The following is a 56,202-nucleotide window of genomic DNA, read 5'->3' on the forward strand; positions in this document are numbered from 1 at the left end:
AGACGGGCCTTTCGGTCGCCTTCGACCTGCCGACCCAGACCGGCTACGACAGCGACCATCCCCTGGCGCGGGGCGAAGTGGGCAAGGTGGGCGTGCCCATCTCCCATCTCGGCGACATGCAGACCCTGTTCGACGGCATCCCGCTTGCCGACATGAACACGTCCATGACCATCAATGCCTGCGCCGCCTGGCTGCTGTCGCTCTATATCGCGACCGCCGACGCGCAGGGCGCCGATCGCACCAAGCTGAACGGCACCACGCAGAACGACATCATCAAGGAGTATCTCTCGCGCGGGACTTATGTGTTCCCGCCCGCGCCCTCCATGCGGCTGACCAAGGACGTGATCCTGTTCACCACCAGCCAGCTGCCGCGCTGGAACCCCATGAATGTGTGTTCCTACCACCTGCAGGAGGCCGGGGCGACGCCGGTGCAGGAGCTGGCCTTCGCCCTCGCCAACGCCATCGCCATTCTCGACACGGTGAAGCGCTCCGGCGAGGCGGAAGGGCCTGTGTTCGGCGAGGTGGTCGGCCGCATCTCCTTCTTCGTGAATGCGGGCATGAAGTTCATCACCGAGATGTGCAAGATGCGCGCCTTCGTGGATCTGTGGGACGAGATCTGCGTGGAGCGCTATGGCATCACGGACGCCAAGCAGAAGCTGTTCCGCTATGGCGTTCAGGTCAATTCGCTGGGGCTGACCGAGCAGCAGCCGGAAAACAACGTCTACCGCATCCTCATCGAGATGCTGGCGGTGACCCTGTCCAAGAAGGCCCGGGCCCGCGCCGTGCAGTTGCCCGCCTGGAACGAGGCGCTCGGCCTGCCGCGCTCCTTCGACCAGCAATGGTCGCTGCGCATGCAGCAGGTGGTGGCCTATGAGACCGACCTCCTGGAATATGGCGACATCTTCGACGGCTCGGTTGAGATCGCCCGCAAGGTGGAAGAGCTGAAGGAAGAGGCGCGCGCCGAGCTCGCCCGCATCGAGGCCATGGGCGGGGCCGTGGCGGCGGTCGAGAACTCCTACATGAAGCAGGCGCTGGTGGAATCCAACACCCGCCGCCTGGAAGCCATCGAGCGCGGCGACCAGGTGGTGGTGGGCGTCAACCGCTGGACCGAGACCGAGCCGTCACCGCTCACCACCGGTGAAGGCGCCATCCTGACCGTGCCCGAGCATGTGGAACCCGAGCAGATCGAGCGGCTGAAAGCCTGGCGCGCCGCGCGCGACGGCGCGGCAGTGGACAAGGCGCTGGCGGAGCTGAAGAGCGCGGCCCAGGAAGGCCGCAACATCATGGAGCCCTCCATCGCCTGCGCCAAGGCGGGGGTCACCACGGGCGAGTGGGGCACCTGCCTGCGCGAAGTCTTCGGCGAGTATCGCGCCCCCACCGGCGTTGGCCGCGCGGCACGGACGGAAACCCAGGGTCTCGACGACGTGCGCAAGGACGTGGAGGCGGTGTCGGCCAAGCTCGGCCGGCGCATCAAGTTCCTGGTGGGCAAGCCGGGCCTCGACGGCCATTCCAACGGCGCAGAGCAGATCGCCGTGCGCGCCCGCGATTGCGGCATGGAAGTGGTCTATGAGGGCATCCGCCTCACCCCGGCGGAGATCGTAAACGCCGCCCTGGAGGAAGGCGTCCATGTGATCGGCCTGTCCATCCTCTCCGGCTCCCATGTGCCGCTGGTGCGCGACGTGATGGAGCGCCTGCGCGCCGAGGGCCTCGACGACGTGCCGGTGGTGGTGGGCGGCATTATTCCGCCTGAGGACGAGATCCAGCTCAAGGGCTTCGGCGTCGCGGCCGTCTATACGCCGAAGAATTTCGAGCTGAACCGCATCATGGCGGACATCGTCTCCATCGTGGACCGGGAAGCCCAGAAGGCGGCCTGAGCCGCCGGTTGGGACTTCACGGCCCGTCTGATCAGCCAGGTCGGATCGGCCAATTCAAACAAAGCCCGGACGCCCCGGCGCCCGGGCCTTTGCTTTCACGCCCGAGGCCACGCGCCCGGCCAGCTATTTCCGCACGATGATGTAGCCGCGCGACTTATGCACGGACCCGTCTTCCGTGTTCATGGCCGCGAACAAGCGCTCGGCTGGGATCCAACTGGGCGGCAGCTTGTAGCGCGCCACATCCAGGAAGAGGAAAGCGTCGGCCTCCGCATTATAGGCGGCGATGGGCGAGAAATGCCCGCCGCCCTCCTGGCCGAGCGTCTGCCGGAAGACATTCACCAGCAGCACCGCATTCTCGTCCGCCAGCGCTTTGCGCGCGGCGGTGCGGAAGGCGGCAAGGTCGGTATCCTGCGCATGCACCGCCTCCGCCTTGGCCCCGGCGGCGTTGAGCAGGCGGGTCAGTTCCTCCAGCGTCAGGCCCTGCGACTGGACGGCGAGCACCGGCTTCACCTCCAGCACCGCGCGGCTGAAAATGTTCTGCTGGTCCCAATATTCGTAAGGGTACCACTGGGGGGACAAAGGCGGCGCCACGCGCAGCGCATTGAGCGCCATGACCGCCGATGCCACGCCGCAGAAGGCCTGATTCTGCTCGGACACGAAGGCGGACATCAAGGGCCAGAAGGCGGCCTTCTCGCTCGCCGTGTCGAACAGGCGGGCCGTCTGCGGGGACGGCACATAGACCAGCGCATCGCCTGCATGAGCCGGCCCTGCCAGCGCCAGCGCCAGGAGTGCGGCGCAAACACGAAGATGCAGTTTCATGGCCCCCTGAGCTCCCGCCTGCGGATGCCGGGGCAGCGCGCCACGCCGCGTGCCGTCCCGTCGGCGCCTTCAGTCAAGCTCGTGATAGGGACCGGCAGGAGCCAGGGCAACGGCACAAAAGCGCAGCATGCGAAAACGCTGCGGGAGGACGGCCCGGCCGGGCCCCAGGCGCGGCCGGGCGTTGCTTCAGAACTTCAGTTCGGGCGGAGGCAAGTCGCTGGTGGGCGGCGCCAGATTGTCGAACTGCTGTTGCACCGCGTTCTGGTCGAGCTGAATGCCGCCGCTCTTATAGTGCGTGACCATGCCCGGGAAGAGGATCACCAGCGAGACCATGATCAACTGAATGCACACGAAAGGCACCGCGCCCCAATAGATCTGGCCCGTGGTCACCGGCTCCATGCGCTTGCCGGTGATCTTGTCCAGATACGGCACCTTGGGGGCGACCGAGCGCAGGAAGAACAGGGCGAAGCCGAAGGGCGGGTGCATGAACGAGGTCTGCATGTTCACCGCCAGGATGACGCCGAACCAGATCAGGTCGATGCCCAGCTTGTCGGCCGCGGGGCCCAGCAGCGGGATGATGATGAAGGCCAGCTCGAAATAATCGAGGAAGAAGGCCAGGAAGAAGACCAGGATGTTGACCACGATCAGGAAGCCCGCCTGGCCGCCCGGCATGGAGACCAGCAGCTCTTCCACCCATTTGTGCCCGTCGACTCCATAGAAGGTCAGGGAGAAGACGCGCGCGCCGAGCAGGATGAAGAGCACAAAGGCCGAGAGCTTGGCGGTGGAGAAGGTGGCCTGCCGCATGAGGTCGAACTTCAGGCGGCCGCGCCCGGCCGCCAGGAGCAGCGCGCCCACCGAGCCCATGGCGCCGCCTTCCGTCGGCGTGGCGACGCCGATGAAGATGGTGCCCAGCACCAGGAAGATCAGCGCCAGTGGCGGCACCATCACGAAGATGACCTGCTCGGCGAGGCGCGAAAGCAGGTTGAGGCGGGCCACCTTGTTGATGACCGCCACCACGAAGGCAAGGCCCACCGTGATGGACATGGCCAGCACCACATAGTCGGCGCCGAACTTCACCGAGGTGCGGTTCATGAGCACGATGGCGGCGGCAATGGCGAGCGCCAGCGCGATGAACAGCGAAGCGGTCAGCAACCGCGCCGCACCCGCCAGGATGAAGAACAGCAGGACAAAGGAGACCACGGCCCAGACGGCGAGGTTCGCCACACCGGGAATGAGGTCCGCCGTCAGGCCCGGCAGGGAGCCGGTGACGATCAGGACGGTGAAGCCGGCCGCCGCGATGGCGCCCAGGATGCGGGTGGGCAGGTGCTTCTGCTCGGGATCGCGCAGGTTCTGCGCCTCAAGCGGCAGGCCCGGCGCGGCACTCGGAAAGAAGGTGGCGACGATGAAGATGTAGCCCGCATAGAGGCACGCCAGCAGCATTCCGGGAATGAAGGCGCCCGTATACATGTCGCCCACCGAGCGGTTCAGCTGGTCGGCCATGACGATAAGCACGAGCGAAGGCGGGATGATCTGGGCCAGCGTTCCTGAGGCCGCGATGACGCCCGAGGCGACCCGCCGATCATACCCATAGCGCAGCATGATGGGCAGCGAGATGAGGCCCATGGAAATGACCGAGGCCGCCACCACGCCGGTGGTCGCCGCCAGCAGGGCGCCCACGAAGATGACCGCATAGGCAAGGCCGCCGCGGATGGAGCCGAACACCTGGCCGATGGTGTCCAGGAGGTCCTCCGCCATGCCGGAGCGCTCCAGGATCAGGCCCATGAAGGTGAAGAAGGGCACCGCCAAGAGCACTTCGTTATTCATGGTGCCATAGACGCGCTCGGGCAGCGCCTGGAGGAAGTCGGGCCGGAACAGGCCGAGCTCAATGCCGATGAGGCCGAACAGCAGGCCGTTGGCGGCGAGCGCGAAGGCGACGGGATAGCCCAGCAGCAGGAACACCACCAGCATGGCGAACATGATGGGCGCCATGTTGTGGGTGAACCAGCCGCGGAAGCCGGGTTCGGCAGCCAGTGCCAGGTCACTGGACACGGCGAACAAGAGGACGGCGGCGGCGAGAATCGCGCCGATCTTGGCGATGCGCTTCATGGGGGCCTCCCGCTCAGGACTTGGGGTTCGCGGCGGGAACGCCGGTTCCATCAATGGTCGGCGCATCTGCCAGCAGGCGATCCACCTCGGCCGCCAGGACGCCATGGCTGCCCGCATTCTCGTGCGGGTCGTCCATTTTGCCGGTGATGATGGCGATGCGCTTGATGAGTTCCGAGATGGCTTGGATGAACAAGAGGGCGAAGCCGATGGGCACCAGCATCTTGGCGGGCCATTGGGGCAGGCCGCCGGCATTCAGGGACTGCTCGTTGATCCGGTAAGAATTCAGGAAGAAGGGCCAGGAGGTGTAGAGCATCACCAGCGTGAAGGGCAGAAGGAAGAAGACGTGACCGAAAATGTCGATCCCGTCGCGCACCTTCTTGGGCAGGCGGAAGCTGACGATATCGATGCGGATGTGCTCGTTTTCCATCAGCGTCCAGGGCGAGCACATCAGGAACACCGCCGCGAACAGAACCCATTGCAGCTCCAGCCAGGAATTGGAGCTGGCGTCGAAAACCTTGCGGATGATGGCATTGAGGGCGGAGACGAGCACCGCCACCACGATGAGCCAAGCCACCGACTTGCCGATGCGCGCATTCACGGCATCGATCGCTCTGCTGAGCGCGAGCAGAAAGTTCATGACGCAACCCCTCGGCGCGGTTTCCGTTCGGAACGGCGGTCTCATTGAATGGGCCGCCATTGGCCGGGCAACATACGGACCCGGCATGAGCATTCAAGTACGAAACCGCACGGAGACTGGATTTCCCGCCGTTTGGAGTCCCGTTCTACGCCTTTCGTCTAAGCTGATGGGGCGCAAGCAACTGAACAGAGCGACCTGGCCGTGTGAGTTGCCTGCGTTTAAGGCATCTCACCATCTTGCCCATCGTCGCATCAGCGCCTCAAGCGGGGCGGACCGGGGGCGAAACGATCAAGCTCTGCGGAATTTGCGTAACGAGACTGAGAATATTCCAGGCTAGACTTTCCTCGAATCGCCTCCCTCCGGCCTGTCCGGAGCGAGAAGGCGTGCAGGATCGAGGACCCCGCCCATGATGTCCCTGCCCTTCTTCGGCATGTGCCTCGCCTTCATCCTTGTGATGGCAGGCAGGCGCCTTGCCTCCATCACCGTCTTCACCTTTTCGTTCGCGGTGCTGCTTGTCCTGTTCCGGATGCATGCCACCGACGCGCTCAACCTCAACCTTTGAGCGCGCCATGACTTCAGACATCTCCCGCGCCCTCAACGCGCTCGGCCTGATCGCCATCTGCGCGGTGCTCGCCTTCGCCTTTGCCGACCAGTTCCTGAACAATGACCTGCCCTGCCCGCTCTGCCTGTTGCAGCGTGGCGGCTTCGTGCTGGCGGGCTTCGGACTCGCCCTCAACATCAAGTTCGGCCCGCGCCCGAGCCACTATGCGATGATGATCCTGGCCTCCTTCGGCGGCGGCGGGGTGGCAACGCGCCAGGTCTTGCTGCACATCCTGCCGGGCTCGGGCAGCTATGGCGACGCCTTTGCCGGACTGCACTTCTACACCTGGGCGGACATCGTCTTCATCCTGATCGGCATTGGCGGCGCCCTCATGCTGCTGTTCGATCGCCAATTCGAGGACAGCGATCGGCCGGCGGCGCGCACCACTGGCCTTGGGCTCGCGGCATTGGCCTTCGCGGTGCTGATCGCCTTCGCCAACGGGGTGTCGACGGTGGCCGAGTGCGGTGGGGGCCTGTGCCCGGACAACCCGACCTCCTATCAGCTGCTCACCCCGGCGCCCGCCCGCTGAGGCGCCACGCCGCTCCCGACGGCCATGGCGCGTCGCCGGGGTGCCCCCATGCCCGTGAGAAGAGGCGACCCCCACCGTCGCCGCGCCCGAAGCCGGGCGGACGGATCGCGGGAAGTCTGGATTTTCCCATGCCTGCCTCACCGCCTGCCTCACCGCCTGCCTCCCTGGCTGCCCGCATCTTCCAGCGCCTGTTCGACGCGCCCTATGTCCTGCTCTCGGCCACGGCCTTCCTGTGGGCGGCAAACATGGTGCTCGGGCGGTATGTGGCCGGCCATATCCCGCCGATCGCCCTGTCCACCCTGCGTTGGACCGGCGCGACGATGATCCTCCTGCCTTTCGCCTGGAAGCAATTGGTGGCCGACGCACCGGTCATCCGGCGCTCATTTCCGACCCTCATCCTCCTCTCGGCGGCGGGCATCGCGTCCTACAACGCGCTCTCCTATTACGGCCTGCAATATACGGAGGCGCTCCACGGCGTCCTGCTGCAATCCATCTCGCCGCTGCTGATCGCCATCTGGAGCCTGATGCTGTTCGGCGACCGCATCACGCGCGGCCAGGGTGTGGGCATCCTGGTCTCGTTCGTGGGCGTCATCATCATCATCAGCCGCGGCGACCTGGACGTGCTGTTGCACCTCCATCCCAATGTGGGGGACCTCTGGATCCTCTTCGCGCTGGTGATCTATGCCCTTTATGCCGCAATCCTGCGCCTGCGCCCGCCCATGCGCCAATTGTCCTTCCTGGCCACCATCATGGCGCTGGGCTCGCTCATGCTGGTCCCCTTCGCCTTGTGGGAGATGGCATCTGGATACCTCCTGACATTCGACGGCGTGACCATCTGGACCTTGCTGTTCGTGATGACCGGCCCTTCGCTCGTCGCCTACCTCTTCTTCAACCGGGGCGTTCAACTGGTGGGCGCCAACCGGGCCGCGCCCTTCTTCCATCTCATGCCCGTCTTCGGCTCGGCCTTGGCTGTTGTGTTCCTGGGGGAGGCGCTGGAATGGTATCATGGCGCCGGCTACGCCTTGGTCATTGCCGGCATCTTCACCGCCACGCGCTCGGCCAAGGGACCCAACACGTCAGCTGACGAACCGCCCGCGGGAAGATAGCCGCAGGATAGACGCCCGAGCCGAAGCCCGGGCGCCGACATCCACACGCAGCACGCGTTCCAGAGGATCCGCATAACCGAGGGGGCTTTCTGCCCCGCGACGACGCTGGCATGTCGTGGGTGGCGGACCATGCGATGGCGCCGGGGGGCTGCCCACAGGCTCACGCGGCATAGCGTGTGGTCCCGAACCTCCTTGAACGCGCCCATCTCCCCATCCAACAGCACCGCGCTGAGCGCCCTGCGATGGGCAACGTCGCTCCGCGTGAGGACCCTGACCCTCCAGATCCACCCGATCCGCCCGATCCGCCCGATCCGCCCGATCCGCCCGATCCGCCCGATCCGCCCGATCCGCCCGATCCGCCCGATCCGCCCCCGGCTGAAACTTGGCAACAGCGTCAGAGCGCAAGTGAAATCATTCAAAAAGGAAGCGAGCCCCCCTCTACCGCTCACTTGCGGTATTAAAATACACTTCTCGTCGCGAAGGAACCTCCAACGTTGCCGGGCGTTCTGAACGTCGAGTACGGGGGAATTGCAGGATGGAAATGGCAAACCGGGCGCCCGACCCGTCACCGACGCCGGTGACCATATTGATCGTCGAAGACGAAGCCCTGGTGCGTCTCGTGCTGTCCGAAGCCCTGCGTGACGCGGGAATGCGGGTGGTGGAGGCCGCCACCGCGGAAGAGGCGGAGGCAGCCCTCAGGGCAGGTCTCCAGGTGGACCTTGTCTTCACCGACGTGCGGATGCCGGGCTCCTATGATGGCCTGGAGTTGGCGCGTCGGATCAAGCGCGAGCGGGCGGACCTGCCGATCCTGGTGACATCGGGGCACCTGGATGCGGAAAGCGTGCGCCCCATCGCCGTCTTCGTGCCCAAGCCTTACGTCCTCAACGACGTGCTTTCCACCATCTCCTCGCTGCTGAAACGGAGCGCAAGCCTATGAGATCTGACGACCCGCAGAAGGACGACCGTCCGGGCATCCTGATCGTGGATGCCGACGTTGTGGTGCGGCACGTGCTTGCGGAATATCTGCGCGCCTGCGGCTATCTGGTCGCCGAGGCGGTGAGCGCGGATGAGGCCCTCGACATCCTGGAGCACCAGGGCGAACGCATGGAGACGGTGCTCATCGACATGGATGCGCCCGGCACGCTCCAAGGCTTCAGCTTCGTGCGCCACCTGCGCACCACCTATCCCGACCTCACGGTGGTGACCGCCGCCAGCACGGCCAAGGCCGCGGACCATGCCGCCGATTTATGCGACGAGGGGCCCATGCTGGCGCGCCCTTATCATCCCCAGCAGGTCATGGACGAGATCCGCCGCCTCGTGGCAAAGGGCGAGCGCGCCCGTTAGAGCACGCTCTTTGCGCTTAGGAGACCAATGGATTGGCTGGGTTCAGCCGGATGGAGCCGCCCGCAGCGGCCGCCCTCAGGCGGCCACGCGGCGCAGGGCGTCGATGACCTCGTCGACCACATTTTCCACCAAGTCCCGGTCGTCGCCCTCGCCCATCACCCGGATCACCGGCTCCGTGCCGGAGGGACGGATCAACAGGCGGCCGTGATTGGCAAGGCGGCGCTCCGCATCGGCAATGGCCACCTGAACCTCCTCATGCTCCAGCGGCGCACCGGAGCGATAGCGGACATTCTTGAGGATCTGCGGCAGCGGATCGAACCGGTGGCACACCTCCGAGACCGGCCGCTCCTGGCGCGCGACCACAGCGAGCACCTGGAGCGCGGCCAGCAGCCCGTCTCCCGTGGTGGAATAGTCGGACAAAATGATGTGGCCGGACTGCTCGCCGCCCACATTGTAGCCATCGGCGCGCATGCGCTCGAGCACGTAGCGGTCACCCACAGACGTGCGTGCCAGGGACAGGCCCACATCCTGGAGGTAACGCTCCAGGCCCAGATTGGACATGACGGTGGCCACGATGCCGTCGCGCGACAGGCGGCCGTCTTCCTTGAAGCTCTCTGCCACCACCGCCATGATCTGGTCGCCATCGACCACATGGCCTTTCTCGTCGATGATCAAAACTCGGTCCGCATCGCCATCGAGCGCGATGCCGATGTCGGCGCGCACCTCATGCACCTTGGCCGCCAGAGCGGCCGGAGAGGTGGAGCCCACCTCCCGGTTGATGTTCATGCCGTCCGGCTCGGTGCCGATGGACACCACCTCGGCACCCAATTCCCACAGCGCCTCGGGCGCCACGCGATAGGCCGCGCCATTGGCGCAGTCCACCACCACCCGCAGGCCCTCGAAGGATTGGTCACGGGGCAAGGTGCGCTTGGCATATTCGATATAGCGGGCATGCACGCCTTCCAGGCGCTTGGCGCGACCGATCTCCGCCGGCTTGGCGAGCTTGCGCGCAAGATCCTGGTCCACCAGTTCCTCGATCTCCTCCTCGATGGTATCGGAGAGCTTAAAGCCATCGGGGCCGAACAGCTTGATGCCGTTGTCATCGAAGGGATTGTGCGAGGCGGAGATCATGACGCCGAGATCCGCACGCATGGAGCGCGTCAGCATGCCCACCGCCGGGGTCGGCACCGGGCCGAGCAGCAGCACGTCCATGCCGACCGAGGTGAAGCCGGCCACGAGCGCATTCTCGATCATGTAGCCCGACAGGCGCGTGTCCTTGCCGATCACCACCCGGTGCCGGTAGTCGCCACGCCGGAACGCCAGGCCCGCCGCCATGCCCACCCGCAAGGCGAGGTCCGCGGTCAGCGTGCCATTGGCGCGCCCGCGCACGCCATCGGTTCCGAAATACTTGCGTGCCATGCTTCAAGATCCTTCAACGCAACTCCTGCCACCGTCGGCGGCCGATGCGTCCCGCCCCGCAGGCTGGGCCGCATCCAGGTCATAGAGCGGGAAGCACGCGGCGGTTTTCAAGTGGAATTTCACCGCAGCGCCCGCGCACCGCATTCCGACATTGCCCTTGGACGGCTGGCGATGCTACGGCGAGAGAAACCTCTTCCTGGATTTCCTCACCCAAGAGCGTGGCCGTGACCGCACAGACTCTCAATACCCTGACCATCGGCAATGCGATCGTCGACGTGCTCGCCCAGGCGGAAGAGGACTTCCTCGCCGCCCAGGGCATGCCCAAGGGCTCCATGACCCTGATTGACGAAGCCCGCGCGGAGGGTCTCTACGGCGCCATGGGGCCGGGCGTGGAGATCTCGGGCGGCTCGGCGGCCAATACGGCGGCCGGCATCGCCTCGCTGGGCGGCAAGGCCGGCTTCATCGGTCTCGTGAAGGCTGACGGCCTCGGCAAGGTGTTCGCGCACGACATCCGTGCCGCCGGCGTCGCCTTCGAGACGCCAGCCGCGGAGGATGGGCCCGCCACCGCCCGCTGCCTCATCCTGGTGACGCCCGATGGCGAGCGCACCATGAACACCTATCTGGGCGCGGCGCAGAACCTGACCCCCGCCGAGATCGACCGCGCCCTGGTGGAGCGGGCGCAGGTGACCTATCTGGAAGGCTATCTGTGGGATCCGCCCCCCGCCAAGGAAGCCTTCCTGGTGGCTGCCGAGATCGCCCATGGCGCCGGCCGCAAGGTGGCCCTCAGTCTCTCCGACGCCTTCTGCGTTGATCGCTATCGCGAGGAGTTCCTGCACCTCCTGCGCACCGGTACGGTGGACCTCGTCTTCTGCAACGAGGGCGAAGTGAAGTCGCTCTACCAGACCGCCGACTTCGACGCTGCCCTCGCCCAGTTGCGCGCGGACGCCAAGGAAGCGGTGGTCACCCGCTCCGAGCGCGGCGCGCTGCACGCCACTGCTGGCGCGCTGGTGACGGTGCCGGCCCATCCGGTGAGCCAGATCGTGGATACCACGGGCGCCGGCGACCTGTTCGCGGCCGGCTTCCTGTTCGGCGTCACCAGCGGCCGCGACCCAGCCACCAGCCTGCGCCTCGGCGCACTGGCGGCAGCCGAGGTGATTTCCCACATCGGCGCCCGCCCCCAGCGCAAGCTGGTGGATTTGGCGCGCGAGGCCGGCCTCGTTTCGTGAGCGTTCCGGCGCAACGCAGCCTCGGGACCGCGGCGGCGCTGGACCATATGGAGGCCGGCGCCAGCGTGATCATGGTGCTGGGCGGGGCGGGAACCGGCAAGACCACCTTCCTGCACGAATTGCGAAAGCATGCGCGGGGGCGCCAGGTGTTCCTGGCCCCCACGGGGGTCGCCTCCCTCCATCTGGGCGGCCAGACCATTCACTCCTTTTTCGGCATTCCGCCGCGCATCCTCAACCCGGACGAGGTGAAGCCGCGCGCCCAGGTGCGCCGCCTGCTGAAGAAGCTCGACCGGCTGGTGATCGACGAGATCTCCATGGTGCGCGCAGACCTGCTCGATACCGTCGACCAAGCACTGCGTCTCTCCCGGGACGATCCCCGCCCGTTCGGCGGGGTGCAGATGGTGCTGGTGGGCGATTTCCTGCAATTGCCGCCCGTGGTGCCCATGGCCGAGCAGGAGATGCTCTCCTACATGGGCTATGAGGGCCCCTTCGCCTTCGACGCCAAGTGCCTGATGGACCAGGCCGTGGCCGGCGTGCCCTTCACCATCGTGCACCGCCAGTCGGACCAGGACTTCGTGCGGGTGCTGGGTGACATTCGCCGGGGCGTGGGCCTCGCCGAGGCGGTGGAAATATTGAACGACGCCTGCATGCGGCCCCATCGGCCGGGTGTGCTTCCGGTCATTCTCACCCCCACCAATGCGCGGGCGGAAGCCTATAACCAGCGCGGCCTTTCGGCGCTTTCCGGGGAGCCGCGTGCCTTCGAAGGCACGCTGAAGGGCGAGTTCGGCCTGGAGGGCGACCGCTTGCCCGTGCCCGAGCGCCTGGTGCTGAAGGCCGGCGCGCGGGTGATGGCGCTGCGCAACGATCCGGCCCGGCGCTGGGTGAACGGCTCGGTGGGCACGGTGCTGTCCATCGGGGCCCACAGCGCCTTGGTGCGGCTGGATTCCGGTCCGGCGGTGGAGATCGAGAGCTTCACCTGGGAGCGGATCCGCTATGGCTGGGACGAGCGCACCGGCCGCATCGAGGCGCAGGTGGTGGGGGCCTATACCCAATTGCCGTTGGTTCCGGCTTGGGCCATGACCATGCACAAGGCCCAGGGCCTGACGCTGGAAGACGTGCGCCTCGACTTCGACAGCGGCGCTTTCGCGGCGGGCCAGGCCTATGTGGCCCTCTCCCGCGCCCGCTCGCTGGAGGGCCTCTCGCTGGCCCGCCCCTTGCGCCGTTCCGACATCCGCCACGACCGGCGGGTCGCCCAGTTCATGGCGGCGTTCGAGCGGGATTATGCCTTGCCCCCCCTTCAACATGGCGCGCCCTGTTAAGACCGAGCTCGACACGGTCAGGGCCCCGCCCGGAGCGCGATGCGCCAAAAGCCAAGATTTGCCGGTTTATGGCGGCCATAAGCACTACCCAGGTACAGAGCGATTATCACTCTCCGCGCGACACTGTAACCCTTGTCCAGCTCAAGAATATGGAGCAGGCTAACTTAAAGGGAGAAGACAAATAGGAGGTGAGCGTGAGGCACGTGATCTTGCATCATCACATCTTCAAGAATGCGGGTTCTTCTCTGGATGCAGCATTGGCAGGCCATTTCGGCGATGCCTTCAGTGGAATAGAAAATGGGGGCGACCTCGTCAGCGCCGCTCAATTGCAGATGACGCTAAGGGAAGGACCAAAACTCCAGGCTCTTTCCAGCCATCATTTCTGCGGGCAGACTTTTGAAAATGTGCTGTCTGAACTTGGCGTCAGGGCGTTTCACGTGGCTCTTGTGCGGCGACCATGGGAGCGCATTATCTCTGCCTATAATTATCTTTCATCCTCAGATCAGAGCGATGAAGCTGCTCTGATTGCACAAAGCGAAGAGCCTCTTTATTTTATAAAGTGGACGCTGAATAATCAGCCCCACCAAATCAACAGCCCACAAGTCAATATTTTTGCAAATCACGGCTTTTATGCAAAAGCCGTGTCGGAATTAGATCTCGAAAGAGCCTGGAGTCGCTATCGGTCTTTCGCCCTCTGCGCGCCCACAGACCGCTTTGACGAAGCCATGGTGACGCTTGAGTACTTTTGCTCCCCTGCTTACCGCCCCCAAGGCCTGAAACTCCAATATATCCGCAGCAACGTTTCGAGGCCGAAAGCTGCTCTTGACGCGATCCGTCAGTCCTTGCCCAAGATGGAGACGGATTTGATCGATGAGATGACCAGATACGATGAAGAGCTGTACCACCGGAGCAGCGCGGAACTCGATCGGCGGATCTCTCTTGTACCGGACTTTCCTGAGCGCCTCGCTGAATTTAAGGAAAGATGCGCCCGGTTACGCGCGTCGCAGGAACCAACTGACATAGACCACAACGCGACCGTCGCAGCTTGACCGCAAGCGCAGCCGTTGTTCGCGCACGCCTTCACCCGAAGCACCGTCGGTTGGAATAGGGCTCGTCCGATCGATTTGACGGCATCTGGACCAGCTCTTTGCACACATAACTTGCATCCCCGCCTCAACAGGCCTATCCCCATCGGCGGGACACCTCCCCCCAACGGGAGGCGCCCATCTGTAAGGATGGATGACATGACGATGCATGATGCTCCGGCCCACCGTCCGGAGAACCCCAATTTCTCGTCCGGCCCCTGTGCCAAGCGTCCCGGCTGGACCCTTGATGCGCTGCGCGATGCGCCGCTCGGCCGCTCCCACCGGGCCAAGGTGGGCAAGGTCAAGCTGAAGGAAGCCATCGACCTCACCCGCGACGTTCTGGACGTGCCCGCCGACTACCGCATCGGCATCGTGCCCGCCTCGGACACCGGCGCGGTGGAAATGGCCCTGTGGTCGCTGCTGGGCGAGCGCCCCGTCGACATGCTGGCCTGGGAATCCTTCGGCGAAGGCTGGGTGACGGACGTCATCAAGCAGCTCAAGCTCGCCGATGCCCGCCTGCTCAATGCCCCCTATGGCGAGTTGCCCGACCTCACGCAGGTCGATTTCAGCCATGACGTGGTCTTCACCTGGAACGGCACCACCTCCGGCGTCATGGTGCCGGATGCGGAGTGGATCCCGGCCGACCGCCAGGGCCTGACCATCTGCGACGCGACCTCGGCCGCTTTCGCCCAGGCGCTCGATTTCTCCAAGCTCGATGTGGTCACCTTCTCCTGGCAGAAGGTGCTCGGCGGCGAGGCGGCTCACGGCATGCTCATCCTCTCGCCCCGCGCCGTGGCGCGGCTTGAGAGCTATAAGCCAGCCTGGCCGCTGCCGAAGATCTTCCGCCTCACCAAGGGCGGCAAGCTGATCGAAGGCATCTTCGAGGGCGAGACCATCAACACGCCCTCCATGCTGTGCGTGGAAGACTATATCGACGCCCTGCGCTGGGCCCAGTCGGTCGGCGGCCTTGCCGGCCTGAAGGAGCGGTCCAACCGCAATTTCGAGGCCATCGCCCAGTGGGTGCACCGCACCGCTTGGGTGGACTTCCTGGCCAAGGATCCGGTCACGCGCTCCAATACCTCCGTCTGCCTGAAGGTGGTGGACCCGGACGTGACGGGCCTGCCCGCCGACGCCCAGGCGGCCTTTGCCAAGGCCATCGCCTCCGGCCTGGAGAAGGGTGGCATCGCCTATGACATTGGCGCCTACCGCGACGCCCCTCCCGGCCTGCGCATCTGGTGCGGCGCCACGGTGGAAGCCTCGGACGTGGAGGCGCTCACCCACTGGCTCGACTGGGCCTATGGGGTGGCCAAGGCGTCCCTGACCAAGGCGGCCTGACGGGTCCGCCCGCGCTTTTCCCCCTCTCCCGCTTGCAGGGGAGGGCTGGGGAGGGGGCGTGTGTTCCCCTCAGACGCCCCGCCGCATCATCGCGTCCTTCCCCCTCCCAACCCTCCCCCGCAAGCGGGAGAGGGCTTAGAGCATGCGCCGATCGGCCTGCACCGCAGGCTGATCGGATCACGCATCCTCTCTCAATAAGTTAGAGGGCGATTCACCGATCAGATTGATTCAATCTGATCGGATCGCGCTCTAGACAGCCCGGCCTGCGCGCACGAGCGCTGCGGCCGCTCGCGCAACCCCATTCCGGAGCCCCCCATCATGGCCCCCCGTGTTCTCATCTCCGACAAGCTGTCCGACGCCGCCGTCCAGATCTTCAAGGATCGCGGCATCGAGGTGGATTTTCAGCCCGACCTCGGCAAGGACAAGGACAAGCTGGCCGAAGTCATCGGCAATTATGATGGCCTTGCCATCCGCTCGGCCACCAAGGTCACCCCGAAGATCCTGGAAAAGGCCACCCGCCTGAAGGTAATCGGCCGCGCCGGCATCGGCGTCGACAATGTGGACATCCCGGCCGCCACCGCAAAGGGCGTGATCGTGATGAACACGCCGTTCGGCAATTCCATCACCACCGCCGAGCACGCCATCGCCATGATGTTTGCGCTCGCCCGCCAGATCCCTGCCGCCGACGCTTCCACCCAGGCCGGCAAGTGGGAGAAGAACCGCTTCATGGGCGTCGAGCTGACGGGCAAGACGCTCGGCATCATCGGCTGCGGCAATATTGGTTCCATCGTCGCCGAGCGCGGCGTGGGCCTGAAGATGAAGGTGATCGCGTTCGATCCCTTCCTCTCCCCCGAGCGCGCGCTCGACCTCGGCGTCGAAAAGGTGGAGCTGGATGATCTGCTCGCCCGCGCCGATGTCATCACTCTGCACACGCCGCTGACCGAGAAGACCAAAAACATCCTCTCGGCGGAAAATCTCGCCCGCACCAAGAAGGGCGTGCGCATCATCAATTGCGCCCGCGGGGGCCTGGTGGACGAAGTAGCCCTGCGCGCCGCGCTCGACAGCGGCCATGTGGCGGGCGCGGCCTTCGACGTGTTCGTGGAAGAGCCGGCGGTCAACAATCCGCTGTTCGGCCATCCCAACGTGGTATGCACGCCGCATCTGGGCGCCGCCACCACCGAGGCGCAGGAGAATGTGGCCCTCCAGGTGGCCGAGCAGATGAGCGACTATCTGCTCTCCGGCGCCATCTCCAATGCGGTGAACTTCCCCTCCATCACCGCCGAGGAAGCCCCCAAGCTGAAGCCCTTCGTGGAACTGGCGGAAAAGCTCGGCTCGTTCGCCGGCCAGCTCACCGAGACCGACATCAAGACCATCCGCATCACCTATGAGGGCGCGGTGGCCGATCTAAAGGTGAAGGCGCTCACCAGCGCGGCGGTGGCGGGCCTGCTGCGGCCGGCGCTCGCCGACGTGAACGTGGTTTCCGCGCCCTCCGTCGCCAAGGAGCGCGGCATCGTGGTGGAGGAGACCACCCGCGCCGCCGAGGGCGACTATGACAGCCTGATCACCCTGACCGTGGTGACCGACACCTATGAGCGCTCCGTGTCCGGCACGGTGTTCGCGGATGGCCATCCGCGCATCGTCAACATCAAGGGCATCAAGGTGGATGCCGGCTTCGCCCCGGCCATGATCTATGTGACCAATGCGGACAAGCCCGGCTTCATTGGCCGCTTCGCCAGCCTCTTGGGCGATGCCGGCGTGAACATCGCCACCTTCGCCCTCGGCCGTGACCATGAGGGGGGCGATGCCATCGCCCTCGTGGCGGTGGACGGCGTGGTGCCGGCGGAGCTGATCGCCAAGGTGCAGGCGTTGCCGCAGGTGAACCATGTGAAGCAGGTCACCTTCTGACCGGTTTGCACGGACAATGAGAGGCCGCCGGGTTCACGCCCGGCGGCCTTTTTGTCTCAGGGCCGCAGCTTCGGCGGCCAGTCGAGGCCCGAGCGGCCGGCATCGGCGGGCGGCAGAGCGGCGGTGATGGCGGCAGCATCCAGGCCCGCTTCGGCCAGAACCTCGGCCGTGCGATCCGTGAAGTCGGTATCGCGGGCGACCGAAGGGGTGCGGGAGAGGCGCGGCACGGCCGGTACCTTGTCAGCGGCGCTGTCGGGATGGCGGGCCTTCACCTGCGGGTCGGACCAGATCTCGCCCGGCGCCAGAACCGGAGTGACGCAAGCATCCACGCCCGCAAACAGGGCCGCCCAATGGTCGCGCGGCTGGCTGGCGAAGGTGCGGGTCAGCGTCTCCTCGATGCCCGGCCAATTGGCGCGGGACATGTGATCAGGTACCTCGCCCAGGTCCAGCGTGCGCCAGAGCTGCTCGAAGAAGCTGAGCTCCAGCGCGCCCACCGCCACATGGCGCCCGTCGGCGCAGGCATAGGTGCGGTAGAAGGGCTTGGAGCCGGCGAGCAGCCCTTCGCCGCGCGCCGGCATGTGGGGCGAGCCCCAGAGCGGGAGGTGCATGGCCATGAGGGAAAGCGAGCCGTCGATCATGGCCGCATCGATGAACTGCCCCTGGCCGGAGGCCCGCGCCTCGTAGAGCGCCGCGACAATGCCCAGCGCCGCAACGAGGCTCCCGCCGGCAAAGTCCGCCACCAAATTGAGCGGCACCAGAGGCGGCCGATCCACCGGGCCCATGGCGCCGAGTACGCCGGTGATGGAGACATAATTGATGTCGTGCCCCGCCTCCTGGGCGCGGGGTCCGTCCTGTCCATAGCCGGTCAGGGCGCAATAGACGAGGCGGGGATTAAGAGCGGCCAGCTCCTCATAGCCCGCCCCGAGCCGCGCCGCGACGCCGGGGCGGAAGCCTTCCACGAACACATCGGCCGTCTTCACCAGCGCCTGGAGCGCGGCGCGGCCGGCGGAGGTCTTCAGGTCCAGCGAGATGTGCCGCTTGCCGCGCGAGAAGACGGGAATGGCCACCCCCGCACGCCCGCCGCCCACCACGATGACCTCGGCGCCCAGATCCGCCAGCAGCATGGTGCAATAGGGGCCGGGCGCGAGGCGCGACATGTCCACCACCCGCACGCCGCTCAAAGGTCCGCGCGGCGCCTGTGCCTCCGCCATGATGGTCTCCCCTCCCGATCGGACACTGGTGTGCCCTGTTCTTGGCGCCCGCTCTTACAAGGAGCGGGCGATGACGATGCGCTGCACGTCGCTGGTGCCCTCGTAGATCTGGCACACCCGCACGTCGCGATAGATGCGCTCCACCGGGAAGTCGGCGAGATAGCCATAGCCGCCATGGATCTGGATCGCCGCCGAGCAGACCGCCTCGGCAGTCTCGGAGGCAAACAGCTTGGCCATGGAGGCCTCCGTCAGGCAGGGTCGGCCGGCCTCCCGCAATTCGGCGGCATGCAGCACCATCTGGCGGGCGGCGGCGATCTTGGTTGCCATGTCCGCAAGGCGGAAGGCGATGGCCTGATGCTCGATGATGGGCTTGCCGAAGGTGACGCGCTGCTTGGCATAGTCGCGCGCCGCCTCGAAGGCGGCCTGGGCCATGCCCACGGACTGCGCGGCGATGCCGATGCGCCCGCCCTCCAGGTTGGAGAGGGCGATCTTCAGCCCCTCCCCTTCCGCACCAAGACGCAGGTCCGCGGGGATGCGCATGTCGGTGAAGGCGAGCTGGCAGGTGTCGGAGGCGTGCTGGCCAAGCTTCTCCTCCACCCGCACCACTTCATAGCCGGGCGTGTCGGTGGGCACGATGAAGGCGGAGATGCCTTTCTTGCCCGCGTCCGGGTCGGTGACCGCGAACACGATCACCACCTGCCCGTTCTTGCCGGAGGTGATGAACTGCTTGGCGCCGTTCAACACATAATGGTCGCCATCGCGGCGGGCGCGGGTGCGCAGATTGGCCGCGTCCGAGCCCGCCTGCGGCTCGGTGAGCGCGAAGCCGCCGATCCATTCGCCGCTGGCCAGATTGGGCAGGAAGCGCTCCTTCTGCCCGTCCGTGCCGAACTTCAGGATGGGCATGCAGCCCACCGAGGTATGCACGCTCATGATGGTGGAGCAGGCGCCGTCGCCCACCGCGATCTCTTCCAGCGCCAGCGTATAAGCGAGCACGCCGGCATCCGAGCCGCCATAGGCTTCCGGCACCAGCATGCCGAGGAAGCCCAGTTCCCCCATCTCCTTCAATTCGGCGGCGGGGAAGGCATGGGCCTTGTCCCGCGCCGCGGCGGTGGGGGCGAGGCGCTCGCGGGCAAAGGCCCGGGCGGCATCGCGGATCTGTTCCTGAGTCTCGTTGAGGATCATGGCGCGATCCTCAGGACAGGCGCTCGATGGCGACGGCGGTGGCCTCGCCGCCGCCGATGCACAAGGAGGCCATGCCGCGCTTGAGGCCGTGGGTCTTCAGCGCCGCCAAGAGCGTCACCATCACCCGCGCGCCGGAGGCACCGATGGGATGGCCGAGCGCGCAGGCGCCGCCATGCACGTTCACCTTGTCATGTGGCAGATCGAGGTCATGCATGGCGGCCAGCGCCACCACGGCGAAGGCCTCGTTCACCTCGAACAGGTCCACGTCCTTCAGGTCCCAGCCGGTCCGCTCGGACAGCTTGCGCAGGGCGCCGATGGGGGCGGTGGGGAAGAGGTTGGGCGCCTGGGCGTGGGTGGAATGGCCCACAATGGCCGCGAGCGGCGTGAGGCCGCGCTTTTCGGCTTCCGAGCGGCGCATCAGCACCAAGGCCGCCGCGCCATCGGAGATGGAGGAGGAATTGGCGGCGGTCACCGTGCCGCCTTCGCGGAAGGCGGGCTTCAAAGTGGGGATCTTGTCGAGCTTGGCCTTCAGCGGCTGCTCGTCCTGCTCCACCACCTTCTCGGTGCGGCCGGACTTCACCGTCATGGGCACCACCTCGCCGGCAAAGGCGCCGCCGGTGATGGCCTTCTGCGCCCGCTCCAGGGAGGCGATGGCATAGTCGTCCTGCACCTTGCGGGTGAACTGGTAGCTCTGGGCGCAGTCCTCAGCGAAGGTGCCCATGAGGCGGCCCTTGTCATAGGCGTCTTCCAGGCCGTCCAGGAACATGTGGTCGAGCACGCGGCCATGGCCCATGCGCAGCCCTGCGCGCGCCCGGTCCAGCAGATAGGGCGCACTGGTCATGCTCTCCATGCCGCCCGCCACCGCCACGTCGGCGGAGCCAGCGAGGATGAGGTCATGGGCCAGCATGGCCGCCTTCATGCCCGAGCCGCACATCTTGTTGACAGTGGTCGCCCCCGCCGAGAGCGGCAGGCCGGCGCCCAGCGCCGCCTGGCGGGCCGGCGCCTGGCCCTGGCCGGCGGGCAGCACGCAGCCGAACACGATTTCCTCCACCGCCTCGCGGGAAAGGCCCGCGCGGTCGAGGGCGGCGCCGATGGCGGCGGCGCCGAGTTCGGGGGCGGTGGCATCCTTCAGGTCGCCCTGGAAGCCGCCCATGGGGGTCCGGGCGGACCCGACGATGACGATGGGATCAGCACTCATGTCCGCAATCCTCCCTCTTGGCTGTCAGCGCGGCGGCATCCGCAGGGCGCCGTCCAGCCGGATGACCTCGCCGTTCAGCATGGTGTTTTCGCAGATGTGCCGCACCAGGGCGGCGAATTCCGGCGGCCGGCCGAGGCGCGGCGGGAAGGGCACGGACTTGCCCAGCGCGTCCTGCACCTCCTGCGGCATGCCGGCCATCATGGGAGTCTCGAAGATACCCGGCGCGATGGTCACGACGCGCACGCCGAACCGCGCCAGTTCCCGCGCCACCGGCAAGGTGAGCGCGGCGACGCCGCCCTTGGAGGCCGCATAGGCCGCCTGCCCCACCTGCCCGTCATAGGCCGCGATGGAGGCGGTGTTCACGATCACGCCGCGCTCGCCATTCTCGTCCGGCTGTTCCTTGACGATGGCGTCGGCGGCGAGCCGCAGCATGTTGAAGGTACCGATGAGATTGATGCTCACCGCGCGGGCGAAGCTCTCCAGGCGGTGCGGCCCCTCGCGGCCCACCACCTTTTCGCCGGGGGCAACGCCGGCGCAATTCACCAGGCCATGCAAGTGGCCGAAGGCATCGAGCGCGGTCTTCACTGCCGCCACGCCGTCGGCCTCGGAGGTGACATCGGCACGGGCGAAGCGGGCGGCATCGCCCAGGGCGGCCACGGTGGCGGCACCGGCCTCCGCATTGACATCCACCACCACCACCTTGCCGCCCGCCTCCACCAGCGCGCGGGCCACCGACGCGCCAAGGCCCGAGCCGGCGCCGGTAACGAGGAATACGCGGTCCTTGATGTGCATGCTCTGTCGTCCCGTCCCTGCGCGCGCCCGCCGGCGCGGCGCGCCACAATCTCATGCGTGCGGGGATGAAGGGCGTGCCGCCCATCCTGCCGCTCCGGCGCACTTCCTCGTCCGCCCTCTTGGGGGGCGGTGGTGTTCGACCGGATTAAGCGACGAAACCGTATGGTAATCCAGGCCCAAACGGATCTCGCGTCATGATCGTTTTTGCCACATGATCGTCGCTCATTCCGGGAGAGACATGGACACGCCCGCTTCCAGCCCCGACCGGCGCATGATCTCGGCAAGCTTCGTCGCCGATGCGCTGGAATGCCTTGCCCGGCACGGCATCGCGCAAGGCCCGGTGCTCGCCGCCGCCGGCCTGCCCGCTTTGGTGCGCGAGCCGGTTTCAGCCGAGCAATATGGGGCGCTCTGGCTGGCGGTGGCGCGGGCCATGGACGACGAATTCTTCGGCCTTGGCGCACGCCCCATGCGGCCGGGCAGCTTCACGCTGCTCTGCCACGCCATCCTCCATGCGGGCACGCTGGAACAGGCGCTGCGGCGGGCATTGCGCTTCCTCACCCTCGTGCTGGACGATCCGCGCGGCGCGCTGGAGGTGCGAGACGGGCATGCCCGCATCGTGCTGGCGGATGCGGGTGAACCGCGCTCGGCCTTCGCCTATCGCACCTATTGGATCATCCTGCACGGCATCGCCTGCTGGCTGGTGGGCCGGCGCATCCCCTTGCGGCGGGTGGACTTCCGCTGTCCCACACCGTCCCACGGGGCCGACTACCGCATCTTCTTCGGCGCCCCGGTGCGCTTCGGACAAGCGGCGAGCCAATTGGAGTTCGACGCCGCCTATCTGAAGCTTCCCGTTCTGCGCACGGAGCGGGCGCTCAGGGATTTCCTCCGCAGGGCGCCCGCCAACATCCTGGTGCGCTATCGCCATGATGCGGGCGTGGTGGCGTCCGTCCGCGCCATATTGCGGGAGACGCCACCGCCCGAATGGCCGGTCTTCGAGGACCTGGCTGCCCGCCTGCGCATCCCAGCTCCCACCTTGCGGCGGCGCCTCCGGGCAGAGGGGCAGAGCTACCAGGCCATCAAGGACGAAATCCGTCGGGCGCTGGCCACCCGGCTGCTGCTGGAGACGGGGGAAGGCGTGGGCGAGATCGCGGCCCGGCTGGGCTTTGCCGAGCCCAGCGCCTTCCACCGCGCCTTCCGCAAATGGACCGCCCGGAGCCCCGCCGCCTTCCGCGAAGAAGGCGGTCCGGGTTGAGCGCACCCTATTGCTTCTCGAACGGGAAGATGACCTTCCAGTCGGCCTTCATGTCCACCACGTTCCAGCCCCGCTTGGGCGCCTCGCTCAGCGCCTTGTCGAGCTTGCCCACCAAGGCGGTGCGGTCATAGGCCCATTCGCGCACCCCATCCGTGTGATGCACCAGGAGGCCGAAGCGGGGACCGGGACTGAGGGTGGTGTATTGCAGCATCTCCAGATCGCCATCCGAATTGCCCGCGGCGAAGATGGGGCGGTGGCCGATATTCAGCGCGATCGCCACCGGCTTGCCTGGCCCCACGGTGAAGAGGTCCACCTTGTCGAGGCGGACGATCTCCGGCTTGTCGCCGGCCAGGTGATAGGCAAGGCGGCCCGACGAGCCGAAAATCTGCTCGGGCGGGATGCCATAGGCCTTGGGCATCCAGGGCCGCATGAAGTCGATGCCGCCGCCGGACACGATGAAGGTCTTGAAGCCATTGGCCCGCAAGTAAGCGAGCAGCTCCATCATGGGCTGGTAGACGAGGTCGGTATAAGGCCGGTTGAAGCGGGGATGGCGGGCGGTCTTGACCCACTCGGTCACCCGCGTCTCGATCTCAGCCATGGTCCGGCCCGCATGGGCCTTGTTCAGCAGCAGGAGATACTGCTTCTCGGAAATCTCCCCGAGGCGCTTGATGTCATCGTCGAGCACCGCCTTGAACGGCTGGATCTTGTTCCATTCGGGATGATCCTTGGCCACCGCCTTCACCTCCGCCATGGCGAACACGATGGGCGGATACATGGGCTGCTCGGCAATCAGCGTGCCGTCGCTGTCGAAGGTGGCGATGCGCTCCGGCACGGGCACGAAGTCCGGCCCGCCCTCGCGGGTCACGCGGGTGACGAAATCGATGATGGCGGCCTTGCGTGGCCCCTCGTTCCAGGATGGGAGCGGGTCGGTCTGCGCCAGCACCGGCAGGACGGTGAAGGCCAGCGCCATCCCGGCCAGGAGGGCGGCGAGGCAGGCCGGAAGGCGCCGGCGGCTGATGCCGCGGGAGGGTGTCGTCATGTGTTTCCCCGCATGAGCCGACCCGAAGCGGGGCGGCGGGCGCATGGTGCCACGCGCCCGCAGGGAGGCAAGGGGGTGCCAGCGCGCTTCAGCGTCCGCCGGAAATGTCCATGAGGCTCCCGGTGACATAGCTGGACTCATCCCCCAGCAGCCAGGCGATGGCCTCCGCCACCTCTTCCGCCCTGCCGGGCCGACGCAGCGGCACGCCCGCGCCCAGCACCTGCGCCCGGTCCGGCCGGCCGCCTGAGGCATGGATGTCCGTTTCGATGAGGCCCGGGCGCACCGCATTCACGCGCACGCCTTGCGGGCCCAGTTCCTTGGAGAGCCCGATGGTGAGCGTGTCGAGGGCACCCTTGGAGGCGGCATAGTCCACATATTCGTCTGGCGAGCCGAGCCGCGCCGCCACCGAGGAGACGATGACCATGGACCCGCCCGCCTTCAGGCGCCGCGCACCCTCCCGGGCGCACAGGAGCGCCCCCATGACATTCACATCGAACATGCGCTTCAGCCGGTCGAAGCTCATGTCTGCGAGGCGGGACGAGGGGGCGACGATGCCGGAATTGATCACCACGCCCGAGAGCGGACCCAGCGCCGCCTCGCTGGCATCGAACAAGGCCAGCACCTCGGCCTCCACCGACACGTCGGCCTGAAGCGCCACCGCCAGCACGCCCAGCGCCCGCGCCTCGCTTGCGGTAGCCTCGGCCGCCTCGCCATCGCGCACATAATTGACGGCCACCGACCAGCCTCGCCGTGCCGCCGCCAGGGCCGTCGCCCGCCCAATCCCGCGGCTGCCGCCCGTGATGAGAACCGCCTTGCTCATGAAAGCCTCCCTTGACCTCTTGCCCGAAGGTTAGCCCAAGCCGGCACGCACCAGCCCCGCGCGGCGAGCAAGGGGGGCCTGCGCGGTGCGCTGCGGAAAGGGGCTTCACACCTCGGTTAGATAGGCCCCGTCCCGCCGGAACACCTCGGTCAAATGGCGCAGCACGGCGCGCACGCGGCCCATGAATTCCAAATCCTCGTGCACCGAGACGAACACGTCCCGCTTCACCACCACCTCGTCCGCCAGCACCGGGATGAGGCGCGGATTGGACTTGGCGGAAAACAGCGGCAGCAACCCGATGCCGGCGCCCGCCGCGATGGCATTTTGCTGGGCATGCATGCTGGTGGAGCGGAAGGAGACGTTGGGCGGGTCGAGCACATCCAGCAGCCAATGCACCGGCTGGATGGCGACCAGATCCTCCACGTAATCCACAAAGACATGGTTGGGCAGGTCCGCGCGCGAGGCGGGAAGGCCACGGCGGCGGATATAATCAGGGGCGGCATAGAGGGCGAGGCGGAACTCCCCCATTTTGCGCACCACCAGGCGCTGGCCGGAGAGCGGCACGAAGGAGATGGAGATGTCCGCCTCGCGCTTGGTCAGGTTGATGAGATGGCGCTCGGTGACCAATTCCACCACGATGCCCGGCTCCTTCACCGCCAACTCGGCAAAGCGCTCGGCCAGGAAAAAGGCGCCGATTCCCTCCATGGAGGCGACCCGCACCCGCCCTTCGGGGGCGCTCGGGGCGGCGCGGATGCCCTCCTCCACCTGCCCGGCCTCCTGCTCCATACGCTCGGCGATGACGAACAGACGGTGTCCCTGCTCGGTCAGCACGAAGCCGTCGGGCTTGCGGTCGAACAGCTTGACGGAGAGGTCCTTCTCCAGTTCCGAGATGCGGCGGCTGACCGTGGTGTGGTCCACTTTCAGGCGGCGCGCGGCCGTCATGAGCCGCGCCTGCCGGGCCAGTTCCAGGAAATAGACGAGGTCGTTCCAGTTGAACACGAGAAGGCCCTGCCGGCGCGAGGCTCCATCAAACTTGGAGCGGAGGGTCAATCGGGGAAGCACGGGCGGCTTCTAGAGTGCGATCCGACCAGGTGAAACCGCAACGCGGTTCCATCTGGTCGGTGAATCGCCCTCTCACTTATTAAATAGAGGCGGATCCACCAAGCGCATTGAACCGCCACGCGATTCAATGCGCTTGGATCCGCCTCTACGGCGAGGCCAGCAGTTTAGCCTGCCCGCGCCCCCCTGGCGCAAGGGGAAGCGAGCGGGAACCTCACATGCCGCGTGGACTTCATTAGGCGTGATGATCCGCGCCATCAGCAACAATCATTTTCCCGTATGGGAGCCCTCTTCTAGACTTGTGGCCCGATCCGCGCGCCGGGCGCGTGGCGACAAGACCCATAAGGGGCGGCCGGACGCCCCGCCGCAGGGAGCCTTTCAGACCATGATCCTGTCCCTTAATCCCGCCTCGGGCGAGGAACTGGCGCGGTTCGCGCCGCACACGCCTGCCGAGGTGGATGCCGCCCTTTCCGGTGCCGCGGCAGCCCAGAAGGCGTGGGCGCGCGTGCCGATCGAGAAGCGCGTGGATCTGCTGCGTGCGATGGCGCGGGCGCTGCGGGCCGGCAAGGAGCGTTATGCCCGCCTCGTGACGCTGGAGATGGGCAAGCCCATCGCCGAGGCCGAGGCCGAGATCGAGAAGTGCGCCTGGAACTGCGACTTCTACGCCGAGGCCGCGCCCCGCTTCCTCGCCGATGAACCGACCGCCTCCAATGCCAGCGAGAGCCTGGTAGTGTTCGATCCCTTGGGCGTGGTGCTGGCCATCATGCCCTGGAACTACCCCTTCTGGCAGTTCTTCCGCTTCGCCGCCCCGGCTTTCGCGGCGGGCAACGGCGCCATCCTCAAGCACGCCAACAACGTGCCCCAGTGCGCGCTGGCCGTTGAAGAGGTGATGCGGGAGGCGGGCTGCCCGGAGGGCCTGTTCCGCACGCTTTTGATCAACGCCTCCGATGTGGCCGGCCTCATCGCCGATGACCGCATCGCCGCCGTCACCCTCACCGGCTCCACCGAAGTGGGCGCGCTGGTGGCCGCCCAGGCAGGCAAGGCGCTGAAGAAGCAGGTGCTGGAGCTGGGGGGCTCCGATCCCTTCATCGTGCTCGCCGACGCGGACATCGAGGCGGCCGCCGCCATGGCGGTGAAGGCGCGCTTCATCAATGTGGGCCAAAGCTGCATCAATGCGAAGCGCTTCATCGTGGAAGAGGCGGTGGCGGACCGGTTCGCCGACGCCTTCTGCGCCGGGGTGGCGCAGCTGAAGGTGGGCGACCCGCTCGAGCGCGACACCAATATCGGCCCCATGGCCCGCGCCAATCTGCGCGACACGCTGCACGACCAGGTGGAGCGGTCGGTGAAGGCGGGGGCGGTGCTGCGGGCGGGCGGGACGCCGGTGCCCGGTCCCGGCGCCTTTTATCCGCCCACGGTGCTCGACCGTGTGGCCCCGCCCATGGCGGCGGCCTGCGAGGAGACGTTCGGACCGGTGGCTGCGATCCTGCGGGTGAAGGACGCGGACGCCGCCATCGCCCTTGCCAATGACACCGAGTTTGGCCTTGGCGCCGCGCTCTGGACCGGGGATGTGGCGCGCGGCAAGGCGCTGGCCCGGCAGATCGAGGCAGGCGCGGTCTTTATCAACGGCATGACCGCCTCCGACCCGCGCCTGCCTTTCGGCGGCATCAAGAAGTCGGGCTATGGGCGGGAACTGGGCGTCTACGGCATCCGCGAGTTCGTGAACATCAAGACGGTGTGGATCGGCCCGGTGAAGGGCTGAACCCCACTGCGCATTGACCGGGAGGAGACCATAATGAGTGAGACCGCGCGCAGCCCCGCCATCCTGCGCCCATCCGACATTCCCGCCCGCGCCCGGGGCGGCGGGGCAAAGACCATCCCTCTGGTGACCCGCGCCGTGGGGGCGCGGGACTTCATCAATGGGATCACCATCTTCGAGCCGAATGCAGCCATCCCGCTCCATTCTCACAATTGCGATGAGAGCGTGCTGCTGCTGGAGGGGAACGCCATCGCCGAAATCGACGGCGTGCAGCACGAGGTTCAGCCGGGGGATGTCACCTTCATCCCGGCGAATATCCCCCACCGTTTCATCAACCGCTCCGATACGGACGGCATGAAGATCCTGTGGACCTACGCCTCGGTAGACGCCACACGCACCCTCGTCGAGACCGGCGACACCCGCTCCATCGACGAGGAGCACAAGGCCAAGATCGTCGCCTGACGTTCAACGGTTGAGGCATCGATAAGGCCCGGGTCCTCGCCCGGGCCTTTGTGTTTGCGGGTCTTTCAGGCGGCGGTGAGCTTGTCGACGCCATAGACGGCGTTCAGCACCAGCAATGTGCCCACCGCGATCAGCATCTGCACGGTGCTGATGGCTGCGATGGACGGGTCGAACTGCGACTGCATGTAGCTGAGCATCACCACGGGCAGCGTATTGGTGCTGGCGGTCCCGAAGAAGAAGGACAGAGGCAAATTGTCCAGCGAGATCAGCACCGCAAACAGGCTGCCGGCGAAGATGCCCGGACGGATCAAGGGGAGCGTGGTGTAGCGGAAGGTCTGCCAGCGGGTGGCGCCAAGGACCGCCGCCGCCTCCTCGAAGTCCGGCGGCAGGGCGCGATAGACCGCCAGAACGGTGCGGCAGATATAGGGGATCGACACCACCGTATGGCTGATGAGCAAGGCGGTGAAGGAAATGCCGAACCCCATGGCTGACAAGAGATAAAGTAGCGAAAAGCCTAGGACGATGGCGGGGATGGAGATGGGCGCCAGCAGCAGGTTGCCCACAGCCGCCGCCGCGCGGCTGCGCGAGCGGGCCACCCATAAGGTGGCGGGCACGCCCAAAACGATGGCACAGGCGGCCGAGGACAAGGCCAGCTTGATGGAGACGATCAGCGCGTCCACGAAGGGCTGGTATTCCAGGATCCGCCAATACCATTGCAGGGAATAGCCCGGCATGGGGAAGGCGATGTAGCTGGCCGAGGAAAAGGAGACCACCACCACCGCCGCGATGGGCAGCAGCAGGAAGATCATGAACAGCACCACGAAGAGGCCGAGCCCCCAGGCCAGGAGATCCACCCTGCGGCGGGGCCGGCGGAGGGCGCCGGTGGCGCGAACAGTGCTCATGACTTGATCCCCTTGCGGCGGACAAAGCGCATCTGGAGGAACAGGCAGATCATGGCCGTCACCAGCAGCACATTGCCCATGGTGGCCGCAAAGCCCACGTCCTGCGTCAGGTTGAACTGCTGGTAGATGAGCAGCGAGAGCGTCTGCACCTTGCCGTCTCCCAGGAGCAGCATGGTCAGGAAGCTGCCATTGGTGATGACGAAGACGAGGATGCAGCCGGTGGCGATGCCGTCCAGCGTCAGAGGCAAAGTCACGTTGCAGAAGGCCCGCCAGCGGCTCGCGCCCAGCACGCGGGCGGATTCCTCCAGCCGCAGATCCACACCCTGGAGCACTGCCGTGATGGACAGCACCATGAAGGGCACCATCACGTGGACGAGGCCCATATAGACCGAGATGGGCTCGGACAGGATGGCAAGCGGGCGCGAGATGATGCCGAGATCGGTCAGCCACACATTCATCAGGCCGCGCCGGGCAAACAGGACCCGCCAGCCGAAAGTGCGCATGATGATGGAGGTGAGCAGCGGGGCGATCATGCAGAACACGATCAGCGTGTTCCAGCGCCCGGCATAGCGCACCATGAAATAGGCCACCGGATAGCCCATGATGAGGGTGACCACCGTGACGATGATCGCGACCTTGAAGGTCTCCAGGAAGATCCGGGAATAATAGGGGTCGAAGAACAGCTTCTCGTAATAGACCCAGGTATCGGCGGCGGCGGCCCCCAGCGTCACCGAGCGCACCGCATTGGAGACCAGCGGCACCACAAGGAACAAGATGAGATAGGCCACCACCGGCAGCGCCCAATAGGGCGTCGCCAGGCGGAACTTGCCCCGGCGCATGGGAGGTGGATCGGGGGGCGCCATCAAGGCGGCGGGGGCGGCCTGGTCGGTCATGCCCGCTCCTCGATCAGGACGGCGCTGTCCGCATCCCAGGTGAGGCCCACATCCGTGCCCTTGGGAAGCGCGTGGCGGGTCTGGCTGTAGGCCACCAGCGGCACATCATGGGTGGCGCAGTCCAGCTCATAGGCCACATAGGGGCCGCGGAAGACCCAATCGCGCACCCGCGCCTGGACGAGGCCCGTCTCCGGAGCCCCCAGCGACAGGCGCTCGGGCCGCACCACGAAGGAAACCTTGCGCCCCGCCGGCAAAGGCGCGGCGGCGCTGATGAGGCCCTCCACGGCGCCAGCGCCCAGCACCACGCGAATGGCATTGGGATCGTCGGCGGCGAGAACCGTCCCCTCGAAGATGTTGGCCGTACCTAAGAATTCGGAAACGAAGCGGTTCTTCGGCCGCTCATAGACCTCGGTCGGCCCGCCGATCTGCACGATCTCGCCCGCCGACATCACGGCGATGCGGTCAGACATGGTGAGGGCTTCCTCCTGGTCGTGGGTGACGAGGATGGAGGTGATGCCGAGCCGGCGCTGGATCTCGCGCAATTCGAACTGCATGCGCTCGCGCAGATTCTTGTCCAGCGCGCCCAGCGGCTCGTCCAGCAGCAGCACCTTGGGGTCGGTGACCAGCGAGCGGGCAAGCGCCACGCGCTGTTGCTGGCCGCCGGACAATTGGTGCACCTGGCGGTCCGCATAGGTGCCCAGCCCCACCAGCTCCAGCATGGCGCGGGCCTTGGCCTCCCGGTCGAGACGGGAGACGCCGCGCATCTTGAGGCCGAAGGCCACGTTCTCGCCCACGCTCATATGCGGAAACAGGGAATAGTTCTGGAAGACCATCCCGAGATCGCGCTTGTTGGGCGGCAAATCGGTGACATCGCGCTCGCCGATATGGATCGATCCGGTATCGGGGATCTCGAAGCCGGCAATGGCGCGCAGCGTGGTGGTCTTGCCGCAGCCGGAGGGGCCGAGCAGCGCCAGCATCTCGCCCGCCTTCACCTCCAGGTCGAGGGGTTTGAGCGCCTGGACCGCCTCGTAGCGCTTGCTGATGCCGCGGATGGAAAGGGGCACGCTGCTCATGTCAGGCCTCCGGTCGGGCGCGAAGGGAGGGAAGGGAAAGGACCTTGGAGGGTGCGCGTGCCGGAGCGCCGATCGTGCGGCGGGACGGGGTGCGCGGCGGCCTCAGGTCCATGGGGCGTCCTTACAGGTGTCGGTCGACGGAGATGGAGCCGATGATCCACAGCACTTTGGCAAGTTCCGTGCCGGGATTTGAGAAGGAATGGGGGATGGAGCTGTCGAAGACGAAGCTGTCGCCCTCCATCAGATGCGCCTCTTCTTCGCCCACCCGCAGGATGAACTCGCCGGACAGAACGAAGCCGGCCTTTTCAGCCGGATAGCGCATGGGCTTGTCGCCGGAGGAACTGCCGGCCGGAATGTGCAGGATCATCAATTGCAGATTGTGCGGCGTGCCGGCGGACAGCAGTTCCTTGCTGAGATAGCCGAGCTCCAGGCGCGGGCGCTGGTCGACGCGGCGCACGAAGGCGGGATCCTTCGCCGGGGGCGGCGCGGTCTCGGAGAAGAAGGAACTGGCAGGCAGGCCGAGCGCGTTGCGGATGGAGGTGAGGACGCGCAGCGAAGGGTTGGCGAGGTCGCGCTCCACCTGGCTGAGCATGCCGACCGACACGCCGGACATCTGCGCCAATTCCTGGAGCGACACGCCCTTTTCCTTGCGGATGCGCCGGATCATGGCGCCCACTTGCTCGCGGGCGGACCCCTCGGCGGCCGGCTCGGACGGCGCTTCCGCCGTGAGGGCGCTCTCGTCCTCAGACCCCAGCTTCACGGTCTTTCCTTCACTCAAGCCTCATCCCCTACATTCAGTATTTTAAAAAATTGAGGGACGCAACACACGGACGGCCAGCTTACGATGCAGCGGCCCGCACGCTCAACATGGCCAAAGGAAGAACGGTTGAAAATTCTGCATTTGCTCAATTTCAGAGCGGTTGCGGCACATTTTTTCCGCATCGCAAAACAAAAGGATCGAGCTCCAACGCCTTCAAACGGGTTGCGCCTATTTTTAGGATAGTGAATAGTGATTGAAATTTTCCCGGTTCCAGACGGGCTCATTGAAACAGAGGGGACAGTGATGAGCAGACGTACGGGTAAATGGCTTCACGCGGCCGTCGGTGCCGCTTCCATGGCGGGCCTCTGGTCCGGCCTCGCCAGCCCGGCCGGCGCGGCTGACCTGGTGGTCGGCGTGTTCGGCGGCATCTGGGAAAAGGCCTATCGGGAATGCGTCGTCGCCCCGTTCGAGGCCAAGACCGGCAAGAAGGTGGACCTCGTCCTCGGCTCGCCGCCCCAGTGGCTGAACCAGATCGCCGCCAATCCCTCCAAGCCCCCCCTCGACGTGATGATGGTCACCGGCGATGTGGCGTTCGACGCCATCAATCGCGGCCTCGTCGACAAGTTCACGGTCGAGAAGGTGCCCAATCTCGCCAAGCTCGCCAAGCGCTTCACCGATGTGGGTGACGGCTATGGCGTCGCCCACAATTATGGCGGCATGGGCCTCATCTACAACAAGGCCACGGTGAAGAACCCGCCCAAGGACTGGAAGGAGTTCGTCGAGGGCACCGCGTCCGGCAAGTGGCGCGCCTCCGCGCCCTCCATCAATTACACGGGTGGCGGCTCGCCCTTCATTGTCTACCAGCTCTCCACCCTCTATGGCGGCGGCCTCGACAACATCCAGCCGGGCCTCGCCCAGGCCAAGCGCATGCTGGACAGCGGCAATCTCACTTTGTGGACCGACCCCAACCAGGTACTCAACGACCTGAAGAGCGGCGAGATCGACATGGCCGCCTATTGGGATGGCCGCGCCTGGGCCTTCATCGACGATAACAATTCCGGCTTCGGCTACACCACGCCCGCCCCCGGCGCCATGGCCGGCATCACCTGGGTCCAGAAGCCCAAGAACGCGTCGGACCTCGCCTGGGAGCTGATCAACTTCGATCTGGATGCCAAGCAGCAGGGCTGCTTCGGCTCCAAGGTGCGCTATGGCACGCCGAATGTGGACGCGGTCTACGACCCCAAGGTCGCCCACGAGATCACCAAGATCGACGAGATCATCATCCCGCCCTTCAAGGATCTGCCGCCCCGTCAGGCCAACTGGCTGGAGCAGTGGAACAAGACCATCGGCCGCTGAGGCCCTTCACGGCGCGGCCTCCCAAGGGCCGCGCCGTTCCCATGCGCGCCGGCGCGCGCATCCCAACCTGACTTGACCTGATTTTTTGCTCCGGCCCGCGCGGCCGGCCGCTCGGAGATTGTCCCATGGGGTACCGGGTTGGGGTCGATATCGGTGGATCCTTCACCGACTTCGCCCTGTTCGATGAAGAGACCAAGACCCTCCAGTCGCTGAAAGTCTTCTCCCGCCCGGACCAGCCGGGCGCCGAGGTGCTGGAAGGCGTGCGCTCGCTGAAGGAGCGCTACGGCATCGCGCCGCAGGACATCGTCTACTTCACCCACGGCACCACGGTGGGCGTGAACACGGTGGTGCAGCGCAAGGGCCTCAAGCTCGCTTTGTTCACCACCGAGCATTTCCGCGACGTGCTGGAACTGGCCCGGCTGAAGATCCCGGACATGTATTCGCTGCTCTCCAAGCGGCCCGAGCCCCTCATCAGCCGCGACATGGTGTTCGGCATTCCCGGCCGCATGCTGCCAGACGGCTCGGTGGAAGCCGAGCTGGACACGGATGCCGTCGAACAGGCGGCGCTGGCCGCAAAGGCGGCGGGGGCGGAAGGCATCGTCATTTCCTTCCTGCATTCCTATCGCGACGGCGCCCTGGAATTGCAGGCCAAGGCCATCATCGAGCAGGTGGTGCCGGACGTGCCGGCCTTCTGCTCCTGCGAGACCTGGCCCATCATCCGCGAATATGAGCGCACCATCACCGCTGTCATCGGCGGCTATGTGCAACCCCGCGTCTCCCATTATCTTGGCTCGCTGCAGCAGGCGCTCAAGGATGTGGGCGTGCCCGCCGATCCGCGCCTGACCAAGTCCAATGGCGGCATCATGACCGCCGAGCAGGGCAAGCAGCAGTGCGTGCAGATGATCCTGTCGGGGACGGCCTCCGGCGTCATCGGCGCCAGCCATGTGGCGAAGCTCTGCGGCCTTGAGCGCTGCATGAGCCTCGACATTGGCGGCACCACCGCCGACGTTGCCCTTATCATGGACGGCCAGCCGCAATATGGCGTCGGCGAGCGCATCGGCGACTTCCAGATCTTCATTCCCTCGGTGTCGGTAAGCTCCATCGGTGAGGGCGGCGGCTCCATCGCCTGGGTGGACAAGCTCGGCGTGCTGAAAGTGGGCCCGGAAAGCGCGGGCTCGCGCCCCGGCCCCGCCTGCTACGGACGCGGCGGCACGCGCGCCACCATCACGGACGCCTTCGTCTCCACCGGCCTCGTGGGCCATTCGGACCTCGGCTACAATGCCGTGCAGGTGGACAAGGAGAAGGCCCGCGCAGTGGTGGGCGAGCTGGCCGACAAGCTCGGCCGCACGGTGGAGGAAACCGCCGAGGCCATCATCCAGATCGCCGTCTCCGGCATGTATTCGGAAGTCTCGGGCCTCCTCTCCCGCTTCGGCGTCGATCCGCGCGACTTCTCCATGCTGGCCTTTGGCGGCGCCGGCCCCATGATGGCCTGCTTCCTCGCCCGCGAATTGAAGATGCGCGAGGTGGTGGTTCCGCTCACACCGGGCGTGCTCAGCGCGCTGGGCGGCCTTATTGCCGACCTGAAGAATGACTTCATCAAGACGCTTTATCTGGACCTGTCGCCGGAGGCCCCCGGCGTGCTCCAGGAGACCTACAAGGACCTCTCCAGGAGCGCGTTGTCCTGGCTGAAGGATGAGCAGGGCTATGACGGGCCCTATCGCTTCGTGCTCTCTGCGGAGATGCGCTATCGCGGCCAGTCCTTCGAGCTGGACGCCCCCCTCACCCAGGAGATGGTGGATGCGGGCGACCTCGACGCCATCCGCGAGGCCTTCCACCTCGCCCATGAGCGCATGTATGGCCATGCGGACCGCAAGGCCGCCGTGCAGCTCATCACCGCGCGCCTGGTGGTGATCGGCGAGACCGAAAAGCCGGACCTGCCCCGGCACGAGCTCGTGCCGGGCACCGCCAAGGCCTCCGGCACGGCGCAGGTGTACCTCGACGGGGCCAAGCGCACCGTGGACCTTTATCGCCGCGCGGACCTGAAGCCGGGCGAGACCTTCGCCGGCCCCTGCGTCGTCATGCAGGACGACTGCACCACGGTGGTGCCGGGCGGCTTCGTCGTCACCGTCGACGCCTATGCCAATCTGCGCATTGCCCAGGGAGACCTCGCATGATCATCGACAAGGCGGTCCTCCAGGTCCTGGCCAATCACTGCGCGGCGGCGGCCGAGAGCATGGGCTACACGCTCATGCGCACCGCCTATTCCACCTTCGTGAAGGAGACGGAAGACTTCTCCTGCCAGCTCATGACGCGCACGGGCGCCACGGTGGCCTCGCCCAAGAGCATGGGTGCCACCTGGTATACGGGCCTCGATTACGGCCCGGTCATCCGCATGTTCGATGACTACCAGGAAGGCGACGTCTACTGCACCAACGACCCCTATAGCGGCTATGTGGCCACCCATCCGCCGGACATGCACATCTGGATGCCGGTGTTCCACAAGGGCGAGCTGGTCTGCTTCGTGGGCAACCACATCCACAACACCGACATTGGCGGCGCGGTGCCGGCCTCGCTGTCCCGCACGCTGACCGAGGTGCACCAGGAAGGCATCCGCATTCCGCCCATGCGCCTCATGCGCGACGGGGTGATGAACGAGGAATTGCTGCGCATCCTCGCCCTCAATGTGCGGGTGCCCGAGCAGAATTGGGGCGACCTCAATGCCCAGCTCGCCTGCGTGAAGGTGGGCGAGCGCAAGGTGCACGACATCATCGAGCGCTTCGGAGTGGAGGCCTTCAAGGCCGGCCTCGACCAGCTGCTCGACTATGCCGAGGAGCAGGCACGCACCATCATCCGCTCCATCCCCGATGGCGACTACACCTTCTCCGACTATGCGGACGAGGATTCCGCCGGCGGCTATCCGGTGCGCATCTGCGTCACCGCCCGCATCCGGGGCGACAAGGTGGTGCTGGACTTCACCGGCACCGACCCGCAGCTCTCCTCCTCCCTCAACATGCCCACCGGCGGCAATCCGCACCACTCGCTGGTGACGGTGGGCCTCGTCTATGTGCTCTACACGCTCGACCCGACCATCATCCTGAATTCGGGCACGGTGCGTATGCTGGAGACCATTCTGCCGGAAGGCTCGGTGGTCAATTGTGTGCATCCGGCGGCGGTGGGCATGCGCTCGCTCCTGTGCAACGTCACCCAGACGGCGGTGATCGGCGTGTTCACACAGGCCTTGCCCGACCGCCTGCCCGCCTCCCCGGGCAACGGCCTCAGCCTCGTGAACGTGAAGACCTCGACCCGCGACGGGCGCACCGTCATGGCCTCCATCGGCCCCATCGGCGGCGGCGGCGGCGGCGGGCCGTTCGCGGATGGCGCCGAAGGCAGTGGCGCCAACATGTCCTTCCTCAAGAACACGCCCGTGGAGATCAATGAGAGCGAGATCCCGGTGCGCGTGCGCAAATATGGCCTTGTGCCGGATTCCGGCGGCGCCGGGCTTTATCGCGGCGGCTCGGGGCTGATGATGGAGTTCCAGCTCTTCACGCCCCAATCCATGGTCACCGCGCGCAACCGCGACCGCTCCATCATCGGCGCCTGGGGCATCTTGGGCGGCAAGCCCGGCGCGGTGTCCTCCTTCACCCGCAACCCGGAAGGTCCCTCGCCCGAGGAATTGGGCAATGCGGACATCGTCCACATGCAGCCGGGCGACATCCTGCTGCTGAAGGGCCCGGGCTCCGGCGGCTACGGCCCGCCTCATGAGCGGCCGGTGGAGAAGGTGCTGCACGACGTGCACTGCGGCTTCATCTCCGCCGAGCGGGCCCGCGCCGATTACGGCGTGGCGCTCACCGCTGACGGCACCGTTGACGAGGTCACCACCGCCCGCCTGCGCGCCGCGCTCGCCGCCGAGCCGGTGGTCGGCCATTACGCCCATGGCGCCGGCCGCGTGGCCTTCGAGGCGGTGTGGACGGACGCCCGATACGACCTCCTCACCCGCATCCTCGCCAAGGTGCAGGTGACCTGGCGCTTCTTCGTGAAGCACCAGCTCTTCAAGGCCATGGAAGGCCAGGTGGCCGGCTCCGACGGTGGGGTGAAGGAGCTGGAGGCGGCCTATTCCGCCCTTGCCACCCGCTTCGCCGACCTGCCGGCCCTCGACACCATCGACCCGCCCGCCCGCGCCGGCGGCAAGGCCGCCGCGCACTGACGGCGCGGCCCTAAGACGCCCCGCCCCGCCTGAAAGCGGGGCGCGGTCTCACGCGGATCATCATCGGCCGGAGGCCCCAAGCCGTCCGACCTCCTGAATGGGGAGCGCCTCACCATGTCCGCCGCCACTGCCGCAGCCGCCCCGGAGGGCGCGCAGACGCTGCTCTTCTCGCCCTTCACCTTGCGCGGGATCACCTTCCCGAACCGCATCGTCATTGCGCCCATGCAGATGTACAAGGCGCGCCCCGATGGGCTGGCCACCGACTGGCATTTCCAGCATCTGGCCAAATATGCCATCGGCGGCGCCGGCACGGTGATGACGGAAGGGCTCATCGTCGATCCCATCGGTCGCAACACCTATGGGGATCTCGGCCTCTGGGATGACGCCCAGATCGCGCCGCTCGCCCGCATCGTGGACTTCCTGCATGGCGAGGGCGTGATCGCCGCCGCCCAGCTCCACCATGCCGGCCCCAAGTCCGCCCGGCAGCGCCCCTGGGAAGGGCTCGGCCCCTTGGGCGAGGCGGAAGCGGCCAAGGGCGAGCCGCCCTGGCAGCCGGTCTCCTCCACCACGGTGGCGAGCGTCTCCAACTGGCACCAGCCGCGCGCCTTGACCGTGTCGGAGATCGAGACGTTGGTCGCCGCCTATGGCGCCGCCGCCCGTCGCGCCGATGCGGCCGGCTTCGACTGCTTCGACATCCATGCCGCCCACGGCTATCTCATCCATTCCTTTCTCTCGCCGGTGGCCAACAAGCGGGAAGACGCCTATGGCGGCGACCTCGCCGGCCGCATGCGGATCGCGCTGGAAATCGCCGAGGCGGTGCGGGCCAACCTGCCCGCGCACAAGCCGCTCTTTTTCCGCCTCTCCTGCGTGGACTGGCGGGCCGATCTCGACAGCCGCACGGACGGCTGGACCATCGAGGACAGCTGCATCCTGGCGCGGGAACTGGCCGCGCGCGGCGTCGATCTCATCGACTGCTCGTCGGGCGGCATCAGGGCGGAAAACTCCATGATGGACTATGCCCGCGAGCGCAAGAAGCTGAAGAAGGGCCACCAGGTGCCCTATGCCGAGCGCATCCGCGCCGAGACCGGCATCCCCACCATGGCGGTGGGCGTGATCCTGGACGGGCCGCAGGCGGAGGCCATTCTCCAGCGCGGCCAGGCGGACCTCATCGCCATCGGCCGCGAGGCGCTGGTGGACCCCCATTGGGGCCTCCATGCGGCGCAGGCGCTGAACGCCGATCCGCTCTGGCGCCACTGGCCGCCCTCCTATGGCTGGTGGCTGCAATTGCGCGAGAAGATCGGCGTCGAGGACTGACGCCATCCCTTTTCCTTCCGCCGGCCCTTGCCGGCCCCGCCTTTTCGGAGTGCGCGCATGCGCCAGCCCCTCGACAGGATCGAAACCGACACCACCCTTCCCGACGCCGCCGACGTGGTGGTGATCGGTGGGGGGATTGCGGGCGTCTCCGCCGCCTACATGCTCGCCAAGCGCGGGCACAAGGTGGCGGTGCTGGAAAAGGGCATTGTGGGTGCCGAGCAGTCCAGCCGCAATTGGGGCTGGTGCCGCCAGCAAGGCCGGGACGTGGGCGAACTGGACCTCATGCGCCATGCCATCGGCCTGTGGCAGAGCCTGCCGCAGGAGATCGGCCGGGACCTGGGCTTTCAGCAGACGGGCGTGGTCTTCGTCACCGACAATCCTGCCGAACTGGCCTCCTGGGAGCGCTGGTCCAAGGTGGCGCGGGAGCATCAGATCCATTCCACCCTCCTGACCGCGGAAGAGGCGCAGGCCCGCACGCCGGGCAGCCGCAAGCGCTGGATCGGTGGACTGACCACCCCGAGCGACGGGCGCGCGGAACCGGCCATGGCCGCCCCCGCCATCGCCGCTGGCGCCCGGCGGCTCGGCGTGCAGGTGTTCGAGAATTGCGCCGCCCGTCTCCTGGAGACCACGGGCGGCAAGGTGAGCGCTGTTGTCACCGAGCGCGGCACCATCCGCACCGATGCGGTGCTGGTGGCGGGGGGCGCCTGGTCCTCGCTGTTCTGCCGCCGCCACGGCATCGACCTGCCGCAGGCCGTGGTGTGCGGATCGGTGGCGCGCACCACGCCGGGGCCGCAGGTGATGGTGGCCTCCACCTCCACCACTGGATTCTCGGCCCGTCCCCGCACCGATGGCGGCTATACGGTGGCCATGAGCGGGCGCGGCACGGTGCACATCACGCCCTCGCTTTTAAGATACGGCCTCGCCTTCCTGCCCACCTTCCGGCAGCGGCGGAAGGGGCTGAAGATCCGGTTCGGCCGGTCCTTCTTCGAGGAGCTGTTCCAGTCCGCCGCCTGGGGACCGGGCGATGTGACGCCCTTCGAGAAGACCCGCATCTGGGACCCGGCGCCCGACCCCGAGCTTCTGGCGCTGGCCATGGACGGCTTCAAGACCGCCTATCCGGAACTGGCGGACATTGCCATTGCGGACAGCTGGGGCGGCGCGATCGATTCCTTGCCCGATGCGGTGCCGGTCATCTCCTCCGTGCCGAAGATGGACGGGCTCTACCTCTCTACCGGCTTCAGCGGCCACGGCTTCGGCATCGGGCCGGCGGCAGGCGTGCTGGCGGCCGATCTCATCGAAGGCCGCGCGCCGGTGGTGGACCCCCACCCCTTCCGCTATGCGCGCCTCGTGGACGGCACGCGCCTCACCCCCGACAGCCGGCTGTAAGCGGCCTCACTCCATAAAGGTGCTGAAGCGGTTCCACAGGTCCTGGCCCCGCTTCAGCGTGGCCGGCAGGGTCTCGCGGCTGCGGCGGGCGGCGACGCCCACCAAGGCGCCGGCCAGGCTCATGAGGGCGGTGAAGGAATCGAACACCGACACGCTCACCGTCTCCACGATGAGACGGTGGCGGGCGAGCGGCACCAGAGGGGAAAGCGGGGAATCGGTCAGCGCCACCACCGGCGCGCCCAGCGCCTGGAAATGGCCGGCCACCTTCAGCCCGTTGGGGCTGTAGCGGCGGATGGACACGCAGATGAGCAGGTCCTCCGGCCGCACCCACAGCAGGCGATCCGCCAGCATGGCCTGCCCGGTTTCCAGCAGCACCACGTCGCGACGGCACAGATTGAGATGGGAGAAGATGAAATAGGCGATGGCGTAGCTGTCCTTCTCGCCGATCACATAGATGCGCCCCCGCGCGGCCAGCAGGGCGGCCACCACCGCGTCGAAGGCGGCCGGGTCCACCTGGCCGAAGGTAGCCTTCAGATTGTCGGTCTCGGCCGCCAGATGCCGGGCGAGGAATTCGGCGGTGGAGGCGGAGGGGTCGTCCACGAGGCCGATGCGATCCACCGGCGAATTCAGCTTGGTGGCCACCTCGCGGCGGATCTCGTCCTGGGCCTGGGCGAAGCTGTCATAGCCGAGCTTGGCAAAGAAGCGCACCACGGTGGCGGCGCTGATGCCGGTGGTGCGGGCGATCGCGGAGGCGGATTGCAGGATCGCCTGGGGATAGTTGCGGGCGAGGTAATGGGCGATGTCCTGTTCCCGCGCGGTGAAATTCGCCTGCGCGGCCTCCAGGCGCTCCATGAGCGTCATGTGCTGCCTCAACCCCGTTCACCCCATGCCCGAGCCACCTGTGGAGCCACGTTCGCCAACGTCCACATTTTGCGCAAGGGCTGCGAATGAAATGTTCTTTACACGATTGTTGTATTGAGAAACATTAGTTTCATCAGCTTCCACCGCGTCCCCTTCTCAGGGCCGATGGAGGCCTTCCGCTGACATAAGAGGGCCTGCAATGCCTCTGCCCGACGATCCCGTCGCCATCGTCACCGGAGCCGCCCGCGGCATCGGCCGCGCCTGCGCCGAGGAGCTGGCGAAGAAGGGCTTTCGCGTCGCTCTCGCCGACCTCGACAGCGACGATCTGGACGAGGCGACGCAGGCGGTGGGTGGCTTTGGCCCCGGCGCGCTGGCGCTGCGCGGCGACGTGGCGGATTTCGATCAGGTGCAGGTGCTCGCCAGCTCGGTGGTGGCCCGCTGGGGGCGGGTGGATGTGCTGGTCAACAATGCCGGCATCTCCCAGCCCAAGACCCTGCTGGAGATTTCAGAAGCCGAGTTCGACCGCACCATCGCCGTGAACCTGAAGGGCCACTTCAACTGGTGCAAGGCGGTGGCCGCCGGCATGGTGGAGCAGAAGGGCGGGCGCATCATCAACATGTCGTCGGTCAGCGCCGGCACGGGCGGCGCCCCCTCGGCGGTGAGCAAGTTCGCCTATGTGGCCTCCAAGGCCGCCGTGCAGGGCCTCACCCGGGCGCTCGCCAAGGAGCTGGCGCCCTATGTGACCGTGAACGCCATCTGCCCCGGCTCCATCGAGACCAGCCTCACCCGCGCCCTCATCGAGGCCCGGCGCGAGGCCATCACCGGCACCATTCCGCTCGCCCGCCTGGGCACGCCCTTGGACATTGCCGTGGTGGTGGCCTTCCTGGCGACGGTGGAGCCCAATTTCATCACCGGCGAGATCATCGACGTGGATGGCGGCCAGTGGGTCAACTGACGCCGCTTTCCTTCCCGCGACCTTGAGGATCATCCCATGAGCGCCGACGCCACCGCCCCTCTCGCCCCCCTCGCCGTCGTCACCGGCGCGGCGCGCGGCATCGGCCGCGCGGTGGCCGAACGTCTTCACCAGGAGGGCTATCGCCTCGCCCTCCTCGACCGCGAAGCCGGCGAGGTGGAAAGCCTCGCCGCCACCCTGTCTGCCGACGGCCCTGTTGCGCGCGCCTACGCCCCTGACATGCGCGTGACGGCGGCCGTCGGCGACGCCTTCGCGGCGCTTGCCCGCGACCTCGGCACCCCCGATGCACTGGTGAACAGCGCCGGCATCTATCCCGACGTGTCCGCCATCGACATGCGGGAAGAGGACTGGGACGTGGTGCTGGACGTGAACCTGAAGGGCACCTTCTTCGCCTGCCAGGCCTTCGCCCGGCTGCGGCGGGATGCAGGCGGGGGCGGCGCCATCGTCAACCTCGCCTCCACGGCGGCCTTTTCCGCCCGCGCCGGGGCGGTGCACTATGCCGCCTCCAAGGGCGGCGTGGTCATGCTCACCAAGGGCCTCGCCCTGGAATGGCGGGACCTCGGCATCCGCGTGAATGCGGTGGCCCCCGGCCTCATCGAGGTGCGGGAGGGGCAGGTTTCCGGCGCCTATCGCCAGCAATTCCTGACCATGATCCCGAGCGGGCGCATCGGCGTGCCCGCGGACATTTCCGGCGTGGTGGCCTTCCTGCTCTCCCCCGACGCCGCCTTCATGAATGCGGAATGCGTGGTGGTGGATGGCGGCTTCCTGGCCGGCCGCCCGCTGCAGCGCGCCGGCACCCCCAACCCGGCCGCCAGCTGAGCCCCATTTCAAGAGGAGCGCCCTCATGAGCGACACCCCCAAGCTCGAACCCTGGCAGTGGCCGGAAGAGCAGTGGCGCCGCATCGTCAACCAGGTGCGCGCCGGCCGTGCGCTGCGCCCCGCCGCCTGGCCCGGTGGCGCGCGCTGCGCGGTGGCGCTTTCCTTCGACAGCGACCACGAGACCTCGGAACTGCGCGACGGCGGCAAGTCCATCGGCCGCATGTCCTGGGGCGAATATGGGGCGCGCGTGGCGGTGCCACGCATCCTCAATCTGCTCGCCAAATATGACGTGAAGGCCACCTTCTACGTGCCCGCCGTGGTCGCCCTCCTGCACCCGGACGAGCAGCGCCGGATCGTCGCCGAGGGCCATGAGATCGGCATTCACGGCTGGATCCACGAGCTGAACTCGGTCCTGCCCTACGAGGACGAGCGCGACCTCATGCTGCGCTCCACCGACACGCTGGAGCAGATCACCGGCGTGCGCCCCGTGGGCCTGCGCACCCCCTCCTGGGACTTCAGCCCCTCCACCTTGCGGATCGAGAAGGAGATGGGCCTCCTCTACGATTCCTCCCTCATGGCGGACGTGGATTGCTACGAGCTGCTGCTGGATGGCGAGCCGAGCGGGGTGCTGGAATTGCCGGTGGAATGGATCCGCGACGACGCGGTCTATTTCATGATGCACCGCTTCCAGTCGCTGCGGCCCTATACGCCGCCCACCGACGTGCTGGACATCTTCCGGCGCGAATTCGATGGCGCGTACGAGGAAGGGGGCATCTGCCAGATCACCATGCATCCCCACATGACCGGCTACCGCTCCCGGATCTTCATCCTGGAGGAGCTGATCCGGCACGCCAAGGCGCGGGGCGACGTGTGGTTCGGCACCCACGCGCAAGTGGTGGAATGGGCACGCGACCATGCGGCCTGAGACCCCTCCCCGCCCCGCATCGGCCGGAGGCCGGCCATGAGCGGCACCGGCGCCCTCGCGGGTGAAGCGCCACGCGCCGAACGGTCCGGCGAGACACCGCCGCGGCGGATTGATGTGGCACGGCTGGTCTCGCTCGCAGCCCTGCTCGGGCCGGCAGTGTTGCTCTTGGGCGTGGGGCTGGTATGGCCCTTCCTGATGATGGCCCGCATGTCGGTGCTGGATCGCTTCCCCGATCCCACCGGCCTGACGCTCGAATATTTCCAGACCGTCCTCACCGACCCCTATTTCCTGCGCATCATCGGGCGGACCTTCTCGCTTGCGGTTGTGGTCACCGCCATCACCGCCGTGATCGGCTATCCCGTGGCCTGGTTCCTCGCCCGCTCGCGCTCGCGCTGGAAGCACCTGGTGTTCCTGGGCGTGATCTCGCCGCTGATGGTCTCCATCATCGTGCGCTCCATCGGCTGGACCATCATCCTGGGCAATGAGGGCTTCATCAACGCCCTGCTGACCGCCCTCGGCATCATCGATACCCCGCTCCGGCTCATGCAGAGCTTCTGGAGCGTCGTGGCGGGCATGGTGCACATCCTCATCCCCTTCATGGTGCTCTCCGTGGCCTCGGTGCTGGGCAAGATCGACCCCGCTTATGCGGAGGCGGCCACCGTCATGGGCGCGAACCCGGTGCGCACCTTCCTGAAGGTGACGCTGCCCTTGTCGGTGCAGGGCATCGCGTCGGGCTCGGTCATCGTCTTCTGCCTGACGGTGGGCGCCTATGTGACGCCGGTCATGCTGGGACGCGGCAAGGTCTCGGTGCTCGCCATGACCATTCACGAGCAGATGGTGGTGTTGGTGGACTGGCCGACAGGTGCGGCGGTGGCGATGGTGCTGACCTTCGGCACCATGGTGGTGCTCACCCTCTACGGCCTGTTCCTGCGCCGTCACGCGCGGCGATAGGAGGCGCGGATGTCGGACCTCTCCCTCGATCCCCCGCCGCCCCACGCCGCCCGGGCGCCCGCCAGCGAGCGCCTGCTGAACGCCTATGTGGTGGCGGTGCTGCTCTTCCTGGCGCTGCCCATCTTCATCGTGGTGCCGCTCGCTTTCAGCGACGATGTCTCGCTGAGCTTCCCGCCCCAGGGCTTCTCGCTCCGCTGGTTCGCCAACATCTGGGCGCGGCCGGAATTTGCCCGCGCCTTCGCGCTGAGCGCCGCCATCGCGCTTGTCGCCACCGCGCTTTCGCTGGTGGCGGGCACGCTGGCGGCGGTGGGGCTGGTGCGGCACCAGTTTCCCGGCCGCGACAGCCTCGTCACCTTCTTCATGACGCCGCTCATCTTCCCGGCCATCGTGCTGGGCGCGGCGGTGGCGCTGATGCTCGCCCCCATGGGCCTTTTGCGCAGCTTCTGGGGCCTGGCCCTCGCCCACACCGTGCTGACCTTCCCCTATGTGCTGCGCACGGCCGTGGCCACCTTGTCGGAGATCGACCGGGCGCTCGGAGAGGCCGCCTATACGCTGGGCGCCAATCGCTGGAAGACCTTCCGCCATGTGACGCTGCCCCTCATGCGGCCGGGGCTTCTGGCGGGGGCGACGTTCGCCCTCATCGTCTCCTTCGACGAGTTCACCGTGTCCATGTTCCTGGTGGGGCCGGGCATGATGACGCTGCCGCTCGAAATGTACAATTACGCCGAGTTCAGCCTCGACCCCACCATCGCCGCCATCTCCACCATCCTCCTCATCATCACCTCGGTGGCGATCCTCGTCATCGAGAAGCTGGTGGGGCTGGGCAAGCAATTCTCGTGACGCGTCCTCCGCAACACGCACCAGAAGGGAAGACCAGATGAGCTCCGACGACACCAAGGACATCCTGCGCTCCTTCGAGGGCCGGGCCAGCCGCCGCGCCATCCTGAAGGGCATGGCCGCGCTCGGCGCGGGCGGCACCGCCTTCCTCCAGCTCGCCGAGGCCCTCGCCCAGGCGACCGATGCGGAAGTGGCCCAGCTCACCATCCTGTCCCAGCCGGGCGTGGTGCCGGAGATCCTGAAGGACGTCACCGTCCCCATGTTCAACAAGGCCTATCCGAAGACGGCGGTGACGTTCGAAGCCGCCTCCAATGCGGTGGCCTATCCGAAGATGCTGGCCCAGCGGTCCAATCCGGTGATCAGCGGCGCCATGGTGAACGACCTGTTCGCCCAGCGCGGCATCAACGACAAGATGTGGGCCCATTTCGACATGTCGCTGGTGCCCAACGCGGCCAACCTGCCGCCGGACCTCACCACCCCCGGCGGCTTCGGCATTCCCTTCCACCTCTCCCCGTTCGGCATCATGTACAACCCGGACAAGGTGGAAGAGCCCAAGTCCTGGACCGACCTGTGGAACCCCAAATACAAGGGCCGGGTCTCCATGTGGGATGTCTATTACGACGCCTACATCATGGCGGCGGTGGTCACCGGCAAGGGGCCGGACGTGGTGGCCGGCATCAAGGCGTGGGAACCCTACAAGGAGAATATCGGCGCCTGGGTGAACTCGCCCACCGGCGAGGAGGACCTCGTCAGCCGCGGCGAGATGTGGCTGGCGCCGCACTGGGGCTCCTGGACCGCCATGGCCAAGTCGCAGGGCAAGAACGTCGCCTTCACCATCCCCAAGGAAGGCGGCGTGCAATGGACCGGCCACATGCAGGTGTGCGCGGGCTTCTCGCCGGCGGTGAGCAAGCTCACGCAGATCTACCTCAACACCTGGCTGTCCGATGAATGCCAGCTCGCCTGGATCGAGCGCGGCTTCTATTCGCCCGCCAGCACCAAGGTGAAGATCCCCGAGGCGCTGAAGTCGAACCCGGCCATCGTCACCGCCGACGAGGCGATCAAGAAGCTGATCCGGCCCGACTTCGTGAAGCTGGCGGCCGAGATGCCGAAGCTGAAGGGCCTCATCGACCGCACGCTCAAGTCCTGACGGGGTCTTCATGGCCAAGCTGAACGCGACCGACGCCGTCGGCGTCGACCTGCGCGACGTGAAGAAGTGGTACGGCTCCGTGCTCGCCGTGCGCGGCGTGTCGCTGGCCATCGCGCCTGGGGAGATGGTGTGTCTCCTCGGGCCGTCCGGCTGCGGCAAGACCACCACGTTGCGCATGATCGCCGGCCTCGAAACGCCCGATGCGGGGGAGATCCGCATCGGCGACACGCTGGTGAACCAGGTGGCGCCGTGGAAGCGCAACATCGGCATGGTCTTCCAGAACTATGCCCTATTCCCGCACATGAGCGTGTTCGAGAATGTCGCGTTCGGCCTTGCCATGCGCAACCGCCCCGCCGCCGAGACCCGCGCGGCGGTGGAGGATGCCATGGCGCAGGTGCGGCTCGCCGGCTTCGGCGAGCGCCGCCCCTCCCAACTCTCCGGCGGCCAGCGCCAGCGCGTGGCGCTGGCGCGCGCCATCGTCACCAAGCCCAACGTGCTGCTGCTGGACGAGCCCCTGGCCGCCCTCGACAAGAAATTGCGCGAGCAGATGCAGGTGGAGATCAAGCAGCTCCAGCGGGCGGTTGGCATCACCACCGTCTTCGTCACCCACGACCAGGAAGAGGCGCTCACGCTGGCTGACCGCATCGTGGTGATGGAGGAAGGCCGCATCGTGCAGATCGGCACCCCCTCCGATGTCTATGAGCATCCCCGCAGCCGCTTCGTCTCCGACTTCATCGGCTTCACCAATGCGGTGGCCGGCAAGGTGGAAGACGTGACCGCCGGCACGGCCCGCATCCGCACCGTCTCCGGCCACACGCTGGAGGTGCCAGCCACCGAGGGCACCGGGGCGGGCGATGCGGTGGACCTGGTGGTGCGGCCGGAAAAAGTGGTGATCGACCCGCCCGCCCATGCCCGCTGCGTGGTGCTGGAGGGGGAATTGGCGCACACGGTCTATTCCGGCGCCGTCACCTACTACCATGTGGATATCGGCCAGGGCGCCATCCTCATCGCCATGGCACCCAATGCCGGAGAAGCCGCCCGCGCCACCTTGCCGCCCGGCAGCCGGATGCGCCTCGGCCTTTATCCCGACACCCTCCTGACCTTCCCGAGCCGGGGCTGAGGCGTGCGCGCCGCCCGGCAGAAAGACCAGTCCGCCATGCCAGACCTGACCCCCGAGGAGGACGCTGTCCTCCAGTGGCTCGCGGCGCGCCGCGACGCCATGGAAGCCTTGCTGGTCGAGGTGGTGAACATCGACAGCGGCAGCTACCACAAGGCGGGCGTCGACCGCGTGGGCGCCGTCTTCCGTGCCCATCTTGCGGCAGCAGGCGTGCCCACGCAGACGGTGCCCGTCGCCGAGCAAGGCGACAACCTCATCGCCGAGATCCCCGGCCGCACGGTCGGCCCCCATGCCTTGCTGCTCGGGCACATGGACACGGTGTTCCCCGAGGGCACGGTGGCCGCGCGCCCCTTCCGCCGGGAAGGCGACCGCGCCTTCGGGCCGGGGGTGGCGGACATGAAGGCGGGGCTGGTCATGAACACCTTCCTCATCGAGGCCTTCCACGCGCTCGGCGGGGCGCCCATGCCGCTGAAGGTGCTCTATTCCAGCGACGAGGAGATCGCCTCCCCCTCCTCCCGTTCGGTGATCCAGGCCTGCGCCGAAGGGGCGGCGCTGGTCCTGAACGCCGAGCCGGGGCGGCCCAATGGCAATGTGGTGATCGCCCGCAAGGGCGCCATCTTCTTCACCCTGGAAGTCTCCGGCCGCGCCGCCCATGCGGGCGTGGAGCCGGCCAAGGGCGCGAGCGCCATCGAGGCCCTCGCCCGCAAGGTCTTGAGCCTCCAGGCGATCAACCGGCCGGGGTCGGACACCACCGTCTCCGTGGGCCTCATCAAGGGCGGGGAATCCGTCAACATGGTGCCCGCCTGCGCCAAGGCCGAGGTGGACGTGCGCTTTTCCACCATCGAGGCCATGGAAGAGGTGTGGCGGCAGATCCTCGCCATCGTGGACCGGGAAGACCTGCCCGGCACCGCCGCGCGCATCACCCGCAAGCGCAACTTCCTGCCCTTCGCCCAGTCCCCCGCCAGCGAGGCGCTGTTCCACGCTTATGTGGCCTGCGCACGGGACCTGGGGATGAATGTGGGCGGCGAGGCCACCGGCGGTTCGGCCGACAGCGGCTTCACCGCGGCGGTGGGGGCGCCCACGCTCTGTGCCACCGGACCCGTGGGTGGCGGCGCCCATTCGCTGGATGAATTCTGCGACCTCGACACTTTGGTGCCCCGCGCCCAGGCGGTTGCCCTCACCTTGCTGCGGCACGGCCAGCCCCTCTGAGCCCCCGCCCAGGACGGGGAGCGCGGCCAAAAGGGAGCGTCCCGGCGATGACGCAAGGGGATTTCGGTACGTCACCTCATCTTGCCGTACGGACAGCTTGTATGATAACTGGACAACATGACCTTCTCCATTCGCCGGGCGCCCGCATTGTCGGCGGAGGTGGCCCGCAGCCTCTCCGACGCCATCCGCAGCGGCGCGCTCGCGCCGGGTGACCGCCTGCCCTCCGAGAAGGAATTGGCGGAACGCTACGCCGTCTCGCGCATGGTGGTGCGTGAGGCGCTGTCCCGGCTGAAATCCGATGCCCTGGTGGAATCCCGGCAGGGGCTTGGGGCGTTCGTGGCGGCCGAGCCCGGCAAGGGCCTGTTCCGGCTGGAGGCGGACGCTTCCACCCGCGCCTCGCTGCGGCACGTCTTCCAGCTGCGCGTGGCGGTGGAGGGCGCCGCGGCGGGTTTGGCCGCCGTGCAGGCCTCGGACGCCCATCGCGCGGCCGTCGCCCGCGCCCTGGACGACCTGCGCGCGGACATCGCCGCCGGCCGGGACGGCATCGAGGCCGACAACAGCTTCCACGAAGCCATCGCCCGGGCATCAGGCAACCCCTATTTCGAGCGCTTTCTTTCCTTCCTCGGCGCCAGCTTGCGCGAGGTGATCGCCCATGCGCGGGTCAATACGCGCGCCCGGCATCCCGGCCGGATCATGGCGGTGCAGGCGGAGCACGAGGCGGTGCTGGCCGCCATCACCGCCGCCGATGCGGCCGGCGCCGAGGCCGCCATGCGCACCCACCTGTCCAACGCCATGGAGCGCCTCGGCTTCGGGCCGTTCGCTTCGGAGACCGCCCCATGACCGTCGCAGCCACAGCCGGCGCGCCCCCCTGCCAGGGGCCTGATCCCGTCATCCGCGCCCCCGCCTTCCCCATTCCCGCCGGGGCGGTGGACACCCATGCCCATGTGATCGGCGCGCACGACGCCTATCCGATGGTGGCCAACCGCAGCTACACCCCGCCCCCGGCGCCGGAAGCGGCCTATCTCGCCATGCTCGACGGCCTGCATATGAGCCGGGGCGTGCTGGTGCAGATCTCGGTCTACGGCACCGACAATCGTTGCATGGTGCAGACCTTGCGCGCCCATCCCGACCGCCTGCGCGGCGTGGCGGTGGTGTCCCCGGACGTGTCCGACCGGGAGCTGGAGGAGCTTGCCGCCGCCGGTGTGAAGGGCATCCGCATCAATGTCCTGTTCGGCGGCGGCGTCGCCATGGACGAGCTGGAGCGCCTCGCCGCGCGTGTCGCCCCGCTGGGGTGGCACATCCAGCTGCTGTTGGACGCCCGCGCGCTGCCCGAGCTTGGACCACGCATTGCCGCCTTGCCGGTGGAGGTGGTGGTGGACCATATCGGCCACATGCCGGTGACGGAAGGCATCGACCATCCCGGCTTCCAGATGCTGCTGCGCCTGATGCGCGACGGCCGGGCCTGGACCAAGCTTTCCGGCGCCTATCGCATTTCCGGCACTGGCGCGCCCTTCCACGACACGCTGGCCTTCGCCCAGGCGGTGGTGGACGCCGCCCCCGACCGCTGCGTGTGGGGGTCCGACTGGCCGCACGTGGCGGTCTCCGGCCCCATGTTCAACACCACCGACCTTCTGGACCTGCTGCCGCTCTGGGTGCCCGACGAGGCCCAGCGGAGGCGGATCCTCGTGGACAACCCCGCGCGACTTTACGGCTTTCCCACCCCGACCGCCGGCTGAACCGGCAGCGGCCCATCACCTGGAGGAATGTGCTCATGACCCGTCTGTTCTCGCGCCGTGCCCTGGCGCTCGCCCTTTCGGCGGCAACCCTCTTCACCGCCGTGCCGGCGCTTGCCCAGCAGAAGACCGTGCTGAAGCTCGGCTGGACCACCTCCGACGGCGCCCAGGACCCCTATGCGGTGGGCGCCCGCGACTTCAAGAAGGCCCTGGAAGAGGCTTCCGGCGGCCGGATCGAGGTGCAGCTGTTCCCCAACCGGCAGCTCGGTGACGAGAAGGCCATGCTCGACGGCATGCGCCTCGGCACCGTGGATGCGGGCATCATCACCAATGCGGTGGTGGCGCAGATCGAACCCTCCTTCCAGGTGGTGGACCTGCCCTTCCTGTTCGCCAACGAAGCCCAGGCCCAGAAGGTGCTGGACGGTCCCGTGGGCCAGAAGCTGGCCGCCAAGCTGGAGACCAAGGGCATCAAGCTGCTGGCCTTCATGGAAGGCGGCTTCCGCGACATGATCAACAATGTCCGCCCGGTGGAAACGCCCGCCGACGTGAAGGGCGTGAAGTACCGGGTGATGCAGAACCCGGTCTTCATCGGCATGTTCTCCTCGCTGGGCGGAAACGCCGTGCCCATGGCCTGGGGCGAGACCTTCACGGCCGTGCAGCAGGGCGCCATTGACGGCCTGGAGATCCCGCTCGCGGTGATCGAGCAGAACAAGTATTTCGAGGTCACCAAGTATCTCTCGCTGACCAACCACACCTATTCGGCCATCGACCTCGTCATCTCCAAGCGCGTGTTCGACCGCCTGCCGGAAGACCTGCGCAAGGCGGTGCTCAGCGCCGCCGCCAGCGCCACCAAGGCGCAGCGCGCCACCGCCGCCGCCGACGCCAAGGCGGTGCTCGCCAAGCTGGAAGCCTCCGGCATGAAGGTGAACGCGGTCAAGGACATCAAGCCGTTCCGCGAGTCCGTGCAGGGCGTCTACGAGCAGTTCAAGCCCACCATCGGCCCGGACCTGCTCCAGGAGACCCTCACCGCCGTCCAGTGAGCCAATAAAGGTCAGGGGCACGGCCATGGTCCATGCGATCCGCACTGCGGGCGAGCGCCTCCTGGCGCTCGTCACCAGCCTCCTGCGCGCCAGCCTCGTGGTGGCAGGCGCCGTCATGGTGGCCTGCATCACCATCCAGGTGGTGATGCGCTACGTGTTCGGCCGCACACCCTCCTGGTCGGAGGAAATGGCGGTGCTCATGTTTTCCTGGGCGACGCTGGGCGGGCTGGCGCTTGGCGTCCGGGAAGGCTTCCATGTGCGCCTCGACCTGCTGGTGGACCGCGTGCCGGCCAACTGGCGCCCGCTGGCGGAGCGGGGGCTTGATGCCATCGCCGCCGCCTTTGGCGCCTATCTGTTCTGGTCGGGCCTGCGCTTCTACGACATGGCCGGTGGCTCCATCTCGGCAGCCATCGGCTATCCCATCGAGATCCTCAATGCCTTCGCGCCCACGGCGGGCGCCCTCATTTTCCTGTTCGCCGCCTGGCGGGTGGTGACGGGTGCACCCGCGCGGGCGGCCGCCAGCGGGGAGACTGCGGCATGAACGCGGTTCTCCTCCTTCTCACCGGTGGCTTTGCCAGCCTGGTGATGATCGGCGTGCCCTTTGCCATCGCCATTGGCGTGGTGGTGATGCTGGTGCTCACGGTGGCGGACATCGAGCCGGCTTTCCTCGCCCAGCAGCTCATTGCCGGCTCCCAGTCCTTCAGCCTGCTGGCCATTCCGCTCTTCATGCTGGCGGGCGAGCTCATGAGCGCGGGCGGGCTCTCCCAGCGCCTCATCGACGCCGCCTCGGTCCTGGTGCGCCACCGCACCGGCGGGCTTGCCATGGTGGCGGTGCTGGCGGCCATCGTGTTCTCGGCCATTTCCGGCTCGGCCCCGGCCACCACCGCCGCCATCGGCGGCATTCTCATCCCGGCCATGGCAAAGGCCGGCTACGACAAGGCTTTCGCCACCTCCATCGCGGTGAGCGCCGGCGTGCTTGGCCCGCTTATTCCGCCCTCCATCGCCTTCGTCATCTGGGGCATCGTGGCGGAACAGTCCATCGGCAAGCTGTTTTTGTCGGGCGTGGTGCCGGGACTCTCCATTGCCCTCGGCCTGCTGGTTGTCTGCTGGGTCCATGCCAAGCGCAACAAGGTGCCCAAGCAGACCCGCGCCACCTGGCCGGAAATGGTCGCCGCCTTTAACCATGGCAAATGGGCGCTGCTGTCGCCCGTGGTGGTGCTGGGCGGCATCTATGGCGGCGTCTTCACGCCCACGGAAGCGGCCGGCATCAGCTGCGTCTACGCGCTGCTGGTGGGCGTCTTCATCGAACGCAAGATGAAGGTGAAGGACCTGCCGCGCATCATCCTCCAGGCCATGCGCACCAGCGCCATCGTCACCACCATCATCGCGGTGTCGGCCGGATTCGGGGTGCTGATCGCACAGGAACACATCGCCACCGACTTCGCCGCCTGGCTGGCGGACCACGTCTCCGAGCGCTGGATGGCCCTGGCGGGGCTCAACATCGCCTTCTTCCTGCTGGCGGCGGTGATGGACGAGATCGCCATCATGGTGATCCTCGGCCCCATGCTGATCGCCATCGCCAACCGGTTCGGGGTGGACCCCATCCATTTCGGCTCGATCATCGTCACCAACGTGGCCATCGGCATGGCGGCCCCGCCCATCGGCTATTGCCTGTTCGTGGGCATGGCCATATCCGGGCTGAGCCTGTCGCGCATCGCGCGCGCCATCTGGCCGCAGATCCTGGTGATGCTGGTGGTCCTGTTCCTGACGACCTACATTCCGTCCTTCGCTCTCATGCTCCAACCGGGCCGCTGATCGCACATCATGGACGCCTCTTCCTTCCTGTCCCGCCTCGGGACCCTCGTGGATTCCCGTGGCCTCGTCACCGCGCCTGAAGACATGGCGCCTCACCTCGTGGACTGGCGCGGCCTGTTCCGGGGCGACGCGCTGGCGGTGGTGCGCCCGCGCACCGCGCAGGAGGTGGCCGCCGTGGTCGCCGCCTGCGCCGAGGCGGGCGTCGCCGTGGTGCCCCAGGGCGGCAATACGGGGCTTGCCGGAGGCGCCGTGCCCGTGGGGCCCGCGCCGCAGATCCTGCTCTCCCTCTCCCGCCTCAACGCCATCCGCAAGGTCGACCGGGTGGGCATGCTCATGGAGGTGGAGGCCGGCTGCATCCTCCAGACCGCCCAGGAAGCGGCGCGCGCGGCGGGGCGCCTCTTGCCCGTGAGTTTGGCCGCCGAAGGCACGGCCCAGGTGGGCGGCGTCATCTCCACCAATGCGGGCGGCATCAATGTGCTGCGCTATGGCATGACGCGCCAACTGGTGCTGGGCCTGGAAGTGGTGCTCGCCGACGGGACTTTGGTGAATGCTTTGCGCCCGCTGCGCAAGGACAATGCGGGCTATGACTGGAAGCAGCTCTTCATCGGCTCGGAGGGCACGCTCGGCCTCGTCACCGCCGCGGTGCTGCGCCTCGTGCCCGCCCCGCAGCACAAGGTGACGGCCCTTCTCGCCGTGCCGAGCCCCGAGGCAGCGCTCGCCCTGCTCAACCGGGTGCAGGACGAGGTGGGCGACCAGGTGAGCGCCTTCGAGCTGATCTGCGGCCTCTCCTTCGACCTCCTGAAGCGCAATTGCGGCCTGGACCTGCCCTTGGCACCGGCCCCCTGGCTGGTGCTGATGCAGGCGGATTCCAGCCTCGCCGGCATCGCGGACAAGGTGGAGGAGGTGCTGGCCGGAGCCTTGGAAGCAGAGGAAGCCACCGACGGCGTGGTCGCCTCGTCCGAGGCCCAGGCCCGCCAGCTCTGGGCGCTGCGCGAGCACATCACCGAGGCCGAGCAACGGGAAGGCCCGAGCGTCAAGCACGACGTCTCCGTGCCCATCGCCGACATTCCCGCCTTCCTGGCCGATGCCGAGGCGGCGGTGGCCGCCGCCCATCCCGGCGCACGGGCCAACATGTTCGGCCATGCGGGCGACGGCAACATCCATTTCAACGTGCTGATCCCGCCCGGCACCGACAAGGCGGCGGTAAACCGCACCGTGCATGACGCGGTGGCCCGCTTCGACGGCTCCATCTCCGCCGAGCACGGCATAGGCCAGTACCGGGCCGGCGAGCTGGCCCATTACAAGCCCGCGGCGGAACTCGCCCTCATGCGCCGCATCAAGGCGGCGCTCGATCCCGACGGGCGGCTCAATCCGGGCAAGGTCCTGGCCTGAAGGCGCTGCGGAGCGCCAAAGCCCGATGCGCGTCCGGTGACCCAGCTTTCATCGGACGTGCGTTCGCTCATCCCTCCAGCAAGCGGCGCGCGCGCGCCGACAGGGGGCACCCCTTCTCGCTGAGAAGACGGACGGCCTCGCGCGCCACGTCCGCATTGGCCGTATTGCCGGCAAAGCTCGCCAGGGAATCGCGAAATTCCAGCACCACGTTCCAGGTGCCGAGGGTGGCGCGATAGTCCACCCGCGACACGGCGTCATATGGCTTGCGCCGCGTCCGAATGACCCGGCATTCCACATGATCGGGGTGAAGAATGAGCGTCGGCTTCAGGTCGCTGGACGAGAAGCCGAACCAGGGGACGCCCTTCCAGCCGGAAAACGCGGCCACCAGCGGCACGCGCAAGCCCTGCCCGTCCGGCACGATGCGGCTTTGCGCGGCCGCCGCCAGCTTGGCGCGCACGTGGAACAGCAATGCCGCGCCGATCAGGGCCAAAAGGAAGACCACCACGCAGGCAAAGATCATTGCCGCCATGGCTCAGGCCCCTGGAATGCGCGGGGCCGACGCCCGGGCGGAACGCGGCCACCGGCCGAGCGCAGCGGCACGTCCGGCCTCTTGCCATCTCCCGCGCGCCCTATGGCCATCCGCACAGGCCGGGCCCGGCGTCACACGGGGCCCGGCGCACAAGGACGCCGTCCGATGTGCGATACCCCTTGCCAGCCTCCGACCCATCGCGCCCTCCTTCCGCCGGGGAGAAGGGTGCATCATCCATCGCTCGGATCAAGCGCGCCGCCCGCCCACGCCTTCCGCACCCTTCCGGCGCGGGAGGGAAGCTTGGAGCGCGATCCGATCAGATTGAACCAATCTGATCGGTGAACCGCCCTCTAACGCGTTGAGAGAGAATGCGGGATCCGATCCGCCTGCGGTGCAGGCCGATCGGCGCATGCCCTAGTAGCTGATATAGATCCGCCCCTGGAGGGTCACGTCACCCGCCTGGGTATAGATCGCATCGGTGAGTGCCACACCGGCGATGAAGGAGGCGGTGACATTGCGGGCGAGGGAATAATCCAGGCCCACGCCGATGCCGGCCATGCTTACATTCTGGCTGGTCACAGGACCCAGCACCCCCTGATAGCCATAGGAATGCCCCCAGCCCACATCCAGGAAGGCGAAGGGAGAGACCTGGTCCGCCACATTGGAGAGACCGAGTCCCGACAGGAGCGGGAAGGTGGGCGTGCGCAGCTCGTTGCGCCAGAAGAAGCCAGTATCGGCATTGCCGTCGTCCAGCGTATAGCCGCGCGTGGCATACATGCCGCCGAGCGAGATCTGCTCGGTGTCCGGCAGGGCCTGGCCGGCGGCGATGCCGGAAAAGGCGGACACCCAGCTGAAGCCCGCGGGCAGGCGGGTGACGCGTGAGATGTCGG

General features: G+C 67.2%; 51 protein-coding genes (2 of these 51 running past the window's edge). 33 read left to right on the forward strand and 18 right to left on the reverse strand.

What is annotated here, in order from left to right:
- Positions 1-1,874, forward strand: partial view of a protein meaA gene (locus PV781_RS14250; RefSeq protein ID WP_274776293.1) — the 3' portion only. 100 nt of this gene lie to the left of the window's left edge; 1,874 of the gene's 1,974 nt are visible here — the last part of the coding sequence; the start codon falls outside the window, past its left edge; the stop codon is at positions 1,872-1,874.
- Positions 1,875-1,997: 123 nt separating this feature from the next.
- On the opposite strand, the gene PV781_RS14255 is transcribed toward PV781_RS14250, so the two are convergent.
- From PV781_RS14255 to PV781_RS14265, 3 genes are all read right to left on the reverse strand, one after another.
- Complete coding sequence (locus PV781_RS14255; RefSeq protein ID WP_274776294.1) at positions 1,998-2,693, reverse strand: phytochelatin synthase family protein; 696 nt, start codon at positions 2,691-2,693, stop codon at positions 1,998-2,000.
- Between the two features lie 186 nt (positions 2,694-2,879).
- Positions 2,880-4,682 carry a TRAP transporter large permease gene (locus PV781_RS14260; RefSeq protein ID WP_274776491.1) on the reverse strand — a complete coding sequence of 601 codons (1,803 nt, stop codon included), beginning with the start codon at positions 4,680-4,682 and terminating at the stop codon, positions 2,880-2,882.
- 130 nt (positions 4,683-4,812) lie between these two features.
- Positions 4,813-5,436: a TRAP transporter small permease subunit gene (locus tag PV781_RS14265; protein WP_274776295.1), complete on the reverse strand. Its 624-nt coding sequence runs from the start codon at positions 5,434-5,436 to the stop codon at positions 4,813-4,815.
- Between the two features lie 406 nt (positions 5,437-5,842).
- On the opposite strand from PV781_RS14265, the gene PV781_RS14270 reads away from it, so the two are divergent.
- From PV781_RS14270 to PV781_RS14290, 5 genes are all read left to right on the forward strand, one after another.
- Positions 5,843-5,998 carry a DUF5993 family protein gene (locus PV781_RS14270; protein ID WP_274776296.1) on the forward strand — a complete coding sequence of 52 codons (156 nt, stop codon included), beginning with the start codon at positions 5,843-5,845 and terminating at the stop codon, positions 5,996-5,998.
- A gap of 7 nt (positions 5,999-6,005) precedes the next feature.
- Positions 6,006-6,566: a disulfide bond formation protein B gene (locus PV781_RS14275; protein WP_274776297.1), complete on the forward strand. Its 561-nt coding sequence runs from the start codon at positions 6,006-6,008 to the stop codon at positions 6,564-6,566.
- Positions 6,567-6,694: 128 nt separating this feature from the next.
- Positions 6,695-7,672 carry a DMT family transporter gene (locus PV781_RS14280; RefSeq protein WP_274776298.1) on the forward strand — a complete coding sequence of 326 codons (978 nt, stop codon included), beginning with the start codon at positions 6,695-6,697 and terminating at the stop codon, positions 7,670-7,672.
- Positions 7,673-8,207: 535 nt separating this feature from the next.
- Positions 8,208-8,609 (forward strand): response regulator, encoded by a 402-nt coding sequence (locus tag PV781_RS14285; RefSeq protein ID WP_274776299.1) that lies wholly within the window; start codon positions 8,208-8,210, stop codon positions 8,607-8,609.
- Entirely contained in the window at positions 8,606-9,016 is a 411-nt protein-coding gene (locus PV781_RS14290) for a response regulator (RefSeq protein ID WP_274776300.1), read from the forward strand. The genes PV781_RS14285 and PV781_RS14290 overlap by 4 nt, the downstream gene beginning before the upstream one ends.
- Positions 9,017-9,091: 75 nt before the next feature.
- Here the strand turns inward: PV781_RS14290 and glmM are convergent, their stop codons facing one another.
- Positions 9,092-10,435 carry a phosphoglucosamine mutase gene (gene glmM / locus PV781_RS14295; RefSeq protein ID WP_274776301.1) on the reverse strand — a complete coding sequence of 448 codons (1,344 nt, stop codon included), beginning with the start codon at positions 10,433-10,435 and terminating at the stop codon, positions 9,092-9,094.
- Positions 10,436-10,659: 224 nt separating this feature from the next.
- On the opposite strand from glmM, the gene PV781_RS14300 reads away from it, so the two are divergent.
- The 5 genes from PV781_RS14300 to serA all read left to right on the forward strand — a co-directional run bounded on the left by PV781_RS14300 (position 10,660) and on the right by serA (position 17,305).
- Positions 10,660-11,661, forward strand: coding sequence for an adenosine kinase (locus tag PV781_RS14300; RefSeq protein ID WP_274776302.1), 1,002 nt, complete (start codon positions 10,660-10,662; stop codon positions 11,659-11,661).
- On the forward strand, positions 11,658-12,980 hold the full coding sequence (locus tag PV781_RS14305) for an ATP-dependent DNA helicase (RefSeq protein WP_274776303.1): 1,323 nt from the start codon (positions 11,658-11,660) through the stop codon (positions 12,978-12,980). The genes PV781_RS14300 and PV781_RS14305 overlap by 4 nt, the downstream gene beginning before the upstream one ends.
- 194 nt (positions 12,981-13,174) lie before the next feature.
- A complete protein-coding gene (locus PV781_RS14310) occupies positions 13,175-14,029 on the forward strand; it encodes a sulfotransferase family 2 domain-containing protein (protein ID WP_274776304.1) in 855 nt (284 codons plus the stop codon).
- A gap of 195 nt (positions 14,030-14,224) precedes the next feature.
- Positions 14,225-15,400 carry a phosphoserine transaminase gene (locus PV781_RS14315; protein ID WP_274776305.1) on the forward strand — a complete coding sequence of 392 codons (1,176 nt, stop codon included), beginning with the start codon at positions 14,225-14,227 and terminating at the stop codon, positions 15,398-15,400.
- Positions 15,401-15,718: 318 nt separating this feature from the next.
- Positions 15,719-17,305, forward strand: coding sequence for a phosphoglycerate dehydrogenase (serA, locus tag PV781_RS14320; RefSeq protein ID WP_274776306.1), 1,587 nt, complete (start codon positions 15,719-15,721; stop codon positions 17,303-17,305).
- Between the two features lie 56 nt (positions 17,306-17,361).
- Here serA and PV781_RS14325 read toward each other — a convergent pair whose 3' ends face one another.
- Genes PV781_RS14325 through PV781_RS14340 form a run of 4 tightly spaced genes read right to left on the reverse strand, consistent with a single transcriptional unit; the run spans position 17,362 to position 21,688 of the window.
- A complete protein-coding gene (locus PV781_RS14325; RefSeq protein ID WP_274776307.1) occupies positions 17,362-18,516 on the reverse strand; it encodes a CaiB/BaiF CoA transferase family protein in 1,155 nt (384 codons plus the stop codon).
- A 54-nt stretch (positions 18,517-18,570) separates the two neighbouring features.
- On the reverse strand, positions 18,571-19,698 hold the full coding sequence (locus PV781_RS14330) for an acyl-CoA dehydrogenase family protein (RefSeq protein ID WP_274776308.1): 1,128 nt from the start codon (positions 19,696-19,698) through the stop codon (positions 18,571-18,573).
- Positions 19,699-19,708: 10 nt separating this feature from the next.
- Complete coding sequence (locus PV781_RS14335; protein ID WP_274776309.1) at positions 19,709-20,896, reverse strand: acetyl-CoA C-acyltransferase; 1,188 nt, start codon at positions 20,894-20,896, stop codon at positions 19,709-19,711.
- Positions 20,897-20,920: 24 nt separating this feature from the next.
- Positions 20,921-21,688, reverse strand: coding sequence for a 3-hydroxyacyl-CoA dehydrogenase (locus PV781_RS14340; RefSeq protein WP_274776310.1), 768 nt, complete (start codon positions 21,686-21,688; stop codon positions 20,921-20,923).
- Between the two features lie 238 nt (positions 21,689-21,926).
- Between PV781_RS14340 and PV781_RS14345 the strand changes: the two genes are divergently transcribed.
- The gene (locus tag PV781_RS14345; protein ID WP_274776311.1) at positions 21,927-22,940 is read left to right on the forward strand and encodes an AraC family transcriptional regulator; all 1,014 of its coding nucleotides are present in this window, start codon (positions 21,927-21,929) and stop codon (positions 22,938-22,940) included.
- Between the two features lie 7 nt (positions 22,941-22,947).
- Here the strand turns inward: PV781_RS14345 and PV781_RS14350 are convergent, their stop codons facing one another.
- The 3 genes from PV781_RS14350 to PV781_RS14360 form a co-directional block, all read right to left on the reverse strand.
- Entirely contained in the window at positions 22,948-23,979 is a 1,032-nt protein-coding gene (locus PV781_RS14350; protein WP_425532402.1) for an HAD family hydrolase, read from the reverse strand.
- Between the two features lie 88 nt (positions 23,980-24,067).
- Positions 24,068-24,799: an SDR family oxidoreductase gene (locus PV781_RS14355; protein WP_274776312.1), complete on the reverse strand. Its 732-nt coding sequence runs from the start codon at positions 24,797-24,799 to the stop codon at positions 24,068-24,070.
- A gap of 105 nt (positions 24,800-24,904) precedes the next feature.
- The gene (locus tag PV781_RS14360; protein ID WP_274776493.1) at positions 24,905-25,798 is read right to left on the reverse strand and encodes a LysR family transcriptional regulator; all 894 of its coding nucleotides are present in this window, start codon (positions 25,796-25,798) and stop codon (positions 24,905-24,907) included.
- 445 nt (positions 25,799-26,243) lie between these two features.
- Here PV781_RS14360 and PV781_RS14365 point away from each other — a divergent pair, with 445 nt between their 5' ends.
- The gene (locus PV781_RS14365) at positions 26,244-27,617 is read left to right on the forward strand and encodes an NAD-dependent succinate-semialdehyde dehydrogenase (RefSeq protein WP_274776313.1); all 1,374 of its coding nucleotides are present in this window, start codon (positions 26,244-26,246) and stop codon (positions 27,615-27,617) included.
- A 33-nt stretch (positions 27,618-27,650) separates the two neighbouring features.
- Complete coding sequence (locus tag PV781_RS14370) at positions 27,651-28,076, forward strand: cupin domain-containing protein (protein ID WP_274776314.1); 426 nt, start codon at positions 27,651-27,653, stop codon at positions 28,074-28,076.
- A 65-nt stretch (positions 28,077-28,141) separates the two neighbouring features.
- Here the strand turns inward: PV781_RS14370 and PV781_RS14375 are convergent, their stop codons facing one another.
- The 4 genes from PV781_RS14375 to PV781_RS14390 all read right to left on the reverse strand — a co-directional run bounded on the left by PV781_RS14375 (position 28,142) and on the right by PV781_RS14390 (position 31,722).
- Entirely contained in the window at positions 28,142-28,978 is an 837-nt protein-coding gene (locus PV781_RS14375; protein ID WP_274776315.1) for an ABC transporter permease, read from the reverse strand.
- Positions 28,975-29,871 (reverse strand): ABC transporter permease, encoded by an 897-nt coding sequence (locus tag PV781_RS14380; protein WP_274776316.1) that lies wholly within the window; start codon positions 29,869-29,871, stop codon positions 28,975-28,977. Before PV781_RS14380 ends, PV781_RS14375 begins: the two co-directional genes overlap by 4 nt.
- On the reverse strand, positions 29,868-30,944 hold the full coding sequence (locus tag PV781_RS14385; protein WP_274776317.1) for an ABC transporter ATP-binding protein: 1,077 nt from the start codon (positions 30,942-30,944) through the stop codon (positions 29,868-29,870). Before PV781_RS14385 ends, PV781_RS14380 begins: the two co-directional genes overlap by 4 nt.
- Positions 30,945-31,065: 121 nt before the next feature.
- Positions 31,066-31,722 (reverse strand): cupin domain-containing protein, encoded by a 657-nt coding sequence (locus PV781_RS14390; protein ID WP_274776318.1) that lies wholly within the window; start codon positions 31,720-31,722, stop codon positions 31,066-31,068.
- Positions 31,723-32,007: 285 nt separating this feature from the next.
- Between PV781_RS14390 and PV781_RS14395 the strand changes: the two genes are divergently transcribed.
- From PV781_RS14395 to PV781_RS14415, 5 genes are all read left to right on the forward strand, one after another.
- Positions 32,008-33,060: an extracellular solute-binding protein gene (locus tag PV781_RS14395; protein WP_274776319.1), complete on the forward strand. Its 1,053-nt coding sequence runs from the start codon at positions 32,008-32,010 to the stop codon at positions 33,058-33,060.
- Between the two features lie 125 nt (positions 33,061-33,185).
- A complete protein-coding gene (locus PV781_RS14400) occupies positions 33,186-35,234 on the forward strand; it encodes a hydantoinase/oxoprolinase family protein (protein WP_274776320.1) in 2,049 nt (682 codons plus the stop codon).
- On the forward strand, positions 35,231-37,264 hold the full coding sequence (locus PV781_RS14405; protein WP_274776321.1) for a hydantoinase B/oxoprolinase family protein: 2,034 nt from the start codon (positions 35,231-35,233) through the stop codon (positions 37,262-37,264). Before PV781_RS14400 ends, PV781_RS14405 begins: the two co-directional genes overlap by 4 nt.
- Positions 37,265-37,378: 114 nt before the next feature.
- Positions 37,379-38,578 (forward strand): NADH:flavin oxidoreductase/NADH oxidase, encoded by a 1,200-nt coding sequence (locus PV781_RS14410; RefSeq protein WP_274776322.1) that lies wholly within the window; start codon positions 37,379-37,381, stop codon positions 38,576-38,578.
- A gap of 57 nt (positions 38,579-38,635) precedes the next feature.
- Entirely contained in the window at positions 38,636-39,964 is a 1,329-nt protein-coding gene (locus PV781_RS14415) for an NAD(P)/FAD-dependent oxidoreductase (RefSeq protein ID WP_274776323.1), read from the forward strand.
- Between the two features lie 6 nt (positions 39,965-39,970).
- Here PV781_RS14415 and PV781_RS14420 read toward each other — a convergent pair whose 3' ends face one another.
- Positions 39,971-40,825 (reverse strand): MurR/RpiR family transcriptional regulator, encoded by an 855-nt coding sequence (locus PV781_RS14420; RefSeq protein ID WP_274776324.1) that lies wholly within the window; start codon positions 40,823-40,825, stop codon positions 39,971-39,973.
- Between the two features lie 199 nt (positions 40,826-41,024).
- Here PV781_RS14420 and PV781_RS14425 point away from each other — a divergent pair, with 199 nt between their 5' ends.
- The 14 genes from PV781_RS14425 to PV781_RS14490 all read left to right on the forward strand — a co-directional run bounded on the left by PV781_RS14425 (position 41,025) and on the right by PV781_RS14490 (position 54,783).
- Positions 41,025-41,780: an SDR family NAD(P)-dependent oxidoreductase gene (locus PV781_RS14425; protein WP_274776325.1), complete on the forward strand. Its 756-nt coding sequence runs from the start codon at positions 41,025-41,027 to the stop codon at positions 41,778-41,780.
- Positions 41,781-41,816: 36 nt separating this feature from the next.
- Entirely contained in the window at positions 41,817-42,617 is an 801-nt protein-coding gene (locus PV781_RS14430; protein ID WP_274776326.1) for an SDR family NAD(P)-dependent oxidoreductase, read from the forward strand.
- A gap of 25 nt (positions 42,618-42,642) precedes the next feature.
- Entirely contained in the window at positions 42,643-43,542 is a 900-nt protein-coding gene (locus tag PV781_RS14435; protein ID WP_274776327.1) for a polysaccharide deacetylase family protein, read from the forward strand.
- A 36-nt stretch (positions 43,543-43,578) separates the two neighbouring features.
- Positions 43,579-44,493, forward strand: coding sequence for an ABC transporter permease (locus PV781_RS14440; RefSeq protein WP_274776328.1), 915 nt, complete (start codon positions 43,579-43,581; stop codon positions 44,491-44,493).
- 9 nt (positions 44,494-44,502) lie between these two features.
- Positions 44,503-45,333, forward strand: coding sequence for an ABC transporter permease (locus PV781_RS14445; RefSeq protein WP_274776329.1), 831 nt, complete (start codon positions 44,503-44,505; stop codon positions 45,331-45,333).
- A 37-nt stretch (positions 45,334-45,370) separates the two neighbouring features.
- Positions 45,371-46,477 (forward strand): ABC transporter substrate-binding protein, encoded by a 1,107-nt coding sequence (locus PV781_RS14450; RefSeq protein WP_274776330.1) that lies wholly within the window; start codon positions 45,371-45,373, stop codon positions 46,475-46,477.
- Between the two features lie 10 nt (positions 46,478-46,487).
- The gene (locus PV781_RS14455) at positions 46,488-47,597 is read left to right on the forward strand and encodes an ABC transporter ATP-binding protein (protein WP_274776331.1); all 1,110 of its coding nucleotides are present in this window, start codon (positions 46,488-46,490) and stop codon (positions 47,595-47,597) included.
- A 36-nt stretch (positions 47,598-47,633) separates the two neighbouring features.
- The gene (locus PV781_RS14460) at positions 47,634-48,803 is read left to right on the forward strand and encodes a M20 family metallopeptidase (protein ID WP_274776332.1); all 1,170 of its coding nucleotides are present in this window, start codon (positions 47,634-47,636) and stop codon (positions 48,801-48,803) included.
- Positions 48,804-48,920: 117 nt separating this feature from the next.
- Positions 48,921-49,643 carry a FadR/GntR family transcriptional regulator gene (locus PV781_RS14465; RefSeq protein ID WP_274776333.1) on the forward strand — a complete coding sequence of 241 codons (723 nt, stop codon included), beginning with the start codon at positions 48,921-48,923 and terminating at the stop codon, positions 49,641-49,643.
- Positions 49,640-50,539, forward strand: a complete 900-nt coding sequence (locus PV781_RS14470; protein WP_274776334.1) for an amidohydrolase family protein — start codon at positions 49,640-49,642, stop codon at positions 50,537-50,539. The genes PV781_RS14465 and PV781_RS14470 overlap by 4 nt, the downstream gene beginning before the upstream one ends.
- Before the next feature lie 35 nt (positions 50,540-50,574).
- Positions 50,575-51,576 (forward strand): TRAP transporter substrate-binding protein, encoded by a 1,002-nt coding sequence (locus tag PV781_RS14475; protein WP_274776335.1) that lies wholly within the window; start codon positions 50,575-50,577, stop codon positions 51,574-51,576.
- A 25-nt stretch (positions 51,577-51,601) separates the two neighbouring features.
- Positions 51,602-52,117, forward strand: a complete 516-nt coding sequence (locus PV781_RS14480) for a TRAP transporter small permease (protein WP_274776336.1) — start codon at positions 51,602-51,604, stop codon at positions 52,115-52,117.
- Entirely contained in the window at positions 52,114-53,391 is a 1,278-nt protein-coding gene (locus PV781_RS14485) for a TRAP transporter large permease (protein ID WP_274776337.1), read from the forward strand. The genes PV781_RS14480 and PV781_RS14485 overlap by 4 nt, the downstream gene beginning before the upstream one ends.
- A gap of 9 nt (positions 53,392-53,400) precedes the next feature.
- Complete coding sequence (locus PV781_RS14490; protein ID WP_274776338.1) at positions 53,401-54,783, forward strand: FAD-binding oxidoreductase; 1,383 nt, start codon at positions 53,401-53,403, stop codon at positions 54,781-54,783.
- A 67-nt stretch (positions 54,784-54,850) separates the two neighbouring features.
- On the opposite strand, the gene PV781_RS14495 is transcribed toward PV781_RS14490, so the two are convergent.
- Both PV781_RS14495 and PV781_RS14500 read right to left on the reverse strand, forming a co-directional pair.
- Complete coding sequence (locus tag PV781_RS14495) at positions 54,851-55,312, reverse strand: hypothetical protein (RefSeq protein WP_274776339.1); 462 nt, start codon at positions 55,310-55,312, stop codon at positions 54,851-54,853.
- A gap of 414 nt (positions 55,313-55,726) precedes the next feature.
- Positions 55,727-56,202, reverse strand: the 3' end of a protein-coding gene (locus PV781_RS14500) for a ShlB/FhaC/HecB family hemolysin secretion/activation protein (RefSeq protein WP_274776340.1). The gene runs 1,318 nt beyond the window's last position; 476 of the gene's 1,794 nt are visible here — the last part of the coding sequence; its start codon lies beyond the right edge, outside the window — the gene reads right to left on this strand; it ends in the stop codon at positions 55,727-55,729.

The organism is Aquabacter sediminis (assembly GCF_028863665.1).
Classification (GTDB): Bacteria; Pseudomonadota; Alphaproteobacteria; order Rhizobiales; family Xanthobacteraceae; genus L1I39.

What these genes read in the sequence shown, in the direction of transcription:
- PV781_RS14455 (WP_274776331.1), top strand. Translation starts at nt 46,488, where the DNA reads ATGGCCAAGCTGAACGCGACCGACGCCGTCGGCGTCGACCTGCGCGAC.
- PV781_RS14275 (WP_274776297.1), top strand. Translation starts at nt 6,006, where the DNA reads ATGACTTCAGACATCTCCCGCGCCCTCAACGCGCTCGGCCTGATCGCC.
- PV781_RS14480 (WP_274776336.1), top strand. Translation starts at nt 51,602, where the DNA reads ATGGTCCATGCGATCCGCACTGCGGGCGAGCGCCTCCTGGCGCTCGTC.
- PV781_RS14280 (WP_274776298.1), top strand. Translation starts at nt 6,695, where the DNA reads ATGCCTGCCTCACCGCCTGCCTCACCGCCTGCCTCCCTGGCTGCCCGC.
- PV781_RS14410 (WP_274776322.1), top strand. Translation starts at nt 37,379, where the DNA reads ATGTCCGCCGCCACTGCCGCAGCCGCCCCGGAGGGCGCGCAGACGCTG.
- PV781_RS14350 (WP_425532402.1), bottom strand. Translation starts at nt 23,979, where the DNA reads ATGACGACACCCTCCCGCGGCATCAGCCGCCGGCGCCTTCCGGCCTGC.
- PV781_RS14330 (WP_274776308.1), bottom strand. Translation starts at nt 19,698, where the DNA reads ATGATCCTCAACGAGACTCAGGAACAGATCCGCGATGCCGCCCGGGCC.
- PV781_RS14375 (WP_274776315.1), bottom strand. Translation starts at nt 28,978, where the DNA reads ATGAGCACTGTTCGCGCCACCGGCGCCCTCCGCCGGCCCCGCCGCAGG.
- PV781_RS14465 (WP_274776333.1), top strand. Translation starts at nt 48,921, where the DNA reads ATGACCTTCTCCATTCGCCGGGCGCCCGCATTGTCGGCGGAGGTGGCC.
- PV781_RS14400 (WP_274776320.1), top strand. Translation starts at nt 33,186, where the DNA reads ATGGGGTACCGGGTTGGGGTCGATATCGGTGGATCCTTCACCGACTTC.
- PV781_RS14290 (WP_274776300.1), top strand. Translation starts at nt 8,606, where the DNA reads ATGAGATCTGACGACCCGCAGAAGGACGACCGTCCGGGCATCCTGATC.
- PV781_RS14265 (WP_274776295.1), bottom strand. Translation starts at nt 5,436, where the DNA reads ATGAACTTTCTGCTCGCGCTCAGCAGAGCGATCGATGCCGTGAATGCG.
- PV781_RS14260 (WP_274776491.1), bottom strand. Translation starts at nt 4,682, where the DNA reads ATGGCGCCCATCATGTTCGCCATGCTGGTGGTGTTCCTGCTGCTGGGC.
- PV781_RS14355 (WP_274776312.1), bottom strand. Translation starts at nt 24,799, where the DNA reads ATGAGCAAGGCGGTTCTCATCACGGGCGGCAGCCGCGGGATTGGGCGG.
- PV781_RS14340 (WP_274776310.1), bottom strand. Translation starts at nt 21,688, where the DNA reads ATGCACATCAAGGACCGCGTATTCCTCGTTACCGGCGCCGGCTCGGGC.
- PV781_RS14460 (WP_274776332.1), top strand. Translation starts at nt 47,634, where the DNA reads ATGCCAGACCTGACCCCCGAGGAGGACGCTGTCCTCCAGTGGCTCGCG.
- glmM (WP_274776301.1), bottom strand. Translation starts at nt 10,435, where the DNA reads ATGGCACGCAAGTATTTCGGAACCGATGGCGTGCGCGGGCGCGCCAAT.
- PV781_RS14420 (WP_274776324.1), bottom strand. Translation starts at nt 40,825, where the DNA reads ATGACGCTCATGGAGCGCCTGGAGGCCGCGCAGGCGAATTTCACCGCG.
- PV781_RS14490 (WP_274776338.1), top strand. Translation starts at nt 53,401, where the DNA reads ATGGACGCCTCTTCCTTCCTGTCCCGCCTCGGGACCCTCGTGGATTCC.
- PV781_RS14440 (WP_274776328.1), top strand. Translation starts at nt 43,579, where the DNA reads ATGAGCGGCACCGGCGCCCTCGCGGGTGAAGCGCCACGCGCCGAACGG.
- PV781_RS14370 (WP_274776314.1), top strand. Translation starts at nt 27,651, where the DNA reads ATGAGTGAGACCGCGCGCAGCCCCGCCATCCTGCGCCCATCCGACATT.
- PV781_RS14365 (WP_274776313.1), top strand. Translation starts at nt 26,244, where the DNA reads ATGATCCTGTCCCTTAATCCCGCCTCGGGCGAGGAACTGGCGCGGTTC.
- PV781_RS14470 (WP_274776334.1), top strand. Translation starts at nt 49,640, where the DNA reads ATGACCGTCGCAGCCACAGCCGGCGCGCCCCCCTGCCAGGGGCCTGAT.
- PV781_RS14450 (WP_274776330.1), top strand. Translation starts at nt 45,371, where the DNA reads ATGAGCTCCGACGACACCAAGGACATCCTGCGCTCCTTCGAGGGCCGG.
- PV781_RS14285 (WP_274776299.1), top strand. Translation starts at nt 8,208, where the DNA reads ATGGAAATGGCAAACCGGGCGCCCGACCCGTCACCGACGCCGGTGACC.
- PV781_RS14445 (WP_274776329.1), top strand. Translation starts at nt 44,503, where the DNA reads ATGTCGGACCTCTCCCTCGATCCCCCGCCGCCCCACGCCGCCCGGGCG.
- PV781_RS14315 (WP_274776305.1), top strand. Translation starts at nt 14,225, where the DNA reads ATGACGATGCATGATGCTCCGGCCCACCGTCCGGAGAACCCCAATTTC.
- PV781_RS14395 (WP_274776319.1), top strand. Translation starts at nt 32,008, where the DNA reads ATGAGCAGACGTACGGGTAAATGGCTTCACGCGGCCGTCGGTGCCGCT.
- PV781_RS14485 (WP_274776337.1), top strand. Translation starts at nt 52,114, where the DNA reads ATGAACGCGGTTCTCCTCCTTCTCACCGGTGGCTTTGCCAGCCTGGTG.
- PV781_RS14385 (WP_274776317.1), bottom strand. Translation starts at nt 30,944, where the DNA reads ATGAGCAGCGTGCCCCTTTCCATCCGCGGCATCAGCAAGCGCTACGAG.
- PV781_RS14415 (WP_274776323.1), top strand. Translation starts at nt 38,636, where the DNA reads ATGCGCCAGCCCCTCGACAGGATCGAAACCGACACCACCCTTCCCGAC.
- PV781_RS14345 (WP_274776311.1), top strand. Translation starts at nt 21,927, where the DNA reads ATGGACACGCCCGCTTCCAGCCCCGACCGGCGCATGATCTCGGCAAGC.
- serA (WP_274776306.1), top strand. Translation starts at nt 15,719, where the DNA reads ATGGCCCCCCGTGTTCTCATCTCCGACAAGCTGTCCGACGCCGCCGTC.
- PV781_RS14335 (WP_274776309.1), bottom strand. Translation starts at nt 20,896, where the DNA reads ATGAGTGCTGATCCCATCGTCATCGTCGGGTCCGCCCGGACCCCCATG.
- PV781_RS14430 (WP_274776326.1), top strand. Translation starts at nt 41,817, where the DNA reads ATGAGCGCCGACGCCACCGCCCCTCTCGCCCCCCTCGCCGTCGTCACC.
- PV781_RS14325 (WP_274776307.1), bottom strand. Translation starts at nt 18,516, where the DNA reads ATGGCGGAGGCACAGGCGCCGCGCGGACCTTTGAGCGGCGTGCGGGTG.
- PV781_RS14435 (WP_274776327.1), top strand. Translation starts at nt 42,643, where the DNA reads ATGAGCGACACCCCCAAGCTCGAACCCTGGCAGTGGCCGGAAGAGCAG.
- PV781_RS14495 (WP_274776339.1), bottom strand. Translation starts at nt 55,312, where the DNA reads ATGGCGGCAATGATCTTTGCCTGCGTGGTGGTCTTCCTTTTGGCCCTG.
- PV781_RS14255 (WP_274776294.1), bottom strand. Translation starts at nt 2,693, where the DNA reads ATGAAACTGCATCTTCGTGTTTGCGCCGCACTCCTGGCGCTGGCGCTG.
- PV781_RS14405 (WP_274776321.1), top strand. Translation starts at nt 35,231, where the DNA reads ATGATCATCGACAAGGCGGTCCTCCAGGTCCTGGCCAATCACTGCGCG.
- PV781_RS14380 (WP_274776316.1), bottom strand. Translation starts at nt 29,871, where the DNA reads ATGACCGACCAGGCCGCCCCCGCCGCCTTGATGGCGCCCCCCGATCCA.
- PV781_RS14270 (WP_274776296.1), top strand. Translation starts at nt 5,843, where the DNA reads ATGATGTCCCTGCCCTTCTTCGGCATGTGCCTCGCCTTCATCCTTGTG.
- PV781_RS14425 (WP_274776325.1), top strand. Translation starts at nt 41,025, where the DNA reads ATGCCTCTGCCCGACGATCCCGTCGCCATCGTCACCGGAGCCGCCCGC.
- PV781_RS14475 (WP_274776335.1), top strand. Translation starts at nt 50,575, where the DNA reads ATGACCCGTCTGTTCTCGCGCCGTGCCCTGGCGCTCGCCCTTTCGGCG.